At 42.1% G+C, this 40,633-nt stretch carries 12 protein-coding genes; 9 read left to right on the plus strand and 3 right to left on the minus strand.

Going from position 1 to position 40,633, the window contains the following annotated elements; translation table 11 throughout:
- Positions 1 to 261: 261 nt before the first annotated feature.
- Both DKM50_08160 and DKM50_08165 read left to right on the plus strand, forming a co-directional pair.
- Positions 262 to 1,386 (plus strand): hypothetical protein, encoded by a 1,125-nt coding sequence (locus DKM50_08160; protein PZM79622.1) that lies wholly within the window; start codon positions 262 to 264, stop codon positions 1,384 to 1,386.
- Between the two features lie 276 nt (positions 1,387 to 1,662).
- A complete protein-coding gene (locus DKM50_08165) occupies positions 1,663 to 2,778 on the plus strand; it encodes a DUF4172 domain-containing protein (protein ID PZM79633.1) in 1,116 nt (371 codons plus the stop codon).
- A gap of 153 nt (positions 2,779 to 2,931) precedes the next feature.
- On the opposite strand, the gene DKM50_08170 is transcribed toward DKM50_08165, so the two are convergent.
- Positions 2,932 to 3,972 (minus strand): hypothetical protein, encoded by a 1,041-nt coding sequence (locus tag DKM50_08170; GenBank protein PZM79623.1) that lies wholly within the window; start codon positions 3,970 to 3,972, stop codon positions 2,932 to 2,934.
- Between the two features lie 158 nt (positions 3,973 to 4,130).
- Complete coding sequence (locus DKM50_08175) at positions 4,131 to 4,352, minus strand: hypothetical protein (GenBank protein PZM79624.1); 222 nt, start codon at positions 4,350 to 4,352, stop codon at positions 4,131 to 4,133.
- An 85-nt stretch (positions 4,353 to 4,437) separates the two neighbouring features.
- Here DKM50_08175 and DKM50_08180 point away from each other — a divergent pair, with 85 nt between their 5' ends.
- From DKM50_08180 to DKM50_08205, 6 genes are all read left to right on the plus strand, one after another.
- Positions 4,438 to 6,645: an ATP-dependent helicase gene (locus DKM50_08180; protein ID PZM79625.1), complete on the plus strand. Its 2,208-nt coding sequence runs from the start codon at positions 4,438 to 4,440 to the stop codon at positions 6,643 to 6,645.
- Positions 6,646 to 6,891: 246 nt separating this feature from the next.
- Entirely contained in the window at positions 6,892 to 8,322 is a 1,431-nt protein-coding gene (locus tag DKM50_08185; GenBank protein PZM79626.1) for a hypothetical protein, read from the plus strand.
- 21 nt (positions 8,323 to 8,343) lie between these two features.
- Positions 8,344 to 9,186, plus strand: coding sequence for a hypothetical protein (locus tag DKM50_08190; protein ID PZM79627.1), 843 nt, complete (start codon positions 8,344 to 8,346; stop codon positions 9,184 to 9,186).
- 4 nt (positions 9,187 to 9,190) lie between these two features.
- Positions 9,191 to 11,092 (plus strand): hypothetical protein, encoded by a 1,902-nt coding sequence (locus DKM50_08195; protein ID PZM79628.1) that lies wholly within the window; start codon positions 9,191 to 9,193, stop codon positions 11,090 to 11,092.
- A gap of 6 nt (positions 11,093 to 11,098) precedes the next feature.
- Complete coding sequence (locus DKM50_08200; GenBank protein ID PZM79629.1) at positions 11,099 to 13,255, plus strand: hypothetical protein; 2,157 nt, start codon at positions 11,099 to 11,101, stop codon at positions 13,253 to 13,255.
- Positions 13,207 to 15,249, plus strand: a complete 2,043-nt coding sequence (locus DKM50_08205) for a hypothetical protein (protein PZM79630.1) — start codon at positions 13,207 to 13,209, stop codon at positions 15,247 to 15,249. Before DKM50_08200 ends, DKM50_08205 begins: the two co-directional genes overlap by 49 nt.
- A 6-nt stretch (positions 15,250 to 15,255) precedes the next feature.
- Here the strand turns inward: DKM50_08205 and DKM50_08210 are convergent, their stop codons facing one another.
- Complete coding sequence (locus DKM50_08210) at positions 15,256 to 15,645, minus strand: hypothetical protein (protein PZM79631.1); 390 nt, start codon at positions 15,643 to 15,645, stop codon at positions 15,256 to 15,258.
- Between the two features lie 374 nt (positions 15,646 to 16,019).
- Here DKM50_08210 and DKM50_08215 point away from each other — a divergent pair.
- A partial coding sequence (locus tag DKM50_08215; protein PZM79632.1) for a hypothetical protein occupies positions 16,020 to 40,633 on the plus strand: 24,614 nt, incomplete at its 3' end.

Below are 40,633 nucleotides of genomic sequence, written 5' to 3' on the forward strand. Positions count from 1 at the left end.
CTGCATCTGAAACTTTTTAATTATTCTCAATCTGGCCGGTTTATTTTGAATCGGCCAGATTATTCAGCAACATTAAGCCGGATTATTCTGAGAAATAACACCATGGCTCAGTTTTATTTTGCCATAACTACTTGGTACTACTGTCTTTTCTTTAACAAGAAACACTAGATTCACTTGATAACTCAAGAAAAGTGTGCAGAAGTGTGCAGTCGATGACGGTTATCCGTTGCACACTCTTGCACATTACGCTATAATAACCATATGTTATCATACGAGATTAATCAAGATTTAATAAGAGCGCTAAAAGAATTATTCTCACTCTGTCAAAGGCGATGGGACCAGGTTGACGCTTATCCTGAGCCAAAGAAAAAGTACATCAGAAAACATTCTTTAATCAGCAACATAGGGGCATCTACTCGTATTGAGAACGCCATACTTACTGATGTCGAGATTGATTGGATTGACAAGGATATTAACACAGAAAGCAATGCTACCTTTAAAGACAGAGAACACGTCATTAAGGATAAGTTGTCCAAAGATAAAGAGCGTAGCATAGAAGAGGTCGCAGGGTACCGTGATGCTATCCAGATCATCAATCATGCTCCCAAAGATTTTGTGCCAATGAGAGAGTCTAATATCAAGGGTTTGCACCGAGAAATTATGAAATATTACTCGGGGGCAGTTCATTATCAGGGCAACTACAAAACTCAGATAAACAGTGTTGTCGAATCAAATAGCAGAACAGGAAGTAAAAAGACGTTACTGAGGACAGCTGACCCTGGAATTGAAACAGAAACAAGCATGCATGACCTGGTTGCCTGGTTTAATGCTACACTGATGACTGATCCATGGTGTCTGCCAACTGCGGTAGAGTTTGTCTTCAGATTCCTGGCGATACATCCTTTTCAGGATGGGAACGGCAGACTGTCCCGACTGTTCTTTCAGGCTATACTCATGAATTCCGAGGATAACTATTTTTCGGCTATTATTCCATATATAGCTCTTGATCGAGAAGTAGAGAAGACAAGGCCACAATATTACTTGGTATTAAACAAGTGTTCCGGTGGCCACTTCAACCCAGATCCTGCGAAGTACAAGTACAATGAATTGCTCGCTTATATGATACAAGTGATACGGGAGAGTTTGCCGAACATTGATCACTATGCGCAGAAATATGATTTGCTGCAAACTCTGTCCGAAACGGACCTTAAGATCCTCGCATGTTTTAAGGAGCAGCCTGAGCATTACCTGCAAACAAAAAATATTGTGGAAATGCTTAATATCCCAAGAAGGACTGCGATCTATTCCCTTAATAAGCTCCTAGCTGCCTCATTTGTTCAGTCTATTGGGCGTGGTGCCGGGGTAAAGTATAAGATTACCTTCTAGTGCAAAAGCCATTATCTGGGTGAGTTACTCAATTTTTTTTCAACTAAAAACACTGGGTTTCAGTTAATCTGAGTAAATCTGAAACCCTTGATTTTACTGGGATTCAATATTACGGACACACCTGTCACACAGGCGGACTCTCCCCCCAGTTAAATCACTATTACTTTTTACCTGTATTAATTTTATTTTTGTCATTTAATGTCCTTTCCTCGTTTAACTTTTTTGACTTTGCGGAGAATAATGTATATAATCTCCGCAGAAGGTGCGGTGAAAATGATGTATATTTATAAAAATCAAAATTGGCCTAATTTTACTTGGAATAATGAAAAGGTATTGGAAGTATTGCTCCCGACAAAACTTGCACAAGGTTTGTTGCTCGGCAAAATGAATGCACTTGGATTTGAATTAAAGGAAGAAGCTGTATTAAATATATTGACTCAGGATATTATTAAATCCAGTGAGATTGAAGGCGAGATACTTGATAAAGAACAAGTTAGATCGTCTGTCGCGAGACGTTTAGGATTTGATGTCGGTGGTGGAATACATGTCGACCGCAACATCGAAGGTGTTGTAGAGACGATGCTTGATGCAACACAGCATTATAACCTAGTTTTAACTAAAGATATATTAATCGGATGGCACGCTTCTTTGTTCCCTACAAGTTATAGTGGAATGCATAAAATAGAAGTAGGGCAGTTTCGAGATGATAAAAACGGACCAATGCAAGTTGTATCAGGTGCTATAAGTAAAGAAAAAGTCCATTATCAAGCACCGGAAGCATCCTCTCTCGAGTTAGAAATTCTTGAGTTTATTGATTGGGTAAACGGTTCAGCGCATATCGATACTGTCATAAAAGCTGGTATAGCTCATTTATGGTTTGTTACTTTGCATCCTTTTGATGACGGGAATGGACGAATTGCAAGAGCATTAACTGATATGCTGCTTGCTAGAGCAGAAAATACTCCACAGCGATTTTACAGTATGTCAGCGCAAATAAGAAAAGAACGTAATGAGTACTATAATATATTAGAAAAAACTCAAAAGGGTTCACTTGATATTACAGCGTGGCTAGTTTGGTTTATTGAATGCTTATTGCGTGCTATCGAAAATACCCAAGGAACACTTTCTTGTATATTTAATAAAGCATTATTCTGGCAAAAATATGGAAGCATTAATTTAAACGATAGACAAAAGAAAGTAATAAATATGCTTTTTGATAATTTTGAAGGAAAATTAACTTCTTCTAAATGGGCAAAAATATGTAAGTGTTCGCAAGATTCTGCAAACAGGGATATTTTAGAATTGGTTGATAAGAATATATTAATCAAGGTTGGTGCAGGCCGTAGCACGAATTACGTTTTGATTGGTAATAATGAAAGTTGCGGAGATTAGCTAGTATATTCTCCGCAATATATGCGAAGAATATACAATTATTAAAAATATATAATGACATTTGTAGATATTAAACGTTGTATCTGAAACTTCTTGTGAATTACTCAACATAGGAAGAGCAATGTTTTTTCTCAAACGAATGGCAGATCGTATTCAGTATACTTTGAAATATGTTTCCCATCCATTATATTTTTTTGTATGCCCTTGTTGTGGTGAGTCGTAATGATTAAAGCTGAAAGTTGTAAATTTGTCTGCATAGGATTGTTCTGCTAGCAGTTGCCTTAGTACCCTGGATAATGGAGCTGAATTATAATCAGTTGTGAAAGTTTCAAGGACAATCCAGAATTGCGTGGCAGGACGATTTTTTTTAATTGCTGCTCTTAATGGAGAAAGCCAGGTTGCGATATCTGTTAATGTTGCATTTCCCGCACCGATACCATCCTGTACAGCGACTATATCTATTGGAGCGCTAACAATAATTCGACCCCACATTTCTGCGTATTGTAAAGCATTTAAGTCGGCATGTGAAACAAAATATGGCGCAACCATAACGGGTTTGTTCATATTTGTGTGAATATATGTGGCGACATCGTTATAAACGCTGATCAAGTGTTTCTCAGCGGTGCTGTCAAAATTAAGGTTATTAACTTCCATCGGCAAATAAAATCCTGCGATTGTATCACCGTAGTTAGCTCCAAAAAGCTTCCAGAGTTCTTGCGCAATCTGTTTGCTAAGGTTATATTCTTTGGTCAGCCAGACGTCGTCATTAGCACCTTTGCTCCACCAGTCGTTTGTATAGTTTAGCCCCAGCCAGACTTTTAATCCTTGAGTTTTGGCAGCTTCAAGAGATAATCCAACAGGATCGGTTGCTGTTCCGGTAAACTTGGCTAATTCTGTAGGGTAATAAGCTTTCATGGTTGAAGGTGTGCTGTCTACCGTCCATTGCCAGATAAAATGGTCCATATGGACGTTATCCATATATTGTAACTCGGTGGTAAAATTGCTTGATGTCCATGATTCCACCAGCCATGGCTGAATAAAACTCCCTGATAATGGTTTTTGAATTCTGTTTGAGTTAAGTTCCTGGATATCGGTGTTTTCATTAATACTGGTATTATTTTTTGCCAGCTCCCCGCATCCAGTTAACATAAACCCGAATACAAGCAGGCAAACATACTTCAAAATATTTTTCATGTCTAAATCCTTATAAAAATTTCTTGTCTAATTCATAGCGGATTTGTTGCTTTTTTATTTGTATCTAAAAGCATCGTTTTGGGCTGAGTAGAATCAACGTCACAAGCCCATGACCGCGTCTAATAAGAAGGTGTGTCGGCATTGTCATGGGTATAAGTCTAAATGATCAAATCTTTGGTGAGTTTTTCTGCTTGAGGCGCTCCGTCCATGGGCGCTGAAGGGCCATCTATATTGTATATCCTATGATACCATTTTGAGACTATATTGTAAGGCAAAAATATATGTGGGCGATACCGGATAAGCAAAGAAAACTTCTTTTTATAAAAGTCCATGTTCAGATGTTTATTCCCATGTTTCTGAAGTAAGTAAATTGTGAACATCCAACTCTGCTGTATTGTACCTACATATATCTAAGAGTTTCTCTTGCTGTTATAATAGCAAGAGCCAATAAAATAGGGTTTTGATATGGATTTTATCGATTATTTAATCAAAAAGCACAATATAAGTTTAAGTGAACAACAGCAAAAAGCCGTTTTAAATATAGATGGTCCTATCCTGCTGTTGGCTGTGCCTGGTGGTGGCAAAACTACCGTTATCGTTTCCCGCTGCGCCAATTTGGTTATAAATCATGGGGTTATACCTCAGAGTATCCTTACCTTAACTTTTAGCAAGGCTTCAGCAATGGATATGAAGCACAGGTTTCATAAGGCTTTTGGAGATAATATACAGGGAGAGGTCCATTTTTCTACGATACATAGTTTTTGTTATTTTGTACTAAAAAATTATGCTCAGAAAATGCGTTTAAGCTTTCCGATCATTATTGAAGATGAAAAAGCCGAGGTAACAAAAAGTCAGATGTTAAGACAGCTGTATCAAAAGCGTAATAATTCTTATCTCAGCGATGATAAACTTGAGGAGCTATCAAACGCAATCTGTTATGTAAAAAATATGATGCTGTCGGAAAAAGAAATAATTCGTTATAAAACAGATATAAAGAATTTTTTCGAAATATTTCAATCTTATGAAGCTCTTAAGCACGAGAATAACTTAATTGATTTTGATGATATGCTCACAAAGACTCTGGAACTGTTTGACCAGGACAAAGATTTGGTCAATGTTTACAGGAATAAGTATAAATATATTAATGTGGATGAGTCGCAAGATACTTCCTACCTTCAGCATCAAATCTTAAAATGTTTGGCAAATCCCAGGAATAATATTTTCATGGTGGGGGATGAAGATCAAAGTATTTATGCTTTTAGGGCAGCTTTTCCCAAAGCACTAATGGATTTCGAAAAAACATATCCTGGTGCACAAATTTATTTAATGGAAAATAATTACCGGTCAACCCAAAGCATCGTAAATGCAGCTAATAAGTTTATTAAGCAGAATAATGAGCGGTACGACAAAAATATGTTTTCTGAGCGAAAGGACGGGACCCCGGTAAAATATATCAGCTTTCAGAATAAAAACGATCAATATATCCATCTTGTGTCTAAGTTGAAAGATAACAAGGATTTTTCTAGTATCGCTGTTTTATACCGGAATAATGTTTCGGCAATTCCAGTGGCAGATGCATTGTCTGCCAGCGCTATTCCTTTTTACCTGCGTGAAGCAAAAACCCATTTTTTTAGGCATTGGGTAACAATGGATATTATTTCTTTTTTTGACCTTTCTAATGACGCTGCAAACACTGGAGCTTTTCGTCAAATCTATTATAAAATGAATGCCTTTTTATCAAAAGTCATGTTTGAATATAGCGTGAAGAATAGAATGCCAAACAAAACCCTATTCGATACTTTGCTCGAATATCCGGATTTGACTGAAAAGCAATATGACAAGATTCTGGCGATAAAGAAAAACTTCCAAAAGATGTCTAAGTTGAATGCCCATGAAGCTATAGAGTTCATTGTTAATGCTCTGGGCTATGGTGAGTATATAAATAAACAAAGCAGTGATGCAACTGATTCTACAGATGGTTTAAACCAAATTATAAGTAGTTTGAAGAGCATCGCTGCAAGAACAGATAGCGTCCAGTCTTTTAAAGACAGACTTGAACGGCTTCAGCAAATTATGCAAAATGCAAAATTCAATAAAGGTAAAAATGCTGTAACCCTTTCTACCGTTCACTCTAGCAAAGGTTTGGAGTTTGATTGTGTTTATATGATAGATCTTTTTGATGGTCAATTCCCTTCAGTAAACAGCATACGAGAAGCTAAGTCTGGGAACCGATCTCTTATGGAAGAAGAAGTGCGGCTTTTTTACGTAGGAGCTACCAGGGCCAGGCATCAACTTGAGCTTATGGCTTCAAATACTCTGGATGGTAATAGAGTTAAGCCATCTCGTTTTATCGAGTTATTCCTGGATATTCCCAAAAAAAAGCAGACTGTAATAGCTGATAGCAGTAAATGGGAAATAGAACTCGATGATTACGTAGACCAGGGGCCCATTTCAGCAAAAAACCTTTATCTCGAAATGCCTGTTGCACATAAAATGTTTGGTTTAGGAAACATTCGTTCGATTAACTGGAAAACAGATATCTTGGAAATATTTTTTGTAGATATTGGAATCAAGATCTTTTCCTTAAGTACATGCATAAATGCCGACCTGCTGCATACACTTGGAAATAAAAACTTAGCAAATTCTGAGCCTTTTCCGGGGTGCATCCGATAACGTCAAGAGCCATCTCGTTTTGCGGTAAATTTTGAATTAACGATAGAGAATTTGACCAGCAAAGGAGGGTTTTTAAATTTAAAAATCAAAATTGGCCATTATTGTTGACAATTTCTTCTTAATCAGCCAATAATGGATTGTATTGGCATATAAGTAATTCGTTATTTGTTTAGGGTCGGATTCAATTCTCGAAGTTTTATAAATATTTTTTTTTCAACATATATAAAAAATAAAGGGGAAATTGCTATGCCTAAAATAGTCTATCTTTTTGCTATCCTGGTGTTATTAACAGGATGCAGTGAATTTGCGAGACAACAGCCTTCCTCGATAACCGGTATTGTAAAAAATAAGGATAATGTGCCGTTATCAGGTGTCACAGTTAATTGTCAGGAGAAGTTTACAGTCTCCGGAGCAAACGGAATGTTTCGGATCGATGATATTGATCCTGGTGTTTTTATTGTTAAGGCGCTGAAAGACGGATACGTACAATATTCGCAATCAGTTAAGCTGGAAAGCGGAGATAACCTTGTAGACCTGGAATTACAGTATTCTTATTACAATTATTCTTTGTCAGGAACTGTAAGTGACCAGGCTGGAAACCCTATCAACGATGTCTATATATACTATGTAAGCAGCGACTCTCCTTCATCCACAATCTGGGATAAAACTGATATAAGAGGCAGCTATAAGATTCCTTACGTTCCCCGGGGGGACGGAATTATTACTTTTCAGCATACAGACTATGTAGTAGCTACAACTAATTTATATTTTTATAATTCTGACAAAACTTACAATATTAAATTAGTTGCCAAAACAAAAGGACAAGGCTGGACCAGAGCTGTTGAAACTGCTGCCTGGACCGCCCGGGATGGGCATAACAGTATGGTATATGATAATAAAATATGGGTGCTTGGCGGAAACGACGGTTCTCCGAAAAATGATGTCTGGAGCTCTGGTGATGGCAGTCACTGGACCAAAAAAGTAGAAAATGCTGCCTGGACAGCTAGAACAGGTCAGTCAAGTATTGTTTTTCAAAATAAGCTATGGTTAATGGGCGGTAATGACGGTGTCCTGAAAAATGATGTCTGGTATTCGAGTGACGAAGGAATGTCCTGGCACATGGCAACTGCTAATGCCGAATGGTCGCCCCGTTCCGGACTGGCAACTGTTGTAACTGACAATAAGATCCTGGTGATCGGTGGTAATGACGGTGCTTACAAGAATGACGTCTGGAGCAGTTTAGATGGTATAACGTGGGTCAAAAAAGTAGAAAATGCTGCCTGGACAGGTAGAGAGGGTCATAAATGCGTATTTTTTAATAATAAAATCTGGCTTACCGGTGGCAATAATAGTTTTGGTAATGCCGGTGATATCTGGTACACTGCCGATGGTATTGAATGGAAATCGGTGAACGCAATAAATTCGTGGGCTGGCCGGTATCTGCACACGTCGCTGGTTTATGATAGCAAGCTTTGGGTGCTTGGCGGTACAAACGGGACCAAGAAAAACGATGTCTGGTATTCTGAAGACGGTACCACGTGGACCCGGTCTGCCGGAACAGCTGAGTGGCCTGCACGGAGCGGACATACCAGTGTTGTGTTCGATAGCAAGCTGTGGGTGCTGGGCGGTAGTGACGGTGCGGGGACCAGGTTGAATGATATCTGGAATGCCAAGTAATTTATTGATAAGGAAAAAAAGATGAGTTACATTATTTTAAATAAAATTGGATTCAAAAAAAACACTGCTGTCTCGATAATGGCAATCTTGGTGCTTTTTGCTTTTAATTATCCGGTAGCTGCGATGGTGGTGCGAGGAATAACTGAGCCGTTTATTGATGCAACTTTGAGTGCTACAGTGCAGGGCCGTATTGCTTCGATCAATATTAATGACGGGATGTATGTTACAAAGGGCTCGGTCATATTATCTCTGGCAAGTGAGCAGGAAGTCTTAGAAGTAAACAGAAGGAAACTTATTTCTGAAAGCCGGGCAGAACTGAATGTAGCTGTTAGCCGTGTGGAATTATTGCAAGCAGAAAAAAAAGCTACCCAGGAACTTTATAACAAAACGCAATCGGTAAGCAAGGAAGACCTTCATAAGAAGATACTTGAATGCAAGACTGCGGAAGAAGAACTTGAGAGTATAAGGACAAATAAGATCAAGGAAGATTTGGAATATAAAATAGCTGCTGTTCAGTTGAATGAACGTAATATAGTTGCTCCTTTTAACGGAACTGTAGTTAAACATTTTCTCCAGATTGGCGAAAACTGCAATCCGCAGCAACCGTTAATAAGATTGGTTGATGCCTATAAATGTCGTTTTACTGCGTTCATTGCGGATGGTTTGACACATCGTTTAAAGGTAGGGGCCAAAGTTTATTTGAATATCGGCGATTCAAGATACTGGATAAGAAAAATTGGCTCCGTTGAACATATCTCTCCTGTAGTTGACCCGGCAAGTGGTTTGAGAGAGGTAAGGGTTTTGTTTGGTAACGAGGATGGCAGAGTTAACCCAGGTGTTCCTGGATCAATGATTCTGGAGTGATGCTATGAAAAACACGGATACTTCTGCTAGTCAAATTAATCAGCCGGACCATTTTTATTATATTAATTTTGAAAACGAGCCGCTGGGCGACGAGGTTCTTAATGGTAGCCTGGAACGTCTGCAAGCTTTACGGCAATTTGATGGTGAACCTGCAAAATTCTGGACAGCTTTTATCGAAGTTCTGGTTGAGGTGTTGTATGCGGATGCCGGAGTAATTTCACTTAAAAACAATAATTCCAATAACTGGAATATCATTGCTGCACAACCCCGGAATCCAAATCTTAATGTCACCGCCGGAGCTCTGCAAAATTATTTAACTGAATTCGCCGATACCCTATCGTCAAAAAAGATAGGAATAATTCGTGAAGCAAAGCTGATTATGCTGTCAGCCGTTTTGGAAACAAGTATTGATAATGGAATTTGTCTGGCAACTTTTTTTATTAATGAAGAAAACCTCAGTACTGCAACCCGCAGGACGCCTTTTCTAAAAATGGCAACTGATGTGCCGGCCAGTTACCAGCAGTTTCGCGCTTCCGCTGAATCAAAATCCCGGGTTGAGCATTTTTCCAGTGTTTTGGATTTGATGGTCATCCTGAATGCGGAAAAACGTTTTTTAGCTGCCGCTATGAATTTTTGTAATGAAATAGCCTCAAGACATAAATGCGACAGGGTTAGTCTGGGCTGGATGGCTAATGGATATATTGCAACTCAGGCTATAAGCCATATTGATGCCTTTGACCGTAAATCTGATGCAGTACAGAAGCTGGAAGCTGCTATGGAAGAAGCTATTGACCAAAACAGCGAGATTATTGTTCCGGTTAAGGATCGGACTTCCATTTCCAGATTACATGAAGTTTATGCTGATTCCCAGGATATTCCCAACCTCTGTTCCCTTCCTTTGAGATGTGAAGGACAGCCTGTTGCAGTTCTAACCTGTGAGAGGGCCTCTTCGACATTCTTAGAGCTGGAACTTGGGCTTCTTCAACTGGCTTGTGATCAGGCAACCCGGGTTCTGGCTGATCTGAAGCTTAAGGACCGCTGGTTTGGCGCAAGACTAGTTACGTATACCAGATCAAAAATCGCTAAAGTTTTTGGCTTTGATCATGTCTGGACAAAGCTGCTGGCAATACTAATAACTATAGCGCTTGGGGTGATATGTTTCGGAAAGATAACATACCGGGTCCAGTCGCCTGTTATTGTCAGGACTGATAGTGTAGCTTATCTTTCAGCACCTTTTGACGGACATATAGAAAAAGTTAATGTACGTCCCGGTGATAGTGTTGTAACGGCTAATGACTTACTGGTATTTGATCGGAGCAATCTGCTGCTCGAAAAAGCATCCCGGCAAGCCGAACAAATAAGGTACGAGCGGGAATATGAAAAAGCTATGGCTCGTAGAAATCTGGCTGATATGCGTATAGCTGAGTCCCAGCTGGCACAAATTGTTGCTCAGTTATCCCAGATAGATTATCGGCTGGATAGGTCTCTGATCCGTTCTCCGATTGATGGCGTACTTATTGAGGGCGACCTGTTGGAACGTTTGGGTGAACCGGTTAAACAGGGCGATGTGCTTTTTAAGGTCGCGAAAGTTGAAGATCTCTATGCCGAACTGGAAGTCGATGAGTCGGATATCCATGATTTGAAAATCCCGATGGATGGGGAAGTTGCTTTTGCCAGTCGTCCTCAGGATACCTATAAAATAGATATTTTTCGGGTAGAGCCGGCTGCGGTAGCAAAAAAAGAGGGAAATGTGTTTGTTGTGCATGCCAGGTTTCAGACCGGGAGCAAACAATGGTGGAGACCGGGCATGACCGGAATCTCTAAAATTAATATAGGTAAACGTACTATACTCTGGGTATTCATGCACCGCACTGTTGATTTCCTACGCTTACGTTTGTGGTGGTAATTACACATGGCAAATGATACCAAGATATTTCATGAATCATGGTACAGAATCGCAAATGAAAAACTTTGTTTGCGGTCAAGTGTTAAAGTGCATCGCCAATTATTTCGGGGAGCGCGCTGGTATGTGCTCTCAGATCCTTTTAATAACCAGTTTTACAGACTCCGGCCCGAAGCTTATGAATTTGTTATAAGGCTTGGCCTTGACCGAACTGTCGAAGAAGTCTGGATGGAAATGATTTCTGCTGCTCCTGAGTCAGCGCCTGGTCAGGAAGAGGTTATAAACCTGCTGGTACAATTGTATCAATCGAATCTTTTGCATTACGAGATGCCTCCGGACAGCGCAAAACTTTTTGATCGGTATAAAAATAAAAAGCAAAGGATTATGAAATCCAATTTATTAAATATTATGTTCTTCAGGATACCGTTATTTGATCCTGACAGTTTTCTTAAAAATATACTTCCGCTAATACGGTTAATAATGAATCCTCTGGGTGCGATACTTTGGCTGACAGTTGTTGGCTCAGCTATCAAAATTGTGATAGACAGGTTTGCGGAAGTATCAGTTCAAACACAAGGGATTATTAACCCTTCCAATTTGTTTCTTCTATATATAGCAATGTTGCTGGTGAAAACTTTTCATGAATTCGGACATGCCTTCGCTGTGCGCAGGTTTGGAGGAGAAGTTCATATAATCGGTGTTATGTTTCTGTTGTTTAGCCCGGTTCCATATATGGACGCGACAGCTGCCTGGGCATTTAGAAACAAATGGCAGCGAATACTGGTAGGTGCTGCTGGTATGATTACCGAAATCTTTGTCGCGGCATTAGCTGTATTTGTGTGGGCCAATACTTCGGGAGGATTGCTGCATTCACTAGCATATAACATGATGTTTGTTGCTTCTTTGTCAACTGTCGTATTCAATATCAATCCGTTGTTGCGCTACGATGGTTATTACATGTTGTCGGATTGGCTGGACATTCCTAACCTGCATACAAAGGCAACACAACAATTAACACACCTAGTTGAAAAATATGCGTTTGGTTATAAGCGGTCCACAAGCCAGGCCTATAGTTTGAAGGAGGCTTTTTGGTTAGCAATTTTTGGCGTTTTGAGCGGCATATATAAGCTGATTGTTTTTGCTTCAATAATATTTTTTATTGCTGACAGGTTCTTGCTTGCCGGCATTATTATGGCTCTTATCTGCTGCATAACCTGGATAATCGTTCCACTGGTTAAACTTATAAAGTATTTAAGTTCAAGCCCGAAGCTGGAGCGAATCAGGCTCAGGGCTATAACTGTTGTATCCATCCTTCTACTTTTTGTTGTCGGGTTCTTTTATTATTTCCCTTTTCCTAACAGCTTCAGGGCTTCCGGGGTATTAAAGGCTTCTGAATATTTTGTCGTGAACAGTAAAGTTTCCGGCTATGTAAAAAAGATCGAAATCGAACCCGGATCACAAGTCAGTGCAGGTCAGCCTTTGATTATCCTTGAGAATAAAGAGATCGACCTACAGATTAATGAGGCAATGGCTTCTCTTCAGGAATCTTATGCTATGAGACAACTGGCACTTGCCGAAAGGCCAGAGGATTTAGCTACGGTGGAGGCAAGGATACAGGCAATTCAGACTAGACTTGATAGGTTGCAGCATGATCGGGAAGAGCTGGTCGTAAAGGCTGAGATTTCAGGCGTCTGGGTGGTTGGTAATGTAGCAGACTATTTGGGAATGTGGATTCGTCGGGGGGCGCCAATAGGTCAGATCATTAATGAAAGTGCATATTATTTCGCTTCGGTTATTCCAGAAGTCCATACCTCTAGAATATTCGATAACGAAGTGAAAAGAGCTTCCGTGAAATTGGTCGGGCAGGCCGATACGGAAGTTCCGGTATTCAGGTACGTTAAAATTCCAATGGAGCAAACCATCCTTCCTTCTGCAGCGCTTGGCTGGAAAGCCGGTGGGGATGTGCCGATTGATCCTAACGACGCTCAAGGCGTTCACTCGACAGAACCTTTTTACGAAGTGAGAGCATATCTGGATAATAATAATGGTATGAAAATGTTTCATGGACGAACAGGGAAGATCAGGTTCGAGCTAACCAGCGAACCTCTGCTCCGGCAATGGTGGCGAAGTTTTCGTCAGCTAGTACAGAAACGATATCACTATTAAAACCCATGAATATACTTAAAAGAGATTATCAGCGAACGTCTATCAGGAAGCATTCTCGAATTTATGACGGGCTGGATGCAAAATTTCATAATTTGTATCATTTATTCAAACATGGTCCGCATGTGCGTATAGAATTATTGTCGCGCGCAAGAGATGTAGATGGTCGCGCTGCTGAGTGGAGTAAGCTCAGCGATAAACATCTTAAATTAAAATTGGAAGAATTAAGGGAGCTTTTTCGTAGGGAAAAAGCAGATCAAAAAGTAGTTTTGCCACAAGCTTTTGCGGCTATAAGAGAAGTTGCCGGCAGAGAGCTTGGCTTGATTCCTTATCCCGTTCAAATTGCCGGGGCATGGGCCTTGTACAGGGGATACGTTTCTGAGATGGCGACAGGAGAAGGGAAAACTCTCGTTGCTGGCATGGCGGCTGTCCTTAACGCCTGGAGTGGTAATCCCTGCCATATTATTACTGTTAATGATTACCTGGCTGAGAGAGACGCTGCTTTACTCTCGCCTTTATACAAATATTGTGGATTGACGTGTGGGTGCGTTACCGGGGAGATGGACCATAATGCCAGAAAAACCGGATATAACCACGATATTGTTTATACTACCAGTAAAGAAATTGTTGCTGATTTTTTGAGAGATAGATTATGGCTTGGACCCAGGCAGCTCAGCGGGCGTCGTTTGATTAGTTTTTTATTGGGCAAGCGAGCTGAAATAGAACAGGGAGTCGTAATGAGAGGTATTCACACTGCTATTGTTGATGAAGCGGACAGCATCCTGATCGATGAGGCAGTAACTCCGCTGATTATTTCCAAATCACAGGTAAATCAAGATTTTGTCCGTGCATGTGAAGTCGCTAATAGTATTGCAGCCTCATTAATTCCAGGGATTGATTATAAAATTGATCACCGCTATAAAGATATAGAACTCAGTCCGGGGTTTGAATCGAAACTGTCAGGAACGGGCAATGGTACCTCAGATTTCTATAATTCGCTCGAAAGGCGCATGGAACTAATAAAGCAGGCCATAACGGCTCGGGAATTCTTTCATAAAGATAAACAATATATTGTTCAGGACGGCAAGATCGTTATTGTTGATGAATTCACCGGAAGAATGATGCCTCAACGAACCTGGCAATCCGGTTTGCAACAGTTAATTGAAGCGAAAGAGAACCTGGAGATTAGCGGTACTTCAGAAACACTGGCCCGTTTAAGCTTTCAGCGGTTTTTCAGATTTTTTCATAAATTATCAGGAATGACCGGTACTGCTAAGGAAGCTGCTACGGAGATGTCTGGTATATACCATTTGCCGGTAGTCCCAATACCAGTAAATAAACCATGCAAGAGAAAAGTATATCCTGCAGAAGTATATCCGGATAACGCTTCCAAGTGGCGTGCAATAGTTGAAGAAATACGACAGCTTCATGTGAAGGGCAGGCCGGTTCTGATTGGTACCAGAAGCGTACAGGCCAGTGAACAACTGGCTGCGATGTTGCAGGAGCGTGGACTGGTATTCCGGTTGCTGAATGCGGTCAAGCACAAAGAAGAGGCTATGATAGTGACTCATGCCGGTGAGCCTGGGATGATAACTGTAGCTACAAATATGGCTGGTAGAGGTACTGATATTATCCTGGCAAGAGAGGTTGTCGAATTGGGTGGACTACACGTCATCGGTACCGAATGCCATGAGTCAAAGAGAATCGATCGGCAATTATTTGGCAGGGCAGGGCGGCAGGGAGACCCAGGCAGTAGCCGTCTGTTTGTCAGTATGGAAGACGAACTTCTGGTTCGTTATGTGCCTGGGTTCGTGAGGAGACTAGTAACCGTTTTGATCAAAAACAATCTCCCCGGAGGCAGGTTGGTAGCTTTGCAAATTGTAAATATCGCGCAGAATAATGCGCAGCGAATCGCATACAAAAGAAGAAAATCCGTGGTGCGTATGGATACCTGGCTTGATGATTCTTTATCTTTTGCCTATGCGGATGTTGAATGAATCAGCCTATTTTTTCTTGTTTAGGAAGATCCCCCATCGTTTCCCAACCCTAGGTATATCCATTTCTTCAGGTAAATAGCGTCCCGCATACTGGTTAATATCAAGGTCAAAAAATGAAAAAAATGATCTGGCAGCTACTGATAGATTAACTCCTTTTGTGATTTTATATGAACCGGGAGTATCTCCGTCATTTGTAAAATTCAGAATAAGAGCATTGTTGCTTTTTGAATAAGATAAAACAATGTGTGTGGCAAACTTAATGTTTTTGTCAGCTTTTCTAGCAAAACTAGCACTTAAAGTTATTGCATGAGATTTTGATATTGATACAAAAATTTCTCCTTTTTTAATTCCAGAGCTTTCGAATGTAACTAAATCATCCCAAACTTCATTGTTCATAATGATACCTCCAGTAAATTATATTGTATGTATTATAAATTATATTGCAACAAATATATAAATGCAATTTGTAAAAATATTTGTTGAATTAATTGTATTTACTCATTGCCAGCATCAGCTGCATGAAAATAAACGGATATCTTTATGAAGTCTGTAATAATTATTGCAATAGTGCCATGAATAAATTACTGAAATTAATTATATGATCAGGTGTGCCGGTTATAGTATTCTTTGGAAGAATTGAAATAAATAATTAATCATTACGATATTTATATCAGAGTTTCATGTCCGTGTGATAAATGAGAAATTAATTATTCTTTTGACATAAGTGTTTTTTTAATGATACTATTTTATTCTGGAGAAGAAATATATATATGGGTAGTGAATCCAAATATCAATTAGAATCGTTAGAGCCAAGAGTTCTACTGTCGATAGATACGACGGGAGCAGGACTGATTGTGTCTTCCGGAACTTCTGTTACGAGCAGCATTGAACAACAATGTTTTCTTGATAATTCCCAGAATGATTTTCATGATAATACCTATAATGTAATGAGCAGTGCTGATAGTCTGTTTGATCAAACACTATATCAGAACATTTTTTCGGTTGTTGATAATGACCAAAATACTCCGGTTGCAGATGATAGTCTTGATTCACAAACTGTAACTTCAGATCGGTCTGTCGAGGAAGTTCAGCCAGTTCTTAACGCTTCAACTTCGAGTGCTTCCAGTATCGTTTTGGCTACTCAATGTGTGGCCCAAGCAGTTTCCGAGTCGATTCTTAATAATAGTGAAACTCGAGTTATAACACTTGACGCCGCAAATGCTCCGCCAAAAGTGAGTGTTATGGATAGTGCAGCGATGCGTGTTCTAACGCTTGACGCATCAAATGCACCGCCAGCCCAGGTAGTCAGTGGGTCGGGCTCTATAGTTGATAGTCAAGAATCCCAATTGCAGGAAGGTAGTAACCCTGGAGTTGGTAATGTGTTATCTATAGAATTACCACGTATACCCCTTCGCTCAGCAGTTGTTTCAACGAAAAGCACCGTGAATTTCAATCCTAATAAGCCAATTATCAATGTCAATGAATTACCCTCAAATAATGAAAATATTATAATAGGCAGTCCTGATTATAATTCCATAATCGAAATAGGGTCTCCTGATCAAAACGATAATAATCCGTTTCTGTTAACTGGCAATGTAACAATTATGGCTCCAATGCCTGGTGGTGAGGTTCATATTAATAGTCCTATTGTTGGCTCTGCTGGGGTTTCTTTTGTGATATATGGATCTGGGCATACAACAACCTATAGTGCTGGCATAATTACTGGTGGCGATATTATTATTAACGATTCGGTGATTATCGACGGAGATGTAACCTTAAGAGCAACGGGTAGCGTTTATATCTCAGGCTCAATAACTGGTAAAAATGATGGTATTGTTGATAACTTAATTATTGAAGCTGGAACTACGGTTGAGCTCTTAGGTGATATCGGTGGCTCTGGTCTTTCGTCTGTTTCAGTTGATGCGGCTGGGGCGGTGAATGTTGGTGGTAATGTTGCTGTTGATGGCAATGTTGTTTTTGCTAGTCGTGGTGCTAGTCTTGTTCTTGGTGGTAATATAGCCTCTCTTGGTGGAAGTGTAAACTTGGTTTCTGGTTTATTGCTTAGTATGGATTATGATATATCTTCTGGCGGAGGCGATATCTCTATTGTCTCTAGTGCGGGTATAGCTTCTTCGATTGGGGGATATATCTCGTCAGCTGGTAGTGGTGGGCTGACTGGTGTGTCTGGTGGCGAGATTCTTATAAAGAATGCCGGGGTTGGTAATATATTATTGCTTGGCAATATTGATTTTTCTGGCGGTAATTCATCGGGCGCTGGAATAGCCGGAGCTTCCGGTGGAGTTGCTACGGTTGTTAATGATTCTGGATCTATTTCTGTTGGAAATATAATTGGTCTGGGCGGTCTAAGTACTGGTGGTGGAGTTTCTGGAGCTTCTGGCCTGTTTCAGGTGTCTTGCGCTGGCGGTGCAGGTCAGTCTGTCGGTTCATCTATTTTGACTGGCAAGTTAAAGGTGATGGCTAGCGGTGGTAATATATTGCTTGATAATCAAGCTAATGATAGTGATTCTGTGGCTTTCAATATGAATGGTGGCGGTAGCGTTGTTTATGTTGATTGCGATGATGTTGTTGTTGATGTAATTGGTGTTGCTGGAAGCATGGGTGAATCTCTGCCTTCTGTGGCTGGCGTAGTATTGTCCGGTGGTAGCGATGATGTAGATGTGAGATCTCTCAATGGTAATCTATCTGTTAGTGGTGATGTCGTTGTTGGCGGGATTGGTCTGGGTGATTTTCTTGGGCTGAATTTAGAGAGTTACTTGTTACAACTATTTTTAGAGCTGGATAATTTGGGAGGGATGATCAATGGGTTTACTCCATTTGACAGTAGCATCCCTGTTATTAATAAAAGCATCAATGGACTGTTTACTTCAGCCGGATACAAGATTGGCGATCTGCTAAAATTCCATGATGCTTTGGCTACATATTTCGCATTACCTGATGAGCCTGAGATTAGCGGGATCGTCAATGCGATTAAGGCTGAGATCAATCCTAAATTAGCCGGTTCTAATCTGGGAGCATCTCTTACATATATTAACGGCAGTCCACAATTGATTTTTGATGTCTCCTTCGATATAAACCCTCAATTTGGAGTAAATTTTGATCTGGGACCGTTTTTGACTGCACTAGGTCTGGAGTCCGATGGAGTTGCTTCTGTTTCCCTGCAATCTGGCATTGCGATTGATATAGCCTTTGGCATCGATCTAAACAAATTGCTTGATGGTGGTATCCCTATTGCAGAAACAGTTTTTTTCATATTACGTAATATGGATATCGATGTCCTGTTAGACCTTAATAATATTAATATCGGAATGGATACAGGTTTTCTTCAAACTGACTTGAACAATGCCTCGATCGATGTGAATACCGGCGCAAATATCAAGCTTAACGGGATTGATCAAAAACTATATTTGTCAGATATTAGCGGTAAGAGTTTTGATGAGATATTTACAGTACAGCTTTCAGATGCCGAGATAGAACTTGTCGTTGAAGATGTTTCGATGTTTGCCGGACAGCAGGGTACCGGTTTGCTGATGACTGTTTCAGACCTGGGGTTAGTTATGTTGGGCCATTTTGCGCAGGATGACACCACCGGGGAGCTGCTTGCTCCGAGCTGGACGTACGCAATGACCGGAATTGGCACAGGTTCTTTGATAGGAATTAATGATATTAGTCTTCAGGGTAATGTAAAGATAAGGAAGAATACTACCGGTCAGGAGCTTGATAAGACATTAGGGGTTTCTGACCAAATAGCGGTTAAGTTTTTGGCTGATGAGGGTAATCTGGAGAACATAGAGCTTACCGGGCTATTAAGGTTACATGATTTCATATTTATCTGCGGAACTTTCGTTTACCAGAATAATGGTGCCGTCGATATTACGCCGGTCGGCAGCGAGACTTCTACAAATGTAAAAGTAATTCAGATCGGGGCAAATTCAGTTCATGCTTTTGCCGGAATCGGCGGGCCATATTGGGATAGCAATGCTGACGGCATAATAGATGGTTCTGATACTCCTGATGCTAATTCTCTGGGTGTTGCTTTTGGCAATATAAGTTTTGGCTTAGCAATTATGACCCCAACTGCCGCACTTAATAATTCCAGGTATTACGCTCTCAAGGCTACCGGAAATGCGGCGCTGGTCGGTTTGAATAATCTAACGCTTGCTTATGCCAATGCAGAAATGACGGTGAATAAGGCGTTTGATAAGGTGAGCGGGGATCCTGTTGCCGTCGTTGATTACACAAAGTTAACCGACGGCAAAATGTTGGTGCCGGTCGGATCCGGACTTGATGATATGGAGTTGGACTTTGCCGGAGAAATGCTGAAGACGAGCGGGAATGCAACGATTGGCATCTCCGAATACCTGTATATTAGCGGTAAAGTCGCTTTTGAAAAAGGTGATAATCAAACGGTTACTCTTGCAGATAATACGACTAAAGAAGTGAAAGTAATTAAGATCGGTGGTCATGGTATTTATGCTTTTGCAGGAATAGGCGGGCCATATTGGGTAGATAATAATAGTGACGGTGTTTACGAGACGCAGTCTGCGCAAGCATTGGGAGTTGCCCTGAGTAACGTGGCCTTTGGATTGGCCTTAATGAGACCGTCTGCTGACGCTGATACTAAACGGTACTACGCTCTTAAGTCAACTGGTAGTGTAAGTGTGGTTGGGATACCTGATATAACAATCCAGGCAGATGATTTTAATCTTGAGGCCAACGGAGCTAGCCTGGGAGATGCAGTAGATTTTACTAAACTGGTTGCTGGTAAGCTAATTGTGCCGACAGGAACAGGAACTCCTGAAATAGAGCTGGATTACAGTTCTTCGGTATTGCGAGCTAGCGGTACCGGCAGTCTTGGTCTAAGCAATTATATATATATAAGCGGCAGTCTGGCTTTTGAAAAAGGTAGTGTAGAAGCTGTTACCCTTGCAGACAATACAACAAAAGACGTGAAAGTTATTAAGATCGGTGGGCATGATATCCACGCATTCGCTGGGCTAGGTGGTCCGTACTGGAGAGATAGTACCGGTAATGATGTCATTGATGGAGCTGATACTCCGATGACCGGATCAATGGGGCTAGCCTTGAATAGTGTTACCTTCGGACTGGCTTTAATGCGGCCTTTGGATGCGGCTGACACTAAGAGATACTATGCGCTCAAAGCCAGCGGCAATGTAAGTCTGATTGGTATCTCTGATATGACTATTCAGGCAGACAAGGTCAAGATTGATGTAAACAGTGCCAGCGCCGGACCAGTAATAGATTTTACCAAACTGGCAGGTGGTAATCTGCTTGTTCCGACTGGTAGCGGTTCCCCTGATATAGCACTGGATTATAATGTAGCCATTATTAAAGCCAGCGCTTATCTTACTCTTGGGATCAAGGATTATGTATATTTAAGTGGTAATTTTGCATTTGAAAAAGGTGCGGTTGAGTCTATTAAACTTGTTGGAGATACCGCCTTTACTGAGATGGGTGTAGTCAAGATCGGCGGCAATAATATCCGTGGTTTTGTTGGAGCTGGCGGGCCGTACTGGGTAGACAGTAATCATGACGGTGTTATCGATGGCACTGATACCCCTGTATCAGGTGGTGCTATCGGTTTGATCTTTAACAATATCAATTTTGGATTGGCCTTATTAAAGCCAACTGATTTGCTCAATAATAACAGGTATTACGCGCTTAAGTCAGAAGGCAGCGCCGCGGTTGTAGGCATTAGCGGACTGGACCTCGCGCTGAATGAAATGACGATAGAAGTTAACAAGACTTACAATACTCAAGGCGAAGTGATTACCAACGTAATAGATTTTACTAATTTAACTGACGGTAAGATGCTTGTAACTACAGGCAGCGGGTCTCCGGATGTGGAACTTGATTTTGATAACGAGTTGTTAAGAGCGGGCGGGAATGTTACTCTCGGTATCCAGAATTATATATACGTTTGCGGAGATTTTTCGTTCGAGCAGGGAACTGTGGAAACCGTGACCTTGAGTGATAATTCAACTAAAGAAGTAAAAGTGTTAAAAGTCGGTGCCAGTAACGTTTATGGCTTTGCCGGTATTGGCGGACCGTACTGGGTGGACAGTGAACCGGATGGTGATATCGATAACGATGATACCCCATCTGCAGCCGGTGCAGTTGGTTTGATACTTAATAATGTGGGATTCGGTCTGGCTTTAATGAGACCAACAGACAGTGCTGATCTTAAAAAATATTACGCACTCAAAGCCACCGGAAGCGTATCTCTGGTAGGTATACCGGGGTTGACGCTTCAGGCTGATGAAATGTCTTTTGAAGTTAACTCAGCGAGTGAAGGTCCGGTAATAGATTTTACTAAACTGGCTGATGAAAAAATGATTGTGTCTACAGGTAATGGGACTTCTGAAGTTGAGCTCGATTTTAGTTCGCAGCTGCTTCGTGCCAGGGGTAACGTGACCTTAGGAATAAGCGACTATATATATGTAAGCGGTAATTTTACTTTTGAAAAAGGCAGTATTGAAACTGTAACGCTGACTGATGCAAGCACAAAGGATGTGTCTGTCATTAAGGTCGGCGGAAGTTCGATTTATGGTTTTGCCGGAATCGGCGGACCGTACTGGGTGGATAGCAATAATGACGGGAAGATCGACGGAGATGATGCTCCGGCAGCTGATACAGCATTAGGTCTTGCCTTAAGTAATGCAAGTTTTGGCTTGGCATTAATGCGCCCGACTGATGCATCTGACATCAAGAGATATTATGCACTTAAGTCAACTGGTAACGTGGCCATGGTCGGTTTGACTAATTTTACTTTGCAGGCAAAAGAATTGACCCTGGAAGTTAACAAAGCAAGCCTTGGTGCCGCAGTAGATTTTACTGAGTTAGCCGGTGGTAAGATTCTAATTCCTACAGGTAATGGGACTTCTGAAGTTGAGCTCGATTTTAGTTCGCAGCTGCTTCGTGCCAGGGGTAACGTGACCTTAGGAATAAGCGACTATATATATGTAAGCGGTAATTTTACTTTTGAAAAAGGCAGTATTGAAACTGTAACGCTGACTGATGCAAGCACAAAGGATGTGTCTGTCATTAAGGTCGGCGGAAGTTCGATCTATGGTTTTGCCGGAATCGGCGGACCGTACTGGGTGGATAGCGATAATGACGGGAAGATCGACGGAACTGATACTCCGGCAACCGCAGGAGCGATGGGACTGGCCTTAACGAATGTGAGCTTTGGCCTGGCATTAATGAAGCCGACTGATGCCGAGGATGTAAAAAAATATTATGCGCTAAAAGCCAGTGGTGGTGTATCCCTGGTTGGGATGTCCGATATCACCTTGACTGCAACTTCGATCTCGCTGGAAGCGAACGGAGCGAGTGCCGGTGACGTGGTGGATTTTACGGAACTTGCCGGAGGGAAGATGTTGATCCCGACGGGAGCAGCTGATATCGAACTTGATTATGATGAAGCCGTGCTTCGGGCAAGTGGGACGGTAACCTTGGGCATTTGTGAATATATTTATTTGTGTGGAAGTTTCGCTTTTGAAAAGGGTGGCAAAGAATTTGTGACCCTTGAAGGGAGCACGACTAGTACGGAAATAACTGTACTTAAGATAGGTGGCTCAAATATCTATGCGTTTGCAGGAGTAGGCGGGCCGTACTGGGTGGATAGTAATACTGACGGGAAAATTGATGGTGCTGATACTCCGGTAGAAGGTGCTCTCGGTGTCGCGCTTAATAATGTTGCGTTTGGGTTAGCTTTGATGCGACCAACAGATGTTGCGGACGTTAAAAAGTACTATGCACTCAAAGCGACTGGTGGGGTCTCACTTATCGGTATATCCGATATCACCTTAACGGCAAACTCAATTTCTCTGGAAGTGAACGGAGCGAGTGAGGGCGCTGTGATAGATTTTACGAAGCTAGCCGATGGAAAGATGTCAGTTCCGACTGGAGCAGGAAATCCGGAAGTTACCTTGGATTATAGTAGCTCCCTATTGCGTGCTAGCGGCAACTTAACACTTGGAATAAGCGAATATGTTTACATTGCCGGTGATTTTGCGTTTGAAAAAGGTGGGGTTGAGCTCGTTACCCTCGCTGATAATACTACGAAGAATGTTACGGTTATCAAGATCGGTGGAGCTAATATCTATGCGTTTGTTGGTCTAGGTGGACCTTATTGGTTTGACAGTAACCACGATGGTAAAATTGATGGCACTGATACTCCAACAGGAAATAATGCTATCGGGTTAGTACTTAACAACGTGTCCTTTGGACTTGCACTGATGAAGCCAACTAACGGGGCTGATGCAGAGAAGTATTATGCACTGAAAGCTACTGGAGCCGCCGCTCTACTCGGTATTCCTGATATAACATTGCAAGCTGATTCGTTACAGATCGATGTAAATGGAGCGAGTGAGGGATCTGTTGTTGATTTTACCAAGCTAGCCGGTGGGAAGATGACTGTTCCGACAGGAACGGAGACTCCGGCTGTTGATCTTGATTATGCTGGGGCGTTGTTGCGGGCCAGTGCCAATGTTACCATTGCCATCAGTGATTACGTTTTTGTGAGTGGAAATTTTGCGTTTGAAAAGGGTGAAATTGCGACTGTAATTCTGAGCGACAATACGACGAAAGAAGTTAGTGTTCTCAAAGTCGGTGGCAGCCATGTGTATGTCTTCGCCGGAATCGGCGGCCCGTATTGGACAGATACAAATAATGATGGTACCTATGAGGCCAATCCTACAGGTGCAATCGGTATTGCTTTAAGTAACGTAGCATTTGGACTTGCGATACTTAATTCAACTGCAAATGACGGTAATAAATATTATGCTCTTAAAGCTAGCGGAAGCGCTGCTCTTGTAGGGGTAGATTCTGTTACCATCCAGGCTGATAATTTGCTGGTTGAGGTTAATGGGACCCGGGCTGGCCCGGATGTCGTTGATTTTAGCAAGCTAGCCGGGGGGAAGATGTCAGTCCCGACCGGAAGCGGTACCCCGGATGTTGATCTTACCTATTCAACATCATTACTTAGGGCATCAGGTAGCATAGCAATTACCATCGCAGGTCAGACACTCAGCGGTAATTTTTTCTTTGAAAAGTCTGTTAATGATAATGGCGGGAATATAATAAAGGTTGGCGTTTCCGATATTCATTTCTCGTTTTTAGATGGGGCCGAAGGAGCAGCTCAGAATGTAATCAGCCTTACTAATGGCAGTGGCGTCATGGTTATAACCGATAAGGGTATTGCCGCCCAGATTAGTATGGATGTCGCGTTAACCATTCCTAATCCCGATCCGGTATTCTCATTCAACTCAACAGTTTCCTTAGCGATTAGCAATAGTACTAGTGCTATAAAGGAATCTTTTGAGTTCAATGGTGATCCAATAGAATTAGATCTTCCTGAAGGTCCTTATGTCAGGATTTTATTAGACAATACTACGTTAACGATAGCGGGCATTGCGTTGACTGGTACGTACCAGATTGAACAGGTAACTCTGGATGATGGGACTAAGATCATCAGGGTTGGCGCAACCGATATTGCTACTAACATTCTTGGTGAAGGCGCGATCAGTGGAGGATATGGCGGGTTTATTTTTTATCAGACCGGTGTTGCCGGAATACTCAAAGGCAATATTGTTCTTGATGTAGGGAATGTTATTTCTTTTGAGGGTGAGTTGGCGTTCAGGATCAATACTACAGGACAGATTATTGATCAGACCATAACCGTAAACAGCAAAGAAATCCGGGTTAAGTTTGAGACCGGCGAAGGTAACCTGAAAGGTTTTTCAGGTACCAATGCAACTCTTACCATAGGTGATTACCTGCGGTTAAGCGGTGATTATTCTATTGCGAAGGTAGATACTGGGCTCGCAACTGAGCGTACTTTGATCGGAGCTAAAAATGTCGAGCTTTTCTTAGGTAAAGGTCCTGCGGAACTTGAAAGCGGCGATCGTAATCCGGATGCAGTTGGAGTATTGGTAACATGTAGTTCGTTGGGAATTGTTAAGTTTCTTGATGGGACCTACGCTATTATGGCTACCGGTAATGCCGGTGTAATTGGGCTTGGTGCCGGGTTTGTTATTTCCGGTCAATTAAGTGTAAAGATTAATACCAGTGGAAGAATTGTAAATGATACGGTTAATATCCCTGATTCAGGTTCGGTCGTTGTCGCCTTTGCTTCAAATAACCGAATCGAAATGTTTGAAGGTCAGGTTAGCATCAATATCGGTAATGTATTTAAGCTGGAGACTTCGGCTGAGAAGAATGTTACATTTACACGTAAGCCAACCGGAGAAGTTGATGTTGCAGTACCAGAAGCAACCGTTTCGATAAACATACCCAGGGCAGATGGCAGCGAGCAGGAAATTTTTTCCATAACCGGATCTGCTAATTTTTCCTTAGGTGGAGGACAGGGTTTCCGTTTACAGGATATTAAGGTTAGCGGGTTTTCGATTTTTGGTATAGGCGCCACAATGGCAGCCCCGGCTATCGAGAAAAGGACACCTACTGCGGACCTGAGTCTTCCTTATGACGGTGGAGTTTTTGACAGGGCTGAATTAAACACCAGAGGATATATCGATGTTGTTTTTAATGATCCCAATAGTGTTGGGATAAAAGAATCCTCAATTACTGATGATACTTCCGAGTTCATATTAACACTGAATGGTGCAGCGCCGGCCGGAGTGACAATTAACGGGCGTGCAACAAAAATCGCAACAAATATTTTCAGATATACTTTCTCCGGGCAGTTTGCTGAGGATGGGCAGGTTGCGCTGAAGTTTCTTCCGATGGCATTTGCTGATGAGTCCGGTGTTAATAATGTTGTTGAAACCGAGCGATTTACCTTGGCTACAAAGGCTTCTGAAGCTGATCCTCTTCCTTCCATCGTTCCGGTAGCTATTCTCAGCAATCCTACTAGCGGTGCGCAGGTCAACCTTACTGTTATCCGGGCAAAGAGTTATGTTGATGTGACTTTTATCGGACCGGACGGGTATGCGCTGGATATTGCCAGCATTGATGGAACTGAGCTAACTATTACAGGTGCAGGTGCCGGAGATGCCAGATTCAGCGGTTACAAGAAACTATCTGAAACTACTTACCGATATACGATTACCGATAAAAACACGGCTAATGAAATTGATGTTTTTGCCAGCGGCGAAGTGACAATAAAAGCGCTGGTTAATACTTTTTCTTTTAAAAAAATCAGCGATCCTACTCAGGTATTAGCAAATATTGAATCGGAGTATCAGTTCACAGTGCAGAGTGACGCTCAGGATATGGGCGCGGCCAATACTGAGCATTCTATAGGTCCTCTGGTTATTGTAGGACCATCCATTGGCATTGCAGGGGTAACTTTTAATAAAGGTAACTTAGTGTTGACCATAGCTATTGGAGCTGATGAGGCCAGACTAGCTTTTGGCGGTGCAGATAGTGCGGTTTCAACTACTTTGACAGGGATCCTCGGTACATTTGACATGGAAGTGGACGTCCTTAAATTGCTAAGTGGCAATGTCGGTTCAGCGCTTACTGTTCCGGGAAATTTTGCGGTTAAGATTGAGACACTGGAAATTAAGATCTCTGATATTGTCAGGGTTAATGCTAAGGGAATTGAGTTTGGTTATGATCCTAATTATGATCCGGCTGCTAATGGTGGAGAAGCCCAGAAGATTTTTGAAGTCAAAGATTTTATCGGGATCAGTTTTGACAGAATTAAGGTTGCTGGAGTTATTACCTCTACTGCCGAACTTCCAGCGCTAACAGTCAGGACAAATGGGTTTAAGATCGGGTCGGCTATATTGGCTTATGGCGTTACACTCAGCGGCGCTGGGGAATTGACACATGATGCCAGTGATGGTCCGGCAATAAAACTTGGCAGTATTCTGGAATTTGATGATATACGTATCGGGATTACCAATTTTGAGGTTGTTTATGGATCTGCTGTAGATTTTAACGGTGAAATATTCATAGCTTCCGGCGGGGCGAAATTTTTCCCTGGCAGTCCTGTGAGCGTAATAATTAAGGACAGGCTGACCGCGGAAACTACTGATGTCAGTGGAATAGCTGACACCGAGGCGTTACGTGCTACGCTGGAATTTGAGCATGGTCAAGTTAAGGCGTTTAAGTTCAGCGTGGATACTATAGAAGTAAAATTGAGTAAATTTGTTACGCTTAGCGGCGTCGACATTATTCTTGATACCGGTGCAGCTGACAATGAAGAGATGCTCCATGTAGGATCAGTGTCGGCAACAGTTGCTTTCGGGTCAGTAGTAATTGGTGGAGAAGGCCGTAACTTTGCGTTTCTTGGAGATGGTTCTTTCAAAGCTTTACCGGGATTCGGCGTTTTTCTGATTTTAGGTGGAGCTACTGCTGATAGTTTTGTCTGGCCAAGCTGGCTGCCGATAAAGATATCCAAAATAGGTATCGAGTGGGCTGATATTGAAGCTGACCCGGATGATTTTGTTTTGACTTTGTCTGCTACGGTTACAGGTATAAAAGGGGTATCCGGGCTTAACTTTTCCGGTACTGTTGACGATATAAAGATTGACCTTGGTCTGCTTATGGCCGGCCAATTCCCAATAGTAGATATAGGTGCGATAGGTGTTGGTGTTAAGGGTAGAATGTTTGGCGGCGAAATCGATGCGGCACTGATCGGCGGTATCCTCAAGCTCGATGCTCTAGGCAATATTATCGATTCTTTTGATACAGTTACTAAAATCGATGCCCGTATTATGTTTATGGGCCTTCAGGGCGGATTTAAGTTCGCGGGAATGGGCGGGTTTTCTATCAGGTTGGCACTCTCTGAGCTCGGGCCTTTAGGTGTATTCATTAATGTAACCTTGCCTGCCGGGATTCCTATCGGTGCCCAGACAGGGATTGCGATAAATGATTTTTCTGCCGGGGTAGAATTTTTTACGACCCTTCCTTCAATTGATGATCCCTTCAAACTCCGGGACCCTGTGTTCGGATTGCCGACAGATGTTACGGTAGATACATGGTTATCACAGGTCAAGCAACAGGTAGCGACACAATACTTGACTGTCAAAGCAAATCCTGGGTTGGGTGGATTTTTAGCAGCGTTTACCTCCCCGATGACCATAACTGGAAGCGGTAAGATATTTGACAACTATACTTCTAAGGAAACGTTTAATGGGCAGGTCATGATCAAGTTCAGTACTGACGGTAAATTCCTTGTTGTCGGTAAGCTTAATTTTGCCGCAGATAATATAAGTATCAGCGGCAGATTATATGCTGATCTTTCTAAGATTGCAGCTGGGGATATAACTATTCTCTTCCTGGCAGATATTCCCGACCAAGTTAGAGTTTTTACTGCCTATGGCAAATTGAAAATGGGTTTTAAGGATGCTAGTGGTAATGAAGTAGAGTTTACTACTGTTGATCTTCCCGGTGAAAATCCTGAGGCCGCTCTGTCTGGCCCTTATAATGAAGCCACTGTAGGCATCGGGACTTTGAATAATCGTGGATATCTTGATGTCAGATATATTGTTGGTGCCGGATGTACTTTGGATAAAGATTCCATCCTTGACCTTCAATCTGAATTCGATGGAGCTACCGGAGCAGGTGGCAGTATTATTACCCCAGATTTGAGCCAGCGTCCTGTACTAATTAGTGAAGACCTCAATGCAAACACATATGTTTTTCGTTATTGGATTAATGGAAATTATGAATCCGAAGATACGGTTGTTTTGACTTTTAAAGATAATAGCTGGTTCTATATAGATGCGAGTGGAACTCAGGTTGGTAATGTTGGAGGTACTGTTACTGTACTTGACTACACTACTGCTAATGTTGGTTATATAGACATTAAATACCGTGCATCCAAAAATAATTCACTTAATGAATCTTCCATAACCGACCTCGAACAGGAATTTGCTATAAATGGTACCGGCAAAGGTTCGATACAGTTTAAGAATGCCGCCCCGTTAAAATTGCCTGGAACTGATATTTACAGGTATTACCTGACCGGTGATTTTATAGCTGGTGATATCTCTATAGTATTTAGCCAGAATACCTGGGGAGATAATCTGAAGACTAATTCTGCCTATACTGAAAGTTTTACTATTGTTGCACCCGTCGCGAGCATTTCTGATCCTTTTACCGGAGCAGTTACTGATGTAAGTGTGCTTAATGGTAAGGCAAAAACCATCGACATAATATATACTCCGACTCCTGGAAGTTCACTTGATTATGCTTCAATTTTAGATGCGGCAGCTGAATTCACTATGGATATGGGCGGTATAAGCATTACAGTTGGGACTGCTCCTGTTCCAGTTGTTCTTGAGGATAAACCATTTGAAGCTATTATAAGGGAAGTTGGAGAGAGCGATGTTGCTTTTAATGCGCGATTGGCCAGCTCAATCAACTCATATGTAATTATTACAAAAATTGGCGATGAAACTGATTCTGAATTCTACACGCGGTTAAGCAATGCCGGGATTACGAGGTTCAGGTATACCCTTACTCTTCCTGATGATAAATATGTTCCAGGAATAGTAACACTCAGTTTTATTGAGGGTAGTTGGCAGGATACCAATAGTTCGGTCAGTGCCGCTGAAATACAAGTGAAAGTTGAAGGTCCGACGGCTCAGCTGAATGGACCTTTTGAAGGTGGTACTATTGATATTAATACGCTTAATAACAGGCATTATATAGATGTGGAACTGCCCGCACCACCAGCAGGTTATCTGATCGATCCTGCATCTATAACTGATACCGGTGCAGAGTTTAAATTGAGCGGACCGGGACTAGGTACAGTTGCACTTGATAGTATTCAGGCTCCTATACTTGTCTCAGGTGAGAGAACTTATCGTTATTGGTTAAATGGAGTTTTCTCTGCTGGGGATGTAACTCTGTCTTTTGTACCTGGAAGCTGGTCATACGTTAATCCTAACGCTACCGACAATATTGTTGTTACGATTTCTAATGCGATCCTTCTTAATGTAACGATACCAACAGCTCCAGCCGGGTACGAGCTTGATCCTGTTTCAGTCACTGACCTTTTGCCAGAAATAACCTTGACGCATAATAGCGGTAAGACCATTGAACTATTAGATACCGAAGCACCTGTAAGAATAGGTGGAACAAATACCTTTAGTTACAGGATCCGGGGCAATTACGCTTATGATGGTACAGAGACCGTGACCGTTAGTTTTATTACCGGGTCCTGGTCATTTATTAAGACAGGCCAGACCTTTGATCCAATAACTATTGTTAATCCTGCTCAATACAACGAAAAGACTTATCTCGACGTTATCTATTATCCGACATTAAATAATACCTTAAAACTTACCAGTATAGACGGCGATGAATTTGCTTTTGATCCGGCGTGTACTGCCAGTGATGATGTTACTATCAGTGGACTGTTTACCCGGTTACCAGGAACAAATGTGTTCCGGTATTATGTCAGTGGAAAGTTCGCCACAGGAAATGTTTCAGTTAATTTTGTACAAGGCAATTTTGAAGATACACTTTATTCTAATCTGACCAGTTCTCAAGTATTTACTGTAGAGGGAACAACTGCTAATTTAGCCGATTCGCTTTATGGCTCGATCGTTGGATTGAACCAGCTTAATAACCGGGGGTATATTGATGTTTCGCTGAATGTCCCTGCAGGGATGATCCTTAATTCAGGATCGGTTACCGATCTTGATCCTGAGTTTGTTTTGAGTGGCGCTGGAGCTGCCAGTGTCCTGCTGGATAGTACGCAGGCTCCTGTCCTTATTGATAATACAATGAATAAGTATCGTTTCTGGGTGAAGGGTTCATACACTTCCGGGGATGTAATTATTACTTTTATTTCCGGGGCCTGGAGTTATGCAAATGATGCCGGAGTAACAGCCGATAGCACTTTTGCCGGAACGGCATTTGTTGCTACTCCTTCAACAATTAACAGACATTACATAGATATCAGTTATAAGCCTTCCTCCGGGGAAGAACTCGATGCTTCTTCTATTATAGACGGAGCTCCTGAGTTTAGTCTTAGCGGTGCTGGAACGGCTGGTGTTGTGCTATCAGGCAATATTCCAACACTACTTCCGGGAACTATGATCTATCGTTATTATTTTGATGGGGCATTCACTGAAGGTGCCGTAAATATTGATTTTATTGCCGGGACCTGGCAGGATATTACGACAACGAATCTAGCCCAGACCAAGGGTTTTACTATAGTGGCATTGACCGCCTCAGTAGTTGATCCTGGTGCAGTTTCTTCTATTGATAGAACTACGCTTAATACCAGAAAATATATTGATATCAGTTTTAATACTATTGCCGGAACAGCACTGAACGCGGCTAGTGTTATTGACGCAACTCCAGAGTTTATACTATCAGGTACGGGCAAAGGTACGGCTGCACTTGATCCGTCTGTTGCTCCTGTACTGGTTGACGCAGCGACAAATACCTACAGGTACACGTTTACAGGTGCTTTTGTTACCGGGACAGTTGCTATTGAATTTATTGAAGGCAGTTGGTCGGATTCATTAGGAAATACTGCAAGTTCCAGCACTCAGTCGTTTAATGTAATGGAAGAAATAGGGACTGCCGATTCTTCCGGTCGTTCTTTCATGATAATGATACAGGGCGGAATTGAACTGCAAGCCCTTGGTCTTCTTGAAGAGCCTTTACTTGAAATCCGAGGCCAGGTTATTTTCGATCTTAATTTTGAGCGTAAAGTATTCGCAGTTGATATGTCCGGAACTGTTAAGGTCTACAAGCTAGGCAATATTGCTTCCGGTGCAGGCAGGTTTATCCTTGATGCTTCTGACAAAACCGATGGTACTCCACAATTCTGGGGCGTAGTAAAATTACAGACAAATTTTGCTTTCCTTGAGCAGTATGGTGTTTTTATCACCGGAGAAGCTCTTTTACAGATAAATACGACATCTGTAGAAAAGGTTGAGGCTTTAACTTTTGAAGGAATACCTGGAGACGTTCTTTTTCAGCTTGTAGACCTTTCATTGATAAGTTCCCTGCCGATAGTACAATTGCAACGTAATAATGTTAGTCAGGCATGGAAAGATTTATTCGCGCTGCCTGCAAATGGTGGGATCATTCTTGGGGCAGGTGCAACTGTAGAGTCGACAGTGGCTGGTCAAAAATGGCGTATTATTGATGGGCAAAAACAATATTTTATTCAAAAAGAACTAGTCAACGGAAATTATGTTCTTAATGTGCGTGGTGAAATCCAGTCTTTTAACCTGGCCCCTAAGAGTTTCTTAATTCAAGTGGTTGGTACAATGCTTGTAAAAGATCCGGTACATCCGGCGGCTGATCCGATTTTTGTCCTTGGCGGCGGGTTTGTCCTTAGTATTAATACTGAGAAAATAGAGATTTTTGTAACGGCAACATTGAGTGTTGGCGGAGAATCGGGGATTAATGCTGAGGCAACAGGTCTGTTGGTTATTGTTATGTCCGGAGCTAATACTGGTGTAGCCGGAATGCTGGATATTTCTGCCAGTTCATCAGTAATACCTGGATTGCCTCCCCTGCCTGGTATTTTTGAAATGACCGGCAAAGTTAAGGTAATGTTTAATACAACTATGAAGGATCAGGTTTTTATTATGCCTGATGCCTTTATTCCTTTATTGTCAGCAGGCCAGTCAACACGTGTTGAAATATATAAGGCCGCACCTAATGACAATGGGACCCCGACAGCAGATCCGGCTGCAATTTATATCAAGCTTACTCTCCTTGCCGAAGTCAAACTTATGAATCTCATTTATTTATATGGGTTTGTCGGTGTAACAATCAATTTAGACGGGGAAGGCGCTCCGATCGACACAACAGTTACCGGTGCGGTTGGTACTAATATCAGTTTTCTCGGCGCCATGTCCGGGACAATTTATTTTAGAATTTTTACCGGAGCTGATCCCGGTGTTGTCGGACGGGTCCAATTGACCCTATCCAGTAAAGGGATCATTCCAGGGATCAATCTCAGTGGAGAATTCGTACTGGAATTTAATACCTATGCGACGGACAAGACCGTTACTACTTTTATGATCGATCCTGAGACCGGGCTTCTTGAGCGTAACTCAACTACTGGTGATCTTGAACTCGGTCCTGCTACTTTGCATTCTGGTATGAAATTATACCTTAAGGGCGATCTGGCTATCGCGGGGATGGTAACTCTACATGGATTATTTGTTTTTACGATTAGTGACAGTCTGGAGATCTATGCTGAGGCGTCTCTTGATATGTCGCCTTTTGCCAGCTTGAATGTGGTTGGATATTTGTATGTTGGAGCTCCAGGGCTTGTTGCCAGCCTCCAGGTAGATGTCGGTGTCGATTTTGGTGCTGCGCTTGGTTTAGAGTTTAGCGGTTCGGCACTTATCCAGCTGAATACCACTGGGGTCAACAAGACTGTGCCGGGGAATGCGACAGTTATTGCTCCTGGGTTCAGGTTCCATATTGACGCGGCAATTAAGTTCAAGAATTTTGCTACCGGGTCGGGTTCTCTTGATATCCTTATAACTAATAGTCAATTCGAAATGCAGTTTGCCCTTAGTTTTTCAATTGGCGGTTTCTGTTTTGATGCTAGTGGCGGGGCTGGGGTCTATAGTGACGGTATTGTATTATGGGTGAATATTTCACTTAATGCCAATCTTGCAATAATAGATGTTACAGCTGCCGGTAAACTGCAGATCAATACGACGGGATCTGTCCATACCTATAACAAGGTATCAATCAAAGCTAATTCGTTTTATCTCTCACTGACCGGGGAGATCTCATTAATTAAAGTCCTTAAATTTAATGCTTCTTTTAAAGTAGTAGTAACTGGGGGTGAATGGCGTTTCGATTTTATTGCCAGTATTGATTTTTTTGGGATTGTAACCCTTAACGGTTATGGCTATGTTGATTCCGACGGTAATTTCAGTGTGGACCTTAGTGGCAGGATGACTCTAGGGAGTTCCAGCTTCGGGTTGGTAGGCGATTTCAATTTTCATCTAAGCTCTGAGCTGATCAAGTCACCTCCACCATCTCAGGAAGAACATTATAAGTTTCTTTTGAGTGGTTCGGCCTCAGTAGAGGCGAGGGTGTTTGGTATCACACTTGGCGGCATTGGCCTGGGTTTTTCCTTTGGGGCTGAAGGTTCCGGTACTGTCAAAATTGAGCTAAGTGTTACTGTAAGTATTAAGATCCTTTTCGTTAGAATAAGCAAAACTGCTTATTTCACCATTGGTTATATGGAATTGCCAAAGCCTGTGTATCTGGCTGGTGATGCGGGCAATACGCCGGTGGCGGCGCATTCGTGGAGCGGAGGTAACCTTTATCTTAATATGGGAGATACCCGAGGACAATACAGGGATCTGGCAAATAGCGCACTCGATGAATCATATTTTATTGAGCAGGTTGCAGGGACTGCTCAGAATGCGACTATTAAGGTTACTGCCATGGGCCGCAGTAAAATATACGAGAATGTTACTGCGATCTATGCCGATGGCGGCAATGGTAATGATTCGATAACTATTAAAGATAGTGTGAAGATCCCCGTATACATAAACGGGGGAGCCGGTGATGACATAATAATTTGTGATAGCAAAGGCCTTGTATCTATAAGTGCTGGTAGCGGGTCTGACTATATACATGCGTCCGGCAACGGTACTATTTATATTGAGGGTGGGGATGGCGATGATTATATCGAATATACCGGGACAGGTACAACGACGCTGAAGGGTGATGCAGGCTCTGACCGTATTATCGGCGGCAGCGGAGCTGATACTATTTACGGTGGAAATGATAATGATGAAATTGATGGTAATGGCGACGCAAATACTATTTATGCGGGCGCCGGAGATGACAAGATCAATCTTAATACTCTTGGTTTGGGCAGCACGATCTATGGTGAAGGTGGGAACGATATTTTCGCACATTTCGCAACGGTCAATGCTGATAATATAGTGATTTCAACGCCGGCACAGGATAGAGTTTTAGCTCAATATGTTAATGGGGGATCTATTAATTGCTACAATGTAGAGCAAATTGTTCTCGATGCTATGAGTGGTTCAGATAATATTACTGTTCGAGACCTGAGAAATTCCGGCTTGAACAAATTAACCGTTAATCTGGGGCAACAGGTAGTTACTACCGGATATGAATATGTTCTTGAAGACCTTGATGGCGATTCGGCAACAACAGGTGACATCGTCAGCGTGTATACCCCGATTAGATCTGTATATAACGATGGAGCAACGGACACGATAACGATCGAAGGAAATGATACCGAGGATTCCTTTCTAGGATATCTGATCAACTCTGATCCACTCACTGGCAAGATGCAGGATGTCAGGGTCGTTAACCAGGGAGTCAGTAATATCATCATTTCGGGCAGTGTCAGGTCTGAAAGCGATCGAGTGGTAATTGACGCCAAGGGGGGCAATGATACTCTTAACTTTTCTGGGTTTGGGCCAATCAGCGCAACAGATACAAAAATATATCCGGATATAATAATTGTAGACCTTCGAGGCGGAGCGGGAAATGACCGGCTGATAGGAACTCAATATAGCGATATCCTTAACAGCGGGGACGGCGATGATCTTGTTACCGGAGGAGAAGGTAAAGACTATTTCTTTGATTCCGGCGGCAACGACACCTTACTGGAAACTAATAATAAAGATATGTCCTTATTCAATAATAAATTTGTTGTAGGTACTATCCTCAATAATTCCGGCGGAGTGTTCCTTAAAGAGACGTTTAAGAGTGATAGCGAGCTTGCAGCGATAATTAATAATAGTGATGATCCTGAGTTGACGCTAGCTGTTCTTGGTGATTGGTATTCCTCCGGTGCCGTAGTCGAAGATTTGAATAACATTTTTGATATCGCTATGATCTATGGTGGCAAAGGCAATAATACGATTGTTGTCGGGGACCTGGATAATTCGATCCGGGTAGGGGCAACGTCTATTTATGTCACTCCGTGGATCGGGACGGTATATATCGATACCAAAGGCAATGAAGCAGACATCTATGCGGAAAATATAATCCTGAATATGAGAGGTGCCAGCGGGTCTTATTACAATCTCGACAATAACGGAACCTCAGGCGTGTGCCAACTGGTTGTGAACGGCACTAACAAGTCGGATACCTATACTATGAACGCGTCCGGCAGCGGAGCTTATAGTGTCGGTAATCTTGTTGTCGGTGATGCAGGTAGTGTTTCTTCCGAAAAGATAATCTTCAGGGCGATGGATAGATTGATGATCAATTCTTATGCCGGTGATGATCATTTCTTATCAAATAATACAGCGATAATAACTATTGTAGATATGGGCAGCGGTGATGATGAAATAGTAATCGGAACAGTACCGATGATATCGGATACCGGTAATCGTACGTTAGAATATCCTAATGGTGTCCCGGTTGCTGATACTAATAATATGACTAATGGTAATTCGGCTCCATTGTTTATTTTGGGATCAGGTCAGAATGATCGATTTGAAGTTAATCATAATCGGGCTGCTTTGTATCTCCATGGGGGTGCAGGAAACGATATCTTTTTGCTTAAGACCTTTCTTGTTTTAAAAGAAAACACAACTAACCCTGATCAGATAACTAACTTGTCAAATGTTTTTGGTGGTTCAGGTATGAATCGCTATAATTACCTGCAGAATGCTCCGGTATCGATTAATGGCGGAACTGGTGTTGATACTATCGTAATTGTCGGGACCCCTATTGGCGATGTGTTCGTAATAACGGATACCTATGTTGCCGGTGCCGGTAGAATAGTTAATTTTAAGGGTATAGAGCGTATCGAAGTAGACGGCGGCGGTGGGAACGATGATATCTACGTTTTAAGCACTCTGGCTACGCTAGAGGTTTCTGTTACCGGCGGTTCAGGTGATGACACTATTCATTTAGGCGGCACACCTCCTCCAATGGTATTTGATCCTCCTTCTTACACCTATACGCCTCCTGCATTTATTGTTCAATTGCCTCCGGAAATAGTATATGACAGCTATCACTATACTTTTAATAATTTTAGTTTTGAGATCAGCTGGGACCAGTGGTGCCAGGATGGAATGAATCCAAATGTTTCTATTCAGCGGTATATAAATGATCTTGTTAGTTTGTGCAATTGGTTAATTCCTTACTTTAGATTCGATAGTAGTTCCTATTCAGGTGTGAGCTGGGAGGAGATAGGTTCATGGTGGTCCTGGTTGTGGTGGTATGACGATACGATCTCTATTAATGTAGGTGCACTAAACTTTAATTACAGCGTAGGACATCCTGAGGCGCGTTCCAAAATAGTCCAGCCTCCTTCAGTTGTTGTTGATCCGCTGGCATACGCTTTCAAAGCTGAAGGCAGTTATGACATATCAGATATCAAAGGCAGGGTGACTATTGATGGCGGTGGTCTTGAAGAAGATAAAGGAGACCGGTTGATTGTTCATAATCAGAGCGGGTCATCTCTACCAGGTCTTATTACTAACCGGTCTTCCAAAAGGATGGTCCAGGTAGGAGAAGATCAGCAGGGCAATCAGATATTTAAACAAGATTCGGATGAGCACGGGTTGATGGTAGACAATTACCAGAGCCTTGAAGGTCTAGGGCTACCGACCGGGACCAGGGTTGATACCGAGGCATATCGCGGAATTGAGATCTCCGGGATTGAAGAGTTGGAGGTAAGGCTGAGTGCCGGTAATGACGATATATATATAGCTCAGGGAGAACTTCATCGATACGCTAATGGGGGGGATGCTTATATAAATGTAACCCCGGTTACCGGTATGAATAGCACTATAATCGGTGGCGATGGTAATGATACCGTCTATGTCAGGCAGATCGGCGGGAAAGTGAATATACTTGGCGGCAGCGGAGATGATACGGTCTATATAAGTAGTAATAATACACTAAGCGCAATTCACGATAATGTTACGTTCTTAGGTAATGATGATCTGGTCGAGAATGTTTATCAGGTAACAACCGTAAGTCTGGGAAGCTTGATGGACAATTTGCCGGAAGTTCTGGTAAATACGACTCCTCATTCCAATTTGTTTTACACTGATGCCAGCAATAACAAAGTATACTACGAATTACCACAGACATTGCCAATCCTGCAGGATGATGGGCATGGTAAGGTAATTATGCATGTCGTGACCATAAACAGCAGCGGTGAGCTGGTAATGGATATGGTTCAGGAGAAGGCGATTCATGAGCGTGGCGTGCAGGAAAGAGGGGTTCAAAAAGAGGTTAACAATGTCTTAATCTATTTAGATGAGAGTGGGCAGGAAACCTCTGATAATACCGGAATTCCATGTATTATTGATACGGTGGACGGTAGCCTGGTCTACTACAATTCAGATGGTCAGAAAGTGTTCACGAATACAGGCATTCGGGTAATCCTAACCGATGCTTCGGGCGCTTTGGTCTATCTTGATAATCAAAACCGCAAAACGTTTACCAATACCGGATTGCCATCGTTGATCACAGATTTTGTTAATGGGTCGCTGTTATATATTAATAATAATGGCTATAGGGTTTTTACGGTGACGAGCAAACCGGCATTAATCCCGGCCAACAGGACCCATACCGTTGATTACGAACGTACTGAAATAATACACTCTGAAGGTGCAGGTAATGATACTTTATACATTATAGATACGAGCAATAACCTCGCGGTTAATGCAGTTCTTGATACCTATCAATTATCAGAACTTGCCTATGATGGTACCGGCAGACCTTTGGTATATGAAGGTACCTCAAACCCAACTCAAAAAACATATTTTGGTGGTGAGCAGAAGGTTGACCTCGTAAGCGGTGAGCTCCTTTATTACACTGCTCAAGCACAAATTGATCCGTATACATTAGCTATTTATCAAGCAGGGGATCCTGTAAAAGATTCATTTACCGGGGCTGTGATCTATGATCTATATGGCCAACCTGTCGTACACAAGGTAGGCGATCCGTTGCTTCATCTCAAAGGAGAGCCAGTTAAGCACATCAATGGTGAAAACCAAAAATATCTTGGTGGAGAACTTGTTTATGATGAAAATGGGCAGCAGGTATTTAACGCAGACGGTTCTGCTTTTACATATTTGCCCGGCCAGGTAAAAATGCACAACAGGCATGACGCCGTGGTGGACAAGAATGGAACTCAATTAACCTATTCCGGTGGAGAAGCTTATTATTATTACGGCGATGAAGCAGTCCAGATCGGTCAGCCGATGGTAGACGGCAGTGGTGCTCTGAAATTGGATTCAAACGGGAAGGTGCTCAGGTATACCATTACGACTATTAAGGACCAGTTTAATAATTCTGTATTACATAGTCGCGGTGAGTTGGTATATCGACTAGTTGGTGGAGACGCGACCTTGATGTCGAATTGGGCGATCAAGACTCATGATTCCGGAGATTTGAGATATTATCTCGGCAACGAAGTGAAGACTTATTTCGGAGGAGAACTGGCTTATTATGCTCAAGGTGAACAGGTACTGAACAGTTATACATATAATCGAGTTACTGTATCTAACGGTATGAGCGGCTCTGTTTTCTATAAAGGTCTGGAAAACGTATACCTCTTATTGGGTAATGGGGCTGATATAGTAACTATAATGAGTACTCATAGCACACAGACGACGATAGATAGTGGAGACGGTAATGATAAGATAAATGTCAGGGCAATTTCCGGACAAACAACTATCAATTCCGGTAATGATAATGACCTGATCAATGTTGGTAGTTATGCGGGGAACTGGGATATAGCTGGGAATCCGCAGCTGCTCAATGTTAATGGGCGCGTAAATAATATATCTGCTTCTTTAACTGTAAATGGTCAGGCAGGGATAGATATGTTGACCCTCGATGATACCGGAAATAATACAGCCAGTGTTTGTACTCTGACCAGTAATCAGATCACCGGTTTAAATATGAGTACAGGTATTAATTATAGTACTCTGCAAATTTTGGACATAAATCTGGGATCAGGAAACGATACGGTTACGATCACTTCAACCCATACGAATGTAACCAATCTGGATAGCGGGACCGGGAACGATGTGATCACGATAGAATCGATCAGTGGCGTGAGTACGATCAGCGGAAACGCAGGCCCAGATACAATTAATGTTAAAACTATAGCAGCCCATACGACGGTCAACGGGAATGCCGGAATCGATACGATTAATGTGGGAAATGCCGCGAACACAGCTGACGGAATCCAGGCGTATTTAGAGATCGAAGGCGGTAGTGAATCAGACCAGTTGAATATAACAGAGACCGGAGAAACGAGCGATAATAGCGGGACTCTGACCGGGACGACGATTAACGGACTGGATATGCATGCTTCTGGAATTAGGTATGCTGGATTTGAGACGCTCAATATTAACCTTGGATCAGGAAACGATACGGTTACGATCACTTCAACCCATACGAATGT

The sequence above is a fragment of the Candidatus Margulisiibacteriota bacterium genome, from assembly GCA_003242895.1.
In the GTDB taxonomy this organism is placed as follows: domain Bacteria; phylum Margulisbacteria; class Riflemargulisbacteria; order GWF2-39-127; family GWF2-39-127; genus GWF2-39-127.

What these genes read in the sequence shown, in the direction of transcription:
- DKM50_08175 (PZM79624.1), bottom strand. Translation starts at nt 4,352, where the DNA reads ATGTTCACAATTTACTTACTTCAGAAACATGGGAATAAACATCTGAAC.
- DKM50_08160 (PZM79622.1), top strand. Translation starts at nt 262, where the DNA reads ATGTTATCATACGAGATTAATCAAGATTTAATAAGAGCGCTAAAAGAA.
- DKM50_08165 (PZM79633.1), top strand. Translation starts at nt 1,663, where the DNA reads ATGTATATTTATAAAAATCAAAATTGGCCTAATTTTACTTGGAATAAT.
- DKM50_08195 (PZM79628.1), top strand. Translation starts at nt 9,191, where the DNA reads ATGAAAAACACGGATACTTCTGCTAGTCAAATTAATCAGCCGGACCAT.
- DKM50_08180 (PZM79625.1), top strand. Translation starts at nt 4,438, where the DNA reads ATGGATTTTATCGATTATTTAATCAAAAAGCACAATATAAGTTTAAGT.
- DKM50_08170 (PZM79623.1), bottom strand. Translation starts at nt 3,972, where the DNA reads ATGAAAAATATTTTGAAGTATGTTTGCCTGCTTGTATTCGGGTTTATG.
- DKM50_08200 (PZM79629.1), top strand. Translation starts at nt 11,099, where the DNA reads ATGGCAAATGATACCAAGATATTTCATGAATCATGGTACAGAATCGCA.
- DKM50_08205 (PZM79630.1), top strand. Translation starts at nt 13,207, where the DNA reads ATGGTGGCGAAGTTTTCGTCAGCTAGTACAGAAACGATATCACTATTA.
- DKM50_08185 (PZM79626.1), top strand. Translation starts at nt 6,892, where the DNA reads ATGCCTAAAATAGTCTATCTTTTTGCTATCCTGGTGTTATTAACAGGA.
- DKM50_08210 (PZM79631.1), bottom strand. Translation starts at nt 15,645, where the DNA reads ATGAACAATGAAGTTTGGGATGATTTAGTTACATTCGAAAGCTCTGGA.
- DKM50_08190 (PZM79627.1), top strand. Translation starts at nt 8,344, where the DNA reads ATGAGTTACATTATTTTAAATAAAATTGGATTCAAAAAAAACACTGCT.